Here is a 57,671-nt window from a genome sequence, read left to right as displayed (position 1 = left end):
GGATTTCGACATCAACCTTCGAGGAACGTTCAATGTCCTCGAGGCGGCGCGGCTGAGCAGTGAGTTTGTTCCGGTGGTCTTCGCCAGCACCAACAAGGTCTATGGCAGCCTGCCCGACGTCGCGGTGCGCGAGGACGGCGATCGTTACCTGCCTTGCGACGGCATCATCCAAGCGAATGGCATCGACGAGACCCACGGCCTGGATTTCTGCACGCCCTATGGCTGCTCCAAAGGCGCGGCGGACCAATATGTGCTCGACTATGCCAAATCCTACGGCATGCCGACGGCGGTGCTGCGGATGAGCTGCATTTACGGGCCGCGCCAGTTCGGAACCGAGGATCAAGGCTGGGTCGCGCACTTCCTGCTGAGTGCGCTGACGGGACGTCCAATCACCATTTACGGCGACGGCAGACAAGTGCGCGACATACTGCATGTCTCCGATGCGGTCGCCGCCTACAGGGCCACGCTCGATCGTATCGAGACGACCAAAGGACAGGCATTCAATCTTGGCGGCGGCCCCGATAATGCGATCAGCCTGCGCATGCTGTTGGGCGAGATCCGTAGCTTGACCGGCCGTGAGCTTTCGATCCGCCATGATGGCGAACGCACCGGCGATCAGCCCTTCTTCGTCGCCGACACCCGCAAGATCAAAGCGATGCTTGGCTGGAAAGCTCGTGTTTCATGGCGCGAAGGCATTCGCGATCTCGCAGACTGGCTGCAACAACACCGGCTCCAGCCTCGCCCCGAAGTCGTGAGGTACGTCGCATGAAAATTGCCCTGGTAAACCCGTTCTGGACCTATGACGACAGCATTTATTTCGGCTGCCGCCAACCACATCTCCCGCTGGAACTCGGCTATTCGAAATCCCTGCTCGAAACAGCCGGCCATGAGGTGTTGATGCTGGATGGGCAATTGCAGAAGCTCGACAACTCGGACCTCTCCGAGCGTGTGGCTGATTTCGCGCCTGCAATGACGGTCGTCAGTACCGCCCCGACTTATCTGTTCTGGCGCTGCGCACCACCCGAGTTGCGCGTGCCGGCCGATTTCCTCAACCGTCTCGCCGGGCGCGGTGGACGCACAGTCGCGGTCGGGCCGCATGGCTCGGCTACGCCCGCGCCAACCTTGCGCAAGCTTGGCGTCGACATTGTTGTGCGCGGCGAATGCGAGGAAATCGTCGCGGAACTTGCCCGGCGCGACGACTGGAGCGCTGTGCCCTCGACCGCTTACCTGCGCGATGCCAAGGTGGTTTTGACCGGCGGCGTCCACGCCAGCTCGTTTGTCGATCATCCGCCACTCCAATGGCCATCAGACTGGATCGCAGCCCATTCGCACCACCATCACAGGTTCGATGACAAGCAGGTTGGGTTCGGCGCGGAGGTCGAAGCATCGCGCGGCTGCCCCTACAATTGCAGCTTCTGCGCCAAGATCGATTTCCGCGATGCCTATCGCCGCCGAAACCACGAGGCTGTCATAGCGGAAATCGATGGGCTGATTGCCCAGGGGGTCGGCTACATTTATTTCATCGATGAAATCTTCCTGCCGCAAAAAGCGCTGTTGGAAGCGTTGATCCATCGCGCCGTGAAGTTCGGTGTGCAGACCCGCATCGACCTTTGGAAGCCCGAGCTGCTGGAATTGCTTGGTGCGGCCGGCTGCGTCTCCATCGAGGCCGGCCTCGAAAGCCTGACCGTGGAAGGTCGTGCGATGCTGGCGAAGCGCTGCCGGCTGGGCACCGAGGAACTCGCCGCGCTGCTCGTCAACGCCAGGCGTCACGTTCCGTTCGTACAGGCCAATCTGATCGGCGTCGTCGAGGATGATCCTGCCCTCGTCGATTACTGGCGAACGCACCTGATCGACAACGGCGTGTGGGCCAATGAACCCGTACCGCTTTATCCATATCCGAGTTCGCCAAGCTATCGCGAGCTTTGGGGCGAACCCGACGACCTCGCCTGGGAGCGCGCCCATGATCACTATCTCGCATCATTCCAGAAGTTCAGCGACATCCAGGAAAGGCGCCCGCGTCCGCTGGCGGAACTGGAGGCGACATGTTGCGGACACTGACGCCGCGCTCGCGGCGCATCCTGATGACGGTCGACGCCGTGGGCGGCGTGTGGCGCTATGCGCTCGACCTGGCCAGGGAACTTGTCAACGGCGGCGATAGCGTGGTGCTTGCCGGCCTCGGTCCGCCACCGTCCAGGCAGCAGGCCGACGAGGCGGAGGCTTTCGCGAAGCTGATCTGGCTGAACACGCCGCCGGATTGGATGACCCGCAACGGCGGTGATCTCGACGCGCTGCCGCGGGAGTTGCATGCGCCCATGCGCGACCACGCCATCGACCTTGTCCATTTCAACGCGCCTTCGCAGGCAGCGGGATTCGACGCGCCATGCCCGGTCGTGGTGGTCTCCCATTCCTGCGTGACGACTTGGTTCCATGCGGTCAGAGGACAGGCGGCGGATGGGGCATGGGCCTGGCAGAAGGAGCGCAACAGACGCGGCATGGATCGGGCCGACGCGGTCATCGCGCCGAGCCGCAGCCACGCCGACATGCTAGAGACCTGCTACGGCCCGATCGCGCGCTTGAGTGTGGTCAGAAATGGTGCCCGTCCTCTGCCGAATGCCGAAAAGCACCAACCGCTCGTGTTCGCTGCTGCCCGCTGGTGGGACGAGGGCAAAAATGCCGCGGTGGTCGACCAGGCGGCGTCCCTGACGCGATGGCCTCTGTTTGCCGCCGGGTCGACGAACGGCCCAAACGGCGAGCATGTCAGCTTCAGCCATGCTGTTCCTCTGGGAGCAGTGCCATCCGACGAGGCGCGTTCGTTGATGGCTCGCGCGGGTATTTTCGTATCGCCATCGCTCTACGAGCCATTCGGCCTGGCCGCGCTGGAAGCCGCCATGTCGGCTACGCCCCTGGTGCTTTCCGATATCGCCACCTATCGCGAACTATGGGACGGGGCCGCGATATTCTTTGACGCGCGCGATCCGCACGATCTCGCTGCCTGCCTCAACCGTCTCTCCAGCGATGCCGAGCTCCGGCGAGAGCTTGGCCAGGCAGCCATCCGACGCAGCCGCAGGTTTAGGCTGACAAAGCAGACAGCGGCTATGCGCGGCGTCTACGACAAAGCGGCCTTAGCGATGGCGGAGCGCTGATCATGCGCTTTGTGTTTTACACCCACTCGGTCGTTTCCGACTGGAACCATGGCAATGCCCATTTCCTGCGCGGCGTCATGCGAGAGCTGGTCCAGCGCCGGCATCAGGCGATTGCGCTGGAGCCGGCGGATGGCTGGAGCCGGTCGAATCTGGTGGCTGAGAAGGGGTCGTTCGCCATCGAACGCTTCCGCAAGGATTTTCCCGAACTGATGCCGGTGACCTACGATGCCGGATTTGATCATGAAGCCTGGATCGCTGAGGCCGACGTTGTGATCGTTCATGAGTGGACGGATCCGGAGCTTGTCGCACGTATTGGCCGTGCCCGGGCCGCCGGCGGCAACTTCATCCTTCTTTTTCACGACACTCACCACCGGGCCGTGTCGGCGACCGAGGCACTCTCGGCGCTCCGGCTGGAGCACTATGACGGCGTTCTCGCCTTTGGCGAAACCTTGCGCGAGAGCTATCTGCGCGCCGGCTGGGGCAAGCGCGTCTTCACCTGGCATGAAGCCGCCGACGATCGCCTGTTCAAGCCGCACCCGGAGATCCACCCCACCTCCGATCTGGTCTGGATCGGCAACTGGGGCGATGATGAGCGGACCGCCGAACTCAAGGAGTTTCTGATCGAGCCGGTGCACGATCTTGGCCTTGATGCCGCTGTTCACGGCGTACGCTACCCCAAGACCGCACTTGCGGATCTGGCCACCGCAGGACTGCGCTATGAGGGGTGGATTGCCAATGCCGACGTGCCGAAGGCTTTCGCCGCGCATCGTGTCACCGTTCACATCCCACGGCGCCCCTATCGCGAGAGGTTGCCCGGAATCCCGACGATCCGCATGTTCGAGGCACTCGCCTGCGGCATTCCGCTGATTTCAGCGCCATGGTCCGATGTCGAGCAGCTTTTCAGGCCCGGTGTCGACTTCCTGTTTGCCGAGAATGGCTCGCAAATGCGGCAACAGCTTCGGACGGTGTTGTCCGACGAGGACTTTGCGGCCTCCCTGGTGACCTCGGGTCTCGAGACCATCCGCTCGCGGCACACCTGCCGCCACCGCGTCGACGAGTTGCTCGGCGTGCTCACGCAATGCGCGAACCGACACACCGCCGTCCCGACAGCCGCAAAGGAAGCCGTCGCATGAAGATCGCATTCTATGGATCGAGCCTTTTGTCGTCCTACTGGAACGGTGCCGCGACGTACTATCGCGGTTTGCTCAAGGCACTTTCGCAATTGGGTTACGAGATCACGTTCTACGAACCCGATGTCTACGACCGGCAGAAGAACCGCGACATCGAAGCTCCCGACTGGTGCACTGTCGTCGTTTATGAGGCGACCCAGCATGCGCTGATGCAGGTCGCGGCACGTGCCGCCGGCGCCGACATCGTCGTCAAGGCGAGCGGCGTCGGTTTCGAAGACGAGGCGCTGCTTCGCGCCGTTCTCGACCACGCCCGCAGCGACGCGCTTGTCGTATTCTGGGACGTGGATGCGCCAGCCACGCTTGCCCAGTTGCGCGACGAGCCGGACCACCCGCTCCATCGTGCACTGCAGGAGATCGACCTCGTGCTGACCTATGGTGGCGGCGATCCCGTTGTCTGGGCCTATCGTGCCATGGGCGCCAAGGAGTGCGTGCCCATCTACAATGCGCTCGATCCCGAAACGCACCATCCGGTCGCCAGCAAAGCGCGTTTTGCCTGCGACCTGGCGTTCCTCGGAAACCGGCTGCCGGACCGTGAAGCGCGTGTCGAGTCGTTTTTCCTCGATCCCGCCAGCCAGCTGCCGAAACAGCGTTTCCTGCTCGGAGGCTCGGGTTGGGGCGACAAGCCGCTCCCCACCAATGTAGGCTGGCTCGGCCATGTCGGCACCCGCGATCACAACGCCTTCAATGTCACCCCAAAAGCCGTGTTGAACATCAGCCGCGACAGCATGGCCGCCAACGGTTTTTCACCGGCCACGCGAGTGTTCGAGGCGGCTGGCGCCGGCGCCTGTCTCATCACGGATGCATGGCTGGGCGTGGAACTGTTCCTGAAACCAGGCGAGGAGATCCTGGTCGCGCGTGACGGCGGCGATGTCGCCGAAATAATGCGCTCGCTGACCCCCGGTCGGGCCAAGGCAATCGGCCAAGCCGCACTTCACCGCGTGCTGGCGGACCATACCTACGCGCTTCGGGCGGATGTGGCGGATGCCGTCTTCAAACGTCATTTCGAGCACGGGGCCGTGGAGGCAGCGGAATGACCAAGAAACTGGACATCGTCTTTCTCGGCCTGTCGCTGTCCTCATCGTGGGGAAACGGTCACGCCACCACTTTTCGAGGTCTTTTGAAAGGCTTGCACGGACTCGGTCACCACGTGACTTTTCTGGAGCGCAACGTGCCATGGTACGCCAATCACCGCGATCTGCGCGAACCGGAGTTCTGCGCCTTGCGCTACTACGAAACCACTGCGGAGCTGCAACGCGACTACGCACAGTGCCTGGAGCAGGCCGACATCATCGTCATCGGATCCTTTGTTCCAGAAGGACGCCAGGTCATCGACATCGTCGCCTCGCTTTGCAAGGGGCAGCTCTGCTTTTACGACATCGACACCCCGGTGACCCTGGCCAAGCTTTCAGCCGACGATTGCGATTATCTGAGTTCGCGGCAAATTCCGTATTTCGATGTCTATTTCTCCTTCACCGGCGGACCAACGCTCAGCCATCTGGCGCAAGACTTCGGCGCGCGCCATGCCGAACCTCTCTATTGTTCGGTCGATCCGGAACGGCATCACCCGACAGGAGATCCGATCCGCTGGGATCTCGGCTATCTCGGCACCTACAGCATGGACCGGCAGACAACGCTGAACGCTCTGCTGCTCGAGCCCGCACGGCATATGCCGAACCTCCGTTTCGTCGTGGCCGGCTCCCAATATCCATCCGACATCATCTGGCCGGACAATGTCGAACGCATCGAACATTTGCCGCCAGCCGATCACGCCGCGTTCTATAGCCGTCAGCGCTACACGCTGAATGTCACACGCAGTTCCATGATCACCGCAGGATGGTCGCCCAGCGTGCGCCTGTTCGAAGCGGCGGCTTGCGGCACGCCCATCGTCAGCGACCGCTGGCCAGGGCTCGACAGCTTCTTTCCCGCATCGGCGATCCACACCGCCGCGGAGACGGACGAAGTCATCGATATCCTCGTTGGCGAGTCCGAGCGCGCACGCCTGGCCATGGCCGGCCGGGCTCGCAAACTCGTCCTCGCTTCCCACACCGGTGGGGCCAGGGCTCGCGAATTCGTGGCGGCGCTGACCCAACCAAGGGCGACGGCCCTCGATCTCGACATTGGAAGTGCAGCATGAACGGCAGACAGGAGAAAACAGCGATGCGACAGACAAGAAAGGCGCACAGGGCAAAGACGGTGCTTGTTGCCGGCGGCGCGGGTTTCCTCGGTTCGCATCTTTGCGAAGTATTGCTCCGCAACGGCTGGCGCGTGATCTGCGTCGACAATTTTCTGACCGGGCGCATGGAAAACATCATCTCGATCATGGACCGGCCGGGTTTCCGGTTGATCGAGCAGGACATCTGCCGGCCACTGGATCTCGGCGAGCCCGTGGATCACATCTTCAACCTGGCCTGCGCCGCCTCACCGCCGCGTTATCAGGCCGACCCGATACACACCACGCGTACCTGCGTGATCGGAACCCTCAACCTGCTCGAACTCGCTGTCCGCAATGACGCGCGACTGCTGCAGGCCTCGACGAGCGAAGTGTATGGCGATCCGGAACAACACCCGCAAAGGGAGGATTATGTCGGTCATGTGAACTGCACCGGCCCACGCGCCTGCTACGACGAGGGCAAGCGCACCGCCGAAACGCTTTGCTTCGACTATCTAAGAGCCGGCAAGGCCGACGTCCGCGTGGCGCGCATCTTCAACACCTACGGTCCGAGAATGGATCCGGCCGACGGTCGCATCGTCTCGAATTTGATCATGCAGGCGCTCGAGAAGCGTCCGCTGACGATATTCGGCGACGGCCAGCAAACGCGATCCTTCTGCTATGTCTCCGACTTGATTGATGGATTGATGCGCCTGATGAACATCGACCCCAATCCGGGCAAGCCGGTCAATCTGGGCAATCCCGGAGAATTCACCATCGTGCGACTGGCGGCATTGGTGAAGGCGATGACCGGCACCAAGTCGGATCTGAAATTTCTGCCCCTGCCGCAAGACGATCCTCGGCGCAGGCAGCCTGATATTTCGCGTGCGAAAACGCTGCTCGGCTGGTCGCCGAGAGTGCCGCTCAACGAAGGGCTCAAGCTGACGATCGATTATTTCGCGGCGCTCGAAGGCACCGGCATCGGCGATCAGATGACAGGCCTTGCCAAAAGGAGACCCGCAGGCGGGCTGCAGAACCTTCCTGCATGACGTGGGCCGCGGCCGGACCTGCCCGGAGATCGTGCGGAACATCCATCCAACCTTGTAGTTTGGCGGGAGGGACCCGATACGGAGGATCATCCTCATGCAACCCAAGCGACCCGCGAAGGATGTCGACAAGATTGCCGAACGCGAGGCGGCTGCCTATCTGCGGCGCTCCTCGATCACCTATCTCGAGTGCTGCGTCAGCCTGATGATGACGCATCTGCAGCGCGAGGAAGTGGCCGCTATTCTCGAGCAGGAAGCAGACATGCTACGAAGGCTGGATTGATCGAAACGCTACACCTGAGATTCGTCCAGGAATCGTATCAGCCCCGCCCTGTATCGGTCTGCGGTCGCGGCCAGCCTTGCTTTTTCCTGGCCATTTTCGGATTGCGCAGCCGTGCTCCAGAGCCCGATTTGGAACGCCAAATAGCAGGGTTCGAAAAAATCGATGTGGCCATTGTCAATATCGAGCCCCATCCCCTCGACCAATGTCGTCACATCGCTGTCGGATAGTCCATATTCGACACGGGCGCCGGCAATGTCCCACTCTATCGGCTGGCAGCCAATCAAATCGTGTGCCCGGCAATGGTCGACGGCATCTGTCTTGAGCACCGTGCCGTCGGCACAAACGAGAAACTCCCACGCGTGAAGCTTTCCGTCGATTTCCACCGGCTGCAGAACATACGCAGGGGTTTTTTTCGAGAGCCAACCGCGCAACGTCGCCGCTCGGTTCTCGCCCAAGGCTTCAGATGTATTGGAAGCAGCCATTTCCGCGAGTGCGAGCAATGATCCACCCGGTTCGCAGGTTCGGAGATTGAGCGCCCGCCAGGTTAGATAGCGCGTCAACTCCGCGACCAGCCTTCCTCTGGGCAGCGGCGCCTGGTCCATCGTGGTGCCGTCAATCCACCGTTCGACCAGAAAGCCGTGGCAAAGCCCGACCACTTGCGATCCCAACCCGGCTTTCCCCAACATTTCCGCGGCTCGTCTCTTACGCCGTCCGGTTTCGCCGAGGCCGGCGAATTTGACGAGCCAGCGACCACACCCCGCGGACGCCAGGAATTTACGCCGCTCGATGCCGCGCGGGCTCGGCGGCCAATGCTTTTCGTCGACGTAGTGGACGCTCCTCCATTCGCCACCAGACAGTTCGGTCAGGCGTAATTCGGGGCTGCCGACCGCCTCGGCCACCCAGTCGCGCAGCGTGGGAATGTTCGAGCTTTCGGGGAAGGTGCATTCGAGCGCCGTCGCCACATGTTTCGGACAGCGCGACCATGTCTCCCTGGCCTCCCGTGACGCTTCGATGCCCGGGTCGCCAGGATGGCTGGGAAACAGGTGAATGCGGTCCATACCAATACCCAGTTCCCGCAGCCACGCGACGACGGCGTGCATCGAACTGCCGGACAGACCGGGACCCTCGTCTACAACGGCGAAGCATGCCGATGGATTGTTCTTCCAGGAAGCGATCGAGCGCGGATCGGCATTGATGTGCCTGCGGAAAGGATGGCCGACCGGACGAACGCTGAACGGCGCCGGCGCGCCAATCGCGGCAGCCACTATGGCGGCAAGCCCCAGGCCGATGCTGCGGATGCCGATCACGCATGTGTTCGCATCGAGACCTGACTCCTGCGCCGCTCCCAAATAGCTTTCGGGATAAAGCGCGTAATGCGCGTAACCCTCGGCCGAACCGGTCAGAACCTCAGCCTCGCAATCCAACCCGTCCAGCAGTTGGAGAAGTCCCGGGTCGATGCCACCGCCCACGGCGAAACCGCTTCGCCACGACTTCGCCACCTCTGCCGCAACACCAACCAGCAATCTGGCGCCTTGCTGTTGCCGCGGCGAAAAGATGTCGATGCCCCTGTTCTCGAAATCGACATCGGCAAGCGCGCGAACCAGTTCCGATACGCTGATGAATAGCCCGACCAACGCGGCATGGCGTCGGACGCCATGAGCCATGCGGTCCAGACTTTGAGCAATTTCGCTCGCAGCATCGCGAAGCCGTTCTGCGCTCTGCCTCCGCTTCTGGTCGCCGTAAACGATCATCGATCGGTTTTCCAATGCTTTGCCTTGCGGCAACGCAGCGAGCGCTGCTTCGATCCATGCTGTCTTGCGCAATTTTTCGGCAGGCCAAGGAACATTCCGGCACGCTGGTGGTTCGGCGGCAGGAACTTACCTTTGAACAGCATAGGGCGGCAGTTTCGTGGGATCGAAAAAGGTTCGTGTCGGTATCGTCGGGGTCGGCAATTGCGCATCCTCCCTGGTGCAGGGCCTCTCCTATTATCGTCACGCAAAAAGCAACGAACCAATCCCAGGGCTGATGCATGCCGACCTCGGCGGTTACCATGTCGACGACATCGAGATTGTCTGCGCATTCGACGTCGCCAGGAGCAAGGTTGGCCTCGACGTCGCTGAAGCAATCTACGCCGCCCCGAACAACACGTTCCGCTTTGCCGATGCGGCGGCAAACGGCGTTCGCGTCGAGCGCGGACCGACACTTGACGGCATCGGAAAATACTTGCGCGACGAAATCGAGGAGGCGCCGGAGCCGGTTGCCGACGTCAGCGAAATCCTGCGCAACAGCGGCGCCGACGTGCTGGTCTCTTACCTGCCGGTGGGCTCCGAGGAGGCGACGCGCTTCTACGCCGAATGCGCGCTTGAGGCCGGCTGCGCCTTCGTCAACTGCATACCCGTTTTCATCGCCTCACGTCCGGAATGGCGCCGGCGCTTCGAGCAGCGAGGGCTGCCGCTGGTCGGCGATGATATCAAGAGCCAGGTCGGGGCGACCATCGTTCACCGCCTGCTGGCCAATCTCTTCCGCGAGCGCGGCGTGCGCATCGATCGCACTTATCAGCTGAATTTCGGCGGCAACACCGACTTCCTCAACATGCTGGAACGCGAGCGGCTGGAATCAAAGAAAATTTCCAAGACCCAGTCCGTGGCCAGCCAGTTCGATGTTCCCCTGGAGCCGGGCAATATTCATGTAGGACCCAGCGACCACGTACCGTGGCTGACTGATCGCAAATGGGCCTATATCCGAGTGGAAGGGACGACCTTCGGCGGCGTGCCGCTCAACGCCGAGCTCAAGCTGGAAGTCTGGGATTCTCCAAATTCAGCCGGCGTGGTGATCGATGCGATACGCTGCGCCAAGCTTGCGCTCGATCGCGGCATAGCGGGAGCACTGACCGGTCCCTGCAGCTATTTCATGAAGTCGCCTCCCGAACAGTTCACCGACGCCGAAGCGCGGCAGCGCACGCTCGCCTTCATCGCCGGCAAGGACGAGCCTTTGCTGGATGCCGCGGAATGACGACAACGTTCTTTTTGATCCGTCATGCAGCGCACGACAATGTCGGCTCCTATCTTGCAGGACGGATGGATGGCGTTTGCCTTGGCGAGGCTGGGAAGGCGCAGGCCGCGCATCTTGGTGGCCGCATGGCCCGGGAGCCGATTGAAGCCATCTTGTGCAGCCCGCGTGAGCGTACGCAAGAGACGGCCGTGCCGATCGCGCTTGCCTGCGGCGTCGGTGAAATCGCGATCTGCGCCGAACTCGACGAGATCGATTTCGGCGATTGGTCGGGAAAGACCTTCGACGAGTTGAATGGCGATGCCGGTTGGCGGGCGTGGAACGACCAGCGGCAGGAGGCCAGGACACCGAGCGGCGAGACCATGCTGGATGTGCAGGAGCGGATCGTCGCACTGATGAACGCAGTGCGCGAGCGGCATCCGAACCAGTGTGTCGCCCTGGTCAGCCACGCCGACGTCATCAAGGCCGCCGTCTGCAAGGTGCTTGGCTTGCCGGTCGGCGACTGCTTCCGCTTCGACATCGATCCAGCCTCGATCACGACGATCGTGTCGGGTGACTGGGGCTCCAAGCTCCTGCGAATGAACGAAGCTGCCTGACGAGGACTTTCCGGATGCAGATGGTCATTTTCGGTCTCACCGTTACATCATCATGGGGCAACGGCCATGCCACGCTCTGGCGCGGTCTGATCCGCGCCCTGGGTCGGCTGGGATGGTCCATCACCTTCTTCGAACGCGATACCCCCTACTATGCCGGGACGCGTGATCTCGATCGGCTCGATGGCGGCAACGTCGTCATTTATCCGGACTGGGAGGACATCCGTCGCGTTGCGGAGCGGGCAATGAAGCAAGCGGATGTCGTCGTCGTCACCTCCTACTGTGCCGACGCCGTGGAGGCCTCGCGGCTGGCGCAGCAGACAGGTCGCGGATTGCGTGTCTTCTACGATCTCGACACTCCGGTCACGCTTGCCCGCATCGAGCAAGGCGAGCGTCCGCCCTATTTCGGACCTGAGGGTCTCGCCGATTTCGACCTCGTTTTGAGTTACACCGGCGGCTCTGCGATCGAGGCGCTTAAGTCGGTTTTGGGCGCGCGTCACGTGGTGCCGCTCTATGGGCATGTCGATCCCGACCAACACCGGCCGGCAGAGAAGCGGGCCGAATTCGCCGGTGATCTGTCCTATCTCGGAACTTACGCGGCGGATCGCCAGGCCGGCGTCGAAAAGCTGCTGGTCCGCCCGGCCGCGCGCCTGCCTGACCACCGTTTCATCATTGGCGGCGCGCAATATCCGCAGGAATTCCCATGGAGCGACAACATCTTCTTTGTCAGGCATCTTCCGCCAGCCGACCATCCGGCTTTCTTCTCATCATCTCGCCTGACACTGAACGTCACCCGGGAGGCGATGGCTCAAAAGGGCTGGTGCCCGTCGGGACGGCTCTTCGAAGCGGCCGCGTGTGGGGCTGCCATCGTCACCGATGCATGGCCGGGCCTGACCGAATTTTTCGAACCCGGCCGCGAAATCTTGTTGGCGCATGACACCGATGATGTGGTCGCCGCATTGCGATTGCCGGAGCGCGAGCTCGACGGCATTCGAAGGCGTGCCCGCGACCGGGTCTTGGGCGAACACACTTCGGCACGGCGCGCGGCGGAACTGGATCGCATCCTGAACGAGGCCTTTCAAAGATCTCCCGGCGAACCGATGAGGGAAGCGGTCTGATGTTGGGCATCGTACCCGCTGCCGGGCGCGGCAGCCGCATTCAGCCGCTCGGCTTCTCGAAAGAGCTGCTGCCGGTCGGTAGCCGGATCGATGGACAGACCGAGCGTCCATGCGCCGTGAGCGAGTATCTGGTACGGCGCATGGTGCAGGCCGGCGTCGACAAGATTTGCTTCATCATCGGATCGGGCAAATCCGACATCCTTGAATACTACGCCGCCGGCTACGGTGACGCGGCGGCTCTCTTCGTGGTGCAGCCGAACCCCGTCGGTCTGTGCGATGCGATCTTCCGGGCGGCGCCCCTCGTCGCGCCCGACGAGGTCGTCCTGGTCGGCCTTCCCGATACGATCTGGTTTCCCGAGGACGGTTTCCGCCATTTGCCCGACGATCAGCTCTCATTTCTGCTTTTCCCGGTGGATCAGCCGGAATTCTTCGACGCCGTCGTCACCGACGTCCACGAGCGCGTGATCGAAATCCAGGTCAAACGACAGGATGCCGCCACGAACTGGGTCTGGGGTGCGTTCAAGATGCCGGGCCATATCCTGCATCAGCTTGCGGCACTCTGGCGTGAGCGCGAGCGCAGTGACGAATATATCGGCACTTTGGTCAACGCCTATATTGCGGCCGGCGGTACAGCTTTTGGTGTCAGGGCTGGGTCGGACTATGTCGATGTCGGCACTTTCAACGGCTATCGAACAGCTCTGCGGTTGCTTGAAAACGACGCCTCATCCGCGCAGCGCCGGCCCACCATGATCATGCCCGGCGCGCAGTCGCATGTACCCGTCGTTCCTGGCGAAGGAGCCTGAGCCATGCTGCATTCCCATGCCGAAATCCGCCGCCGCATCGATGCGCTCGGCCCATGGTTCCACAACATGGAACTTGCCGGCGTCCAAACCGCTCCCAACCATTTTCTGGGCAACTACCCGCTGATCAAATGGCGCAAATTTGCCAATGCCATTCCCGCTGATCTGAGGGGCAAGGCCGTACTCGATATCGGCTGCAATGCAGGATTTTACTCCATCGAGATGAAACGGCGAGGTGCTGACCGTGTCCTCGGCATCGATTTCGATGACGCCTACCTGGCGCAGGCTCGCTTTGCCGCCGAGGTTGCCGATTGCGAGATCGAATTCCAGAAGCTTTCGGTCTACGACGTCGGCTCGCTGCGCGAGACGTTCGATGTCGTGCTGTTCATGGGGGTGCTTTACCATTTGCGCCACCCCTTGCTCGCGCTCGACCTGATCCGCGAACATGTCGCCCGTGACCTGATGATCTTCCAGTCCATGCAGCGCGGCAGCGCGGATCTGCCCGAGTTGGAAGAAAACTATCATTTCTGGACACATGACCTGTTCGACCAGCCGCAGTTTCCCAAGCTGCATTTTATCGAGCACCGCTATGCCGACGATCCCACCAACTGGTGGATTCCAAACCGCGCCTGCACCGAAGCGATGCTGCGCAGCGCCGGTTTCGAGATCGTTCTGCACCCCGAGCAGGAGGTCTATTTCTGCCGCGCAGCCGGGGACCCGGCCGGCGGCGGCGCCATCTACCCCTCGAAAGGACAGCTCCATGATTGAAGCCGCCATGATCTGGAACGAGCCCAACAACAAATCGCATTGGGACCCAGAGCTCGATCCCGATTGGAGCCGCTTTGCCAGGATGGCGATCTTGTCGGCTGACGCAATCGCGTCGGAGAACCCGTCTTTGACGAAAGTACTCGGTGGCATCTCGCCGATAGATCCGGGCTTTATCACCCGCATGAAGGAATTCGGCGTGCTGGACCATGTCGATGCCGTCGCCCTGCACGGCTTTCCGCTCGACTGGAACCTGTGGCAGATCCACGAATGGCCACAGAAGATCGGCGAGATCGCGACCGTCACCAACCTTCCCATCTGGGTCAGCGAAGTCGGCGTATCGACCTTCGGCGCGGAAGAAATCCAGGTCTGGGGGCTCAAGCGCACCGCCGAGTTGCTGATCGGCAACGCACCACGCATCCAGTGGTACAGCCTCTACGATCTTCCGCGCGAATGGGAAGCAACGACGCGGCATCGCGAGGCAGAGGGCTCTTCTTACTATCGACATTTCCACATGGGGCTGCTACGCCAGGACGGTACGCCAAAACCTGCGCTGGAGGAGTTCCTGCGCTACACGCCCGCAATGGGGCTGGTGCAGTGGTTTCATTTCGAGGACGCCCGGCTGGACGATGCCGTCGCCTGGATGAAGCGGCTGGGCGTCACCAATATGCGCACGGGGCTTTCCTGGGCAGACAGCTTCCGGCCGAACGCGCTGGACTGGTTTGACCGGCAGATGGAGGCACTCGCCGATTTCGACGTGACGGTCACCTTTTGCTTTACACCGCAGCATCGCGGAATGATGCCCCACCACACCAGCCCACCTCTGGTGCCGGAGGAGTTCGCGGAATTCTGCGCAACCATGATCCGCCGCTATGCGCCCGGCATGACGTCCGCTTCGCTCCCGACGCGGCGGGCCTCGGCAGCGTGAAAGTGTCATGCTGCCAATGCATCAGACGCCTGACACATTGGACGAATTAGCGGCATCATCGACAGGTGGTGCGGCATACGGGACCGAGGCGCAACCAGCCGCGGCGCTCACTGTCCTCAATGTCGCCTACCCTCTCGCACCCGTCGGACCCGATGCTGTCGGCGGTGCCGAACAGGTTCTGTCGATGCTCGATCGGGAGCTGGTTCGCGCCGGCCACCGCTCTATCGTCATTGGCTGCCGCGGCTCCAGCGCGAGCGGTACCCTTGTGGAAATACCGGCTGAAAACGGCGTGCTCGACGAGGCGGCGAAGAGCCGCGCGCAGCAGGCTCATCGCAAAGCGATCGCCGCTGCCCGCGCCCGATGGCCGATCGATGTGGCTCATCTGCACGGTATCGATTTTCATGCCTATTTGCCCGACGATGGTCCGACCCTGGTGAGCCTCCACCTGCCCTTGGACTGGTATCCGGCCGAGGCTCTGCGACCGACGCGCGACGACCTGTGGCTCCATGCGGTCTCGCCCACCCAGCAGCAAACGGCGCCACCAGGGGCCAGACTGGTGGCGCCGATTCCCAACGGCGTTGACATCGAAGCACTGAGCCTGGTGCAGCCGAAGCGAGACTTTGCCCTGGTTCTCAGCCGAGTCTGCCCGGAAAAGGGCATTCACCTGGCCCTGGACGCGGCCAAACAGGCGGGCGTGCCCCTGGTCATCGGCGGCAAGGTCTACCCCTACGAAACACATACGCGCTACTTTCGCGACGAGGTCCAATCCCGTCTTGATGCTCGCCGCCGCTTCCTGGGCCCGCTCGGTTTTAACGCCAAGAGGCGCTTTCTCAACGCAGCCCGCTGTCTGGTCATTCCAAGCCTCGCCGCCGAGACAAGCTCGCTTGTCGCCATGGAGGCCCTCGCCTGCGGTACCCCGGTGGTCGCATTCCCGAATGGTGCGCTTGCGGATGTCATCGAGCACGGCAGGACGGGCTTTCTCGTCAACACAGTCGACGAGATGGCCCAAGCCATTCTTGCGGCGCCCAGCCTGGACGCCGAGGCGTGCCGGGTGGAGGCGCGACGGCGGTTTTCGCTGGAACGGATGATCTCGTCGTATATGGCTGCCTATCAGGCGCTGGCACAACTTGGCACAGATTGCCGGCGCTTCGCTGCGGCACCGTGAGAAAAGCAGTGTTGCGCAGCGAAATCATCGATGACCCCGTAAAATTCGATGCCTTGACGCCGCACTGGTGGAAACTGTGGGAGCAGAGTTCCTCTGCGACGCCGTTCCAATCCCCCGCCTGGCTGGTGCCATGGTGGCGCGCATTCGCACCCGGTGAACTGGCGACAGTTGCGGTCTGGCGTGGCGGCGATCTGGTCGGGCTGGCGCCACTCTATCTCGAGCATGGAACGGCCGGTTCGAAGCTGCTTCCGGTCGGTATTTCGCTCAGTGATTATCTGGACATCCTGGCTGTCCGGGATATCGAGGCGGCGGTTGTCGCCACCATTGCCGAAACGATCTGCTCGGTCGGGTGGTCACAATGGATCTTGTCTGATCTGCCGCAAAACAGTGCCGGTCTTACGATCGCGCATCCCGGTTTAACGGTCGAGAGGCCGGTAATTCATGCAGCCTGTCCCGTGCTTGCTGTTGCCGGCGACGACACGTTGGCCGGCTGCGTTCCCGCTCGGCGCAGGCGCCAGTTGCGCCGGGCGCGCCAAGCGGCGTCCAGACGCGGCCGGCTCGCGTTGGCGTCAGCGCGGGGCGATCAGAACTTCCTGAACCAATTGATCCGCCTGCACCAGGCACGCTGGGTTGGACATGGAGGTGGTGTATTGGCCGACCCCGCCGTGCAGCACTTCCATGGGCTTTCACTTCCCTTGCTCGATGCTCACGGCCTGGTCCGATGCTGGTTGCTCGCGATCGATGGCACGACTGTCGCCGCCTATTACGGATTTCACCACCGCGGCCGCGCCTATGCCTATCTCGGCGGCCTAGATCCTGCATATGCCGAGGAGAGCCCAGGGGCGATCCTGATCGGCCACGCGATCGCGGAGTCGATCCGCGAGGATGCGCGCGAGTTCGACTTCCTGCGCGGCCAGGAGGCCTACAAATATGGCTGGGGCGCCGTCGACAGGTGGACGATGCGGAGGATCTGGACGCGGAGTTGATGTCATGAGTGTGCACGCGCAGCGCCGGACATCGGTCAGACGGGCGGTCGAAGATTGCATGGCCGATGGTGCCTGCGCCGAAGCTGTTCTCGTCAGGCTGGCGCTTCACCTGCCGCCCACAATTGAAGCGGCGGAATTGGCGGAGTTCGTGCTGAAAGTCCGTCCGGCGGATACCGGCGATGCTGAAAGACTGCGAAAGGTCGCTGGACTGCTGCGCCACAGACCGGGCGTCCTTGCCACTTTGCGAGCGACAGGCGGCGCCGTTCGGCATGAACGCGGTAACGGCGAGACGGATATTGCCGTCGTCACGCGGCTGGCCTCGAGTTTTGATGCCGCGGCAGCAATTTCGACAGCCGCAAGTGTCCAGTTAGGATCCCTTGGCGATGACGAGCGGCTGACAGCCATGACCGACGAAATCGTTGAATGGCTCGAGGCGCGAGAATTCACCGGAATTGAACGAGACATTCTCGACATCGGTTGCGGCATCGGACGTTTCGAGCGCGCGCTGTCCAATTCCTTCAAGCGGATGGTCGGCATCGACATATCATCGCGGATGATCTCTATCGCCTCCGAGCAATGCGCAGCGCTCGGCAATGTCGAACTGCGCCAAACCTCCGGTCTCGATCTGGCCGACTTCGACGACGACAGTTTCGATTGCGTGTTGGCGGTCGACAGCTTTCCCTACCTGGTCCTGGCCGGCATGGCTGAGCGGCTTTTCGATGAAATTGCGCGCGTTCTCAAACGGCCGGGCCGGCTCGCATTGCTCAACTATTCTTATCGCGGATCGCTTTCTTTGGACCGGGCCGACATCGGCCGTCTTGCGCAAGCTCACCAATTGCGGGTCGTCATCGACGGCGAGAAGCCGTTTGGGTCATGGGATGGCGACGCCTTCCTGCTTGCTGGGTGAGACGGAACATTACAGCGCGATGCCGGTTCGGGCGTCGGCACCGATCGGTGTCCTGGATTCGAAGGAGGAGATCATGGCATCCGGCGGCAAAAAGCATTTCGGCCAAGGCAGCCAAGGCAAAGGTGCCGGCGCCGGCGCAATGACCACCTTGGACAAGGACAAGATCGAAGAAAACGCGGTTTTGTCCAACCGCGACAGGAAGCAACATAGCCGAGAGCGCGGGCTGGACGGCAATCGAATCAAGTCCGATCAATTTCAGGATCACGCCGCAAACCGGTTGCTGAAGGACTGACGCCACCGCGCCGCGTCTTGCCGCGGCACGGAGGAAAACTGTGCAAGGGCCGCCGGTGAGCCTCTCGGCGGTCGACAACGCCTTGTAGTGCCGAGCGCTCATCATCAGACTTGGATCTAGGGATGCTATCAAGAGAACGTGATGTCTCATTCGAGCGACGATACCACGGATCTGCTTGTCGAGATGGCAGTGGATCAGGAGATTGCTTCCCTGCTGGCCGCCATAGAGCAGGAAAAGATACCAGACCGCCTATCCAAGCTGGCGATCCAATTGCAAAATGCTCTCGTCGAGAAGCGTCGGCGAGACGTGAAGAGCTGATTATCTGCGGCTGTCGACCTCTATATCGAGCTGACCATCCGACAGCTGATTTCGCCTTTCTATCAATGTCTGCAACGAGCTCTCCCCGAGTAGCTCAAGGATGTTGGCGCGGGCACGGTTCAGCCGGCTCTTGACCGTCCCTACCGCGCAGCCGCAGATTTCGGCGGTTTCCTCGTAGCCCACTCCTAAAACGCCGATCAGCATCAGCACCTCGCGCTGATGTTCGGGCAGCTTTTGGATGGCGCCGTGAACTTCCTTGCTCTGAACGGTCCATTCCTGGGTAGCTTCCGAAATCGGTCTCGAAGACGCGCAGTCGAGAAGGCCTGGCGCTTCCCGTGCAGCGATCTTGATCCGGGTGTAGTAGGTGTTGCGCATGATGGTGAAGAGCCACGACTTCATGCGTGTACCAGGTTCGAACTTGTCGATGTTGGCGAGCCCTTTGGTCAACGTTTCCTGCACCAGATCGTCGGCATCGTCTGGAACGCGGCAGAAGGTGCGCGCGAAAGCCCGCAGGGCAGGTATCAGATCAACGATGGAAACGTCATTGGTTTGTTGGTCGGCCAAGAGATAGCCTCCGGATGACAATGGTCCAGCTCCCAGAAGAAAGAGTGAATGAACGAAGCCAGAGCTAAATGCATGGAAGTTTGGTTCGTTCCCGCCGTTGGAAACAACTCTTCGAAAATTCCACCGGGCGCGAACACGCCGACTACGGTCTTCCCCCAACCACGCCCACTTCAAAGGAACGAAACACCATGCCGAGCTTCATTCCCGGGAAGTCTCGCCGGTGCGTTTGGCTGTGCAGGGCATGGACCGAGTCGTGCGGCTGGTAACGCGCAAACCACTGCTGACAAACCTATTGGCGAACCACGTGGCGAACTCGGCTACCATCGATACATAGCGATAATGGTTGGCCGGAGACATGTTAGAGTCATTAATTTTGTTAACTTATTGGCGCGGGTGAAATCCAGCAATCGGTCGTAGTTGCCGGGCGGTCGGCCAACGAACATGCTCGTCCAGCACTTGCTCTATTCTGCCCTCCGATCGGGCTAAGCCGATGAAATACCGGGTTGATTCACCCCTCACGACGTCGCCGAACGGCATGCTGTCGCGTACAATCTGCAGCTGCTCTCCGAAGCTGGCTGTTGCGGTGCTGTGCAACTCGCTTTGGCGAAGATCACGGATGACGATCAGCGCTTGAGTGAGCGCCCGAACCGGTCCTCGATCCGCGACTGAAGGAACTCGAGCCCCATCGAGAGCAGCCAATAGATCATCGAGGCGGTGATGAGCATCTCGATGTGGCGGAACTCGGTCTGGCCCTGCGTGCGTGCGAGATACATGATCTCCCAGACCCCGACCACCGAGACCAGCGAAGAATCCTTCAGCATCGCAATGAACTGGTTGCCGGTCGGCGGCACGATGACGCGCATCGCCTGCGGCAGGATGACCAGGAACATCGTCTGGTTAGCGCTAAGGCCGAGTGCCGTAGCACCCTCGGTCTGGCCGCGCGAGATGCTTTCGATGCCGGCCCGGAAGATCTCGGTCATGTACGCGCCGTAGCAGAGCGACAGCGCCATGATGCCAGCCGGCACGGCGCCGATCACGTAGCCAATCTGCGGCAGGCCGAGATAGATGATGTAGATCTGCATCAGCAACGGCAAGCCACGAAACAGAGAGGTATAGAAGGTCGCCAAGCCATAGACCACGCCGTTGCGGGAAAGTTTGGCGATGGCGCCAACGAAGGCGATGAGGGTGGCGATGGCGATCGAAATGGCCGAAATGTAGAGGGTCGTCACCACACCCTTCGAGACGAGGAAGCCGATCTTCTTGGCGATGAACGCGAAGGACAGGTCGAAGGAATAGAAAAACAACATTAGCAACACGAACAGCTCTATCCAAACTGCCACAATCTGCTGTTTGCGGCTGAGATACCGCAGCGCGTTCCAGTTCGCCACCAAGATCAATGCGATCAGCACCGCCGAGACCGCCCGCCCGACGTCCGGGTTGGCGGCGAGCCACTCGACCGACCCCGGAACGAGCTTGCCGAGCCAACTGGCTTTGATGCCGAGCCCATACAGGCCGGCGGCGATGGCGGCGAGCACGAAGAACACGCCAACGCGGCGCGCCGCGTCCGGGTGGTTGAGCAATAGTCGGCCGATCACGTCTTCGATCTCCCTGCGGTCAGCGGGCCCGCTCGCGCCACCAATCCTGCGCCTGCAGCTTCCAGTAGGTGAGTTGCGCAACCGCAAGTCCAGCCGGGCCGCCCGCCCAGGCAAGGCCGAAGGGTGTGAACAGCCGGTAGCGGTCCGATTGTCCCAGTATGGCTTCGGCGATCAACTTGCCGGCGATCGCCGTGGTGTTGATGCCATGGCCACCAAAAGCCGTGAGGTACCAGACGCCCGGCTGCAACGGGCCTATCTGGGGCATCATGTGCCGGGCATAAGACATGAGCCCGGACCAGGCGAGTTCGGTCTTGAGGTGTTCGAGCTGCGGATAAGTGGTGACCATCTCACGGCGCAATTGCCTCGCCAACACGCCCGATGAGGCTGCCCGGGTGGTGATGCGCCCTCCCCAGAGCAGCCGCCTGCCGTCTTCGACAACACGGTAATAATCGCCTGCGCGACGGTTATCGCCGACGGCGTCGGTCGTCGTAATCGACTTGGCGATGAGGTCAGGCGCCTCCTCGCTCACCATAACGTAAGTGGCGATCGGCAGGAATGCCCGCTGCAGCCGACCGACCAGTGGCCCCGTATATCCGCCGGTGGCAACTACGGCCTGGCGGGCGCGCACTTCGCCGCTGTCGGTACGCAAGATCTTTTCGGCGCCGTCAAGGTTGGCTTCAACGGCAGCCGTTCTCTCGTATATCCTGCCGCCCAGCCGCTCGATCTCGCCAGCAACGGCGCGCAGATAGTTAAGCGGATGCATGTGGAAGGCGCTGGGATCGCGCAGGCCTTGGTGGTAGCGATCCGAATGCAGCACCGCTCGCACCTGGTCGCGATCGAGATAGTCGAGCCGATAGTCGAAATCCCGCGCCAGTTGCTCGGCATATGCCTTGAGCGCGGCGCCACCATCGTGGCGAAGCACGCTCAATATACCGGAGCGCGGCTCTGCCGCCTTGATGTCGAGATCGCGGATCGTCTGCCGCACGAAGTCGACGCCTTCGATGGACAGGCGGTGCAGTTTTTGTGCCGCGTCGACGCCGGCCATCGCGGCGATGTTGTCGGTGCCGGTGGCGAAACCCGGATTGACGAAGCCGCCATTGCGACCGGAAGCGCCGAATCCTATCCGCTGCGCCTCAAGCACGACGACCTGCTGGCCGGCGCGAGCCAGCTGCAACGCCGTCGTCAGGCCGGCCAGTCCGCCGCCGACAACGACTGTCTCGCACTCGGAAACGCCGCTCAGCGGCGGTCTGATGGTGTTGTCGGCAAGCGTGCGTCGGTAATAGGTGTCAGGACATGTCATGATCAATATGATGAGGTGGCGGCACTAGAGCATTTTGCAGGCAGGCGGAGCCGCCCGGTGTCGTGGAAATGCGGCTGAAACAAAACAGATGGAGCGGGATGTTCAATTGAATGCATCCCGCTCAAGCTTTATCCACGACGCTCCTCAGTCGGCGCTGTAATCCTTGCCGTACCACTTGGTGGTCAGTTTCGCGAGGGTACCGTCCTTCTTCATCTCGTCGAGAATGCCGCCGATCTTGGCATTCCACTCGGCATCACCTTTTTCCGCGATCACCACCAGCGGCTCACGGAAGGCATAGCCGCCTTCCAGGACACGCAACGGGTAGCCGTTCTTTATCGCGTTCTGAGCCGTCTGTTCTGGTGCGATGACCGCGTTGAGGCGCACGCCGTCGCCAAGCCTCAAATCGTCGAACGGCAGCATTGAGTCGGCGAAAGTCCTGATCTCACCTGGCTCCAGCTTGTATTCGATGGGCGGCAGGCCGGGAGCATCGATCTCGAGTTGTCTGCGGATGAAATCCTCCGACGTGGTGGCGGTCTCGACGCCGATGATCTTACCGTTCAGGTCGGCGACCGATTTGGCCGGGCTGTCCTTGTGAACCACGTAAACGTAGGGGCTATAATAATAGATGCCTTCGAAATCGATCACCTTGGCCCGCGCTTTGGTCGGCGTCACCGAGCCGACACCCAGATCGTAGCGTCCCTGCCAATGGCCGCCCGTCATCGTCGCCCAGTCCGGCGTGTCGAAACTGACCTCCACACCGAGGCGCCTTGCGATCTCCTTCGAGACGTCGATATCGAAGCCGACCAACTGATTACTGTCGTCGAGGAAACTCTGCGGCGGCCAACCGCTGTTTGTGGCGACCACCATTGCCTTCTTCGAGGTAACCCGGTCGATGGTTTCACCCGCCGACGCCGCAGACGCGAACGCGAGCGTGGTAGTGGCCAAGGCCAGCCACGCGATCAATTTCCTCACTTGAACCTCCCTCTTCATCGTCATTCAGACATATGCTTCCCAGAGCGCGCTCCCGTAGAGAAACAGTAATTGAGAGCGCGGCATGAGATCGATCTCATATCAGCACACATATCGACGAGGGGATCAAGTCCTTTTTCAAGTAGCCAGTTGTCCTCCGGGGGCGCAAAGCATCGGCACCCGCACGGTGCGGCGGAACCCGCGTTTGATGTGACGCGCGTGACTTTCAAGACAGAGGAAACGAAGATCTACTTCAACCTATCACATCATTGGCAGATGGGCGGCACAGGATGGCTTGCTGTCTACGAGTTTCCGATGTTCCGGTTAAGCATGGGTGCGCGGCACACCGGCAGCAGCACCAGCAGGATGATGGCGGAATCGACCCAGAGGACCCTGTTCACGCCCATCGTGTCGACGATCTGACTGGTCGCTAGGGTACCCACGGAGATGGCGAGATTGAAAGTGAAGCAGTAGATGGCCGTCGCGGTCTCCGCGCTTTCTGATGCTGCACTCAGCACCCACGTCTGCAGCGTGATGGGCGCCGCGCCATACGCGAAGCCCCACACCAGCAGCAGGATGGTTCCAGTGAGCGGCGTGACCCCGAGCAACGGGAAGAGAGCCAGCGTGGCGCCGACCCCAATGACGACACAGGTCAATGTGCGACCGACGGATTTGGCGGCCCAGACGCCTGCGACGGCGTTGCCAATCATTCCGAGAATGCCATACCCCAACAGTAGCCAACCTATGCTCCCTGAAGTGACGCCCGAGACCTCCAGCAACACTGGGCTCACGAAAGTGTAGGCACCGTAGTGGGCAGCCACCAGCAGTGCGGTCGCAACCACGCCCGCCAGAAGGGCGGGATTGCGCAATTGTGCACGCAGGGCTTTTACCTCCACAGGCTCCGCGGCCTCCAGCTTCGGAAGCACAAGCAGGGCGGCGAGCAGTATGGCAAGGCTCAGGCCGGCGAGAGACCAGAACGCGCCGCGCCAGCCGACTAGATCACCGATGATCGTGCCGGCCGGCACGCCCAGCACCGCAGCGGCACTTACACCGCCGAAGACAATAGTCATGGCGCGCGGCACGGACGGTCCAGGAACAAGGCGTACTGCGATGCTCCCGGCTATCGCCCAAAAGCCACCGATGGTGATCCCGACGAGCAGCCTGGACGCGAGCAGAACGGGAAAGTTCGTTGCGAGCGCTGAAATCACGCTCGCCGCAGCCATTACCGCGAGCAGGCCCGCCATCAGAATACGCCGGTCGAGCCTCCCCACTGCCAACGGCAAACCGATAGAAGCGAACGCCGCAATTACGCCGGGTATCGTCACCGTGAGACCGCCACTCCCAATAGAGACATTCAACTCGGAAGAAATTGCCGGAATCAGCCCCACAGGGAGTTGCTCCGCAGTGATCATCGAAAAAATACCCAGCGATACAGTGAGCACGGAGAGCCACATGCGAAAAGTGGCTCCCTGTTTCTCCCGAAGGGCTGCTTTGGTCAGAGACATGATCACCTCCAGCCCGCGAGAAGGCACTCGACGCCAACGTTTCGGGCAAACGTTAGAGAGACGGATCGGGCAATTGATCCCGGCCTGGTTTCAGATAATCTGTCCACTGCGGATTGATAATCGAGGGAGATATGGATGGTGAATTCACGAAACGTGAATGAAAGAGGTGATTGCAGTTGGACCGGCTGACCAGCATGACCGTGTTTGCCAACGTCGTCGGTGAAGGCAGCTTCGCTGGAGCGGCCAAGCGGATGCGACTATCGCCAGCGGCTGTGAGCAAGCATGTCCAAATGCTGGAAGAGTGGCTTGGCGCACGCCTTCTCAACCGGACGACCCGGCGCATCAGCCTGACAGAGCTCGGCGCCTCCGTCTACGAGCGCAGTCTGCGCATAATCGAGGATGTCGAGGAAGTTCGTACGAGCGCGGCCGAGAGCAAGACACGTCCGACCGGCTCACTGCGTGTCAGCGCGCCGATCTCCTTCGGCGCGATGCACCTTGGGAGAGTCGTTGCAGAATATCTCGCGGTCTACCCGGAGGTGTCGGTTGAGTTGGTGTTGGACGACCGTGTGGTTGACATCGTGGAAGAGGGCCTGGATGTCGCGGTACGCATCGCTCCACTCACGGTTTCCAATCTGGTTGCTCGCCGAATCGCGCCGTCACGCGAGGTGGTCTGCGCTTCGCGCGATTATCTGGACAGACGCGGGCGTCCCACAAAGCCGTCGGATCTCCACGACCATGATTGTCTGGACTACGCGTTGCGCGCCAGCCGCGGAAAATGGCGGTTCGACGGACCAAAGGGGCAAGTGGCGGTAAAAATCACTGCACGGATGACGGCAACGAACGGGCAGCTCCTGCGCGATGCGGCGCTGGGTGGAGCAGGCATAGTACTTTGCCCCACTTTCCTTGTTGGAGAAGCCATTCGTTCGGGCCAGCTGGAGACAGTGATGCCCCAGTTCAAGCCGGTAAGCCGGTCGATCTACGCGATGTACCCGTCAAGAAGGCATCTTTCCGCCAAAGTTCAAAGCTTCGTGACGCTTCTCGCCGCCCACTTTGGTGAGAACCCACCTTGGGACAACTTTGGAACATGACGACTGGAATGTTGAGCCCAGAGGCCGCGCGCACTTGCACGGCCTTACTGTGCATGGGACCAGCACCCAGGGCCAAGGGCCGGTGCATATCGAGCCGTCCAGCACCTTTTCGAGACTGAAGCATCCGCTATTTGCCGACGGTCAGTCGCTGAGGCTCAATCCACCGCCCATCCTAAGCGCCGCCACAGCGCGAGTTGTAGCATCTGCGGTGTCTCTGGTTCTCTGCGGCCACCGGCGGAACGGGTTGTAAGCAGGCGCGTTCCTCCAGCGTCAAGCTTGGAGAACATACATGGATGACGAACTGCGCCTGAAGTTACAAGAGCTGAGCCAAAGCATGCAAACGCGAGCGGCCGAACTTTCGACGCTCGGCGGCAGCGCAGACATAAGTACGGTGATGTCGGGGATCGCCGTCGCTCTGGAGGCGCTGCTGGTGATTGCCGAAGAGATGAAAACGCCACGTTCCGGCCCTTCGGTCCTGCCCGACGCTACATGAACATCTCCGATCGTTTGGGAGAGGCTCCAGAGCGAGAGCGCCTACCGCCCACCAGCAAATCGCTCGCCGAGGAACTGGCTTTAATCCACATTCCGGGTTGGAGAGTGGAGAGCGCAATCTACTCGGTGGAGTACTCCAGGTGGGGTGAGCGTCGGCAGAAATGGATTTTGCACTCGACGATGCCTTTTGGGTAATCGAGGACGGCCTTAGGACGGAGGACCACGATGGCTTGGATGGCCGCAATTTGCCCGATTACAGATGAGCAGGCGCTCGTTAATTCGGAGACAGTTGGTGACATCCGGGAGTTTCGCTGTCCGAGTTGCGGCGACTTCAAATCACGAACTCGGCCACCGCGATGTTCAAAGGCCTATCGGCAGAAGTTGGAGCGCTTCGAATACGCTAGGGCAATCGCGGGCGACAACGCGATCACAGTGACGACGGAACATGGATCTATCGATCCCGAAGATCAATAGAATACCCGCCCGACAAGCCGGTTCCCAGCGCATCTCCTCACTTGCTGCCCTGAGACCATTTGACTGCCGGTCCAGGTAGTGGGCAGTTTGAAGGTAGAAGCTCACGTCAACATGGCCAGGCCATTTTTACACTGCCGATCTGCGCGGCCAGCAACGCCTCTCGTGAGGGGCAAGGCATGGGCATCGAACGTCTCGGACCGGTCGGCGGCATAAGGCTGGTTGCCTATGATCCTCCTACCGGCGAATGGAACCAGATCTGCCACAGCGCGTCATAGAAGCAGATCAGGTGCGATTTAACGTAAGGAGTGAAATCGATGATCAGGCTCCTTCTCCTCCTCGCCATTGCACTCGCCTTCGCATGCGGCGGGACGGAGGCGGCCAAGCTGGACCTAGCCGCGGTAAATCAGGCGCAATTCTCCGCCGGCGATCCGAAAGGGCTCGATCCTGCCGTGCTGAAGGCGCAAATTTTTTTGGATCGTGCGCGCTTCTCACCGGGGCTCATCGACGGCCGCCTTGGAGAGAACTTCGCCAAGGCGGTCAAGGCCTTCCAGGCGTCGAACGGACTGGCGCCAGATGGCAAGCTCACCCAGGCGACTTGGGACAAGCTGATGGCAACCTCCACCAGCCCAGCTCTGGTCACCTTTGAACTGACCCGCAAAGATGTACGCGGCCCCTTCACCAAACGCATTCCGCGGCGCATGGAGAGGATGGCTCGCCTGAGAAGGCTTGGCTATCACGACTCGATCGAGAAGCTGGCGGAGCGCTTCCATGTGAGCGAACCATTGCTCAGGAGGCTAAACCCAGGCACCGGATTCAGGAAAGCTGGAACCACGCTGCTGGTACCAGATGTTGGCCGGGGTGAACCTCCCGCCACCATTGCCGGCGTCGAAGTCGACAAAGGCGCTCATCAGGTGCGCGTGCTCGACCCCTCCAATAAAGCGCTTGCCGTCTACCCTGCCTCGATCGGGAGCGACGAGAAGCCGGCACCAAGTGGGCAGGCAGAGATCCAAAGGGTGGTGCACAACCCGACCTATCACTACGATCCCGATTTTGCATTCAAGGGAGTCAAAACCAAGCGGCCCTTCACCATTGCTGCCGGCCCTAACAATCCCGTGGGATCAATCTGGATCGACCTCTCCATCGAAAGCTACGGCATTCACGGCACGCCCGAACCCGGCAAGATCGGGAAGACCTTCTCTCACGGCTGCATCAGGCTCACGAACTGGGATGCCGAGGACCTCGCCTCAATGGTGCACAAACATATGAAGGTGACTTTCAAGGACGAGTGAACGCAAGCCGTCGCATCCCTCGATGGTCGCCGAAACAAGATGTCCGTCTGTGCCCGTGACAATTGCATCTTGCGATCCGCTGGATCCGATCAGCGGATGCTCCGGGTTCGGGGTGTCAGGTCAAGCGGCGCCATTTGCACGGATGGCGGCGAACCAACCACCATGGCGGGGGCGCCAGATTGCTCACCACGTTGGCTCTCTACTTCGCGGCTCATACCTTGTTGAGCAGCTTGCATCTCCGGAACGGTGAAAACCGGGACCTCGCCCTTGAAACCCTGGAGCTCAAAGGCGCCCGCCTGAACGACCGGCATCGATGCTCCTGCCGCAAAGCCGGGTCCAAGCACCAGGGGGATGCCCAGCTTCTTGGTCGTCGATTCGAGCCGTGCCGCGCGGTTCACGGGGGAGCCGATCGCGGTGTAATCGAAGCGCCGTTCGGAGCCGAAATTGCCTACCGAGCAGATGCCGGTCTCGATGGCGACGCCGATTTCGATGGATCGATGGCCATCCGCGGTGAAGGCGGCGTCTTCGCGCCTCACCCGCTCGATAAGGGCAAGGCCCGCGTCCAGCGCACGCTCACGATGATCGGGTTGATCTAGCGGTGCGTTCCAGAAGGCCAGTACCGCATCGCCCATGAACTTGTCGATGGTGCCGTCGCGCTTGAGGATCTCATCGGTCGCAATGCCGAGGAAATGGTTGACCACCTTGGCGATCTCTTGGGTGTCGAGCTGTTCGCTCATGGTCGTGAAGCCACGTATGTCGCTGATCAAAATGGTGATCTCGCGCTTCTCGCCGGACAGGATTGCCTCGGTGTCCGAGCTTGCGAGGCGCTGCACCACGGAGGGCGACAGATATTGGGAGAACTGTCGCGTGAGGGTGGACCGGCGCTGCTCGCTGCGCCTGTAGAGGACATAGCCTTCGAAGCCCGCAACCATGATGGTTGCAAGCGCCGGCTGCAGCGGGTCATAGAGTGCACCCTGCAGGCTGTACTCGAGAGCGCCGAACACGAACGGCGTGACGGCCAGCAGCGCCAGGGAGAGGGCGCCAAGCACGACACGCCCGGCGAGCACTCCGGAAACCCCGATGAAAACGACGGCACTGAGGAGAAACCAGAGCCGCTCGAGCATACGCGCGTGCGCTGGCTCTGCCAGGAAGCGCCCGGCAAGCATCTGGCCGATCGCATCGGCGTGGATCTCCGCTCCTGGTCGCGCTGGACTCGTCGGCGTGGGCAGGTACTGCGTCAGGCCCACAGCCGACAGGTCGACAATGGCGATGGCGTCCCGCAGCCGCGGATCGCCATGGCCCGAAAGGATAGTGCTGGCAGACAGGCGAGGCGTGTCGGTGGCGGTTTCCCAGAGGCGGATGCTCCCCTCCGGCTCGAGCGGCACAATGGCGCCTGCCATCCTGAGTGCGTCGAACCCGGCTGCATTCATCCGGGCTGTGTAACCGTCCTGTCCAGCGTAAAGGCGCAGGAGCTCGAGTGCGAAAGACGGCCACAGCTGCGCGCGTTGAGGGGTGTTGCGAAGCCAGAGCAGCGGCACATGGCGCAGTACGCCGTCGGGATCGGGCAAGGTGCGAATCACGCCGAGGCCTGCGGCGGCGTTCGAGAATTCGGCAAGCGACCCGGTAAGACCGGTGAAGCCGGGAAGTGTATCGGGTACTTGCCCGACGATCGACCAGCCGGCTTTGGGTTCTGCTTCTGAAACCGTCGCTTCATTGCCCAGGCTGACGGCAAGCGCCGTTCGATTTTTGGACAGCGCCGCTGCCAGGCGCTTGTCTCCGGCCATGCCCTCAGGCGAGGTGTCAGCCTCGGGGAGTACCAGCGCAAGCCCGACCACCGCCGCACCGGACTGCGTGATGCCATTGACCAGATCGGCCAAGAGGCCACGGTTCCAGGGCCATCGCCCATGTGCCTTGAGGCTGGCGTCGTCTATCGAGACGATCACGACAGGATTGCTCGTCGCCTGACGTGGGGCGAGAAACTGATAGAAGTCGTACGTCCGCTCACGCAGGCGCGACAACGGCCCGTCAAAAGCCAAATGGCAAGCGAGCAGCAGGAGCACGACCACAAGGCCGGATATTTTGCGTCTGCCGGCTTGCCGCCAATCAGCCCAGCGCCTACCGACCGAGTGGCTCATCTCGTGCAGCCAGGCCTAATCGCAGTTGTAGTAGTAGCAGCAACCCTCACCCTCACACTCGCCCCGCCGCCCCCCGCTGCCCGCAGGTGGCGTTGGGCTGTCAGGGAATTCCATGACCACTCCTGGCAGTGCGCCGTCCCTGGACCCGCAGACTTTGAGCGAGGAGCCTAGAGCCGACGCACAAATTGCGCTTACGTCCAACCCAGGACCCGGTGCGCCCGGCAGGCCGGTTCCCGCTATCCGGTCGATACTGTCCAAGATCGGGAAGGCGTCGATGCCGCCGTAGCCGGCCAGAAGCTTGCCATCGTCCGACGTGCAGGCGTAGCCCGGGTTCGTGATGACCAGCCGTTTGCCATTGATCGTGCAGGTCATGCGGCCGGCGCGCAATATGCCGACGGTCTGGCCGGCTGCCACCAGCACTTCGATGATGCCGCCTCTCGCTCCGAGCACCATGTGCGGCGTCGCAACCTGCATGACGCCCCCTTTCGAAACCTGGCCGCCATAAAAACGGGCCAGGCCGCTGTTCATCCCGATGTCGATCTTTCCCGACCCGGAGCCCGGATTGTAGACGAACTCATCGATCGTCAGGCTGGTGTTTGGACCAATTTTGGCGCTCGATTCATCCCGGAACACCAGCATTCCGAGACCGGTGGGATTGCTGCGCAACTGGTCGCCGAGTTCGACGCCGGCGCCAACGTTCATCGTCCCGCCGTTATTGCGGACGATGATGGTCTGGTAGGCCGTCATCGACCCGACCGTCTCAGCAGCGGATGGTGCCGCGAAGGCGAGGCAGGCGATAAAAATGACGATCTGATGATACCTCATCGCGGCCTCTTTCAATTGAGCGTCAACGTATAGCTCATGAGCATTTCGAACGATTTTCGGTCGCGGTTGGCGAGGGCGAAGTTGGTTTTGCGGTAGGCGAGATCGACGCTGATCTTCTGCGCTTCCGTCAGCTGAAAATCGCTTTCCGAGGCAATGCGCCAGAAGTCGCTCTTGATATTTGTGCCGATGCCGACGGACAGATCGGGAGTGTCGCTGTGGCCGGCCGATAAGGCGATCTGGTGCGACCATGCGAAAAAATCCGGTACGTTCATCAACAGGCCGCCATAGCGGACCTCGCCCGTATAGCTGCGGCTGATTTCGCCCGATCCGGAAGCGAAGTCATTCGAGCCGACAAAGCGCAAGCCGAGCGCCTGGCCATTGCGGAAGCGGTAGCTGCCGCCTGCCTCATAGAAGACCCTGCTATCCGCGAAAATGCCTTGCGAGGCGCTTAGATCGATGTAGCCGCCACCGGCGAAGAGCGTCGTCTCGACCGTCGGGCGAACGACGAAACGTCCACTGAGGCCGATACCGGTTTCGTAAATGTCGCTGTCGAAACGATCCGTAACGGTGAACGCGGAAAGCAGCAGGCGCAGCGAATCGATCCCGCTGTTGGGCAGTCCCTTGTCCCAGGTTATCGCTGCGTTGCCGTGGATAAAAGTCTTCTCGCCACCCGGAACCGACAGGTCTTCCGTGAAAAGACGCTCAGTCGCGGTCAACGACCCCGAAAGAACGAGCGCGTCGGCACTTGGCGTGCCGAGGTCCCACCGCACAAAACCTTCCGCCTGCCCGTAAGGCGAGACGAAGCTGTCGTCGTCCTGCGCCCCGCCTGGCTCAAAATCGGTGAATGCGCTGAATACGCCGCCGGTCAGGGCGAGTTCCCAGGTGACGCCACGCAACGCGCGCTCGATGCGGGCGAGCAGGCGAACAGCTTCCTGTTGCTCACTTGCGGTCAGACCCCCGACTTCGATGCCGTACTGCACCTGCCGCCGGGCCAATTCATAGGACCCGACATGGTAATACAACCGGCTGGCCGCAAGCCGGGCGCGCGCATCGCGGGGGTACTGGATCAGATACTGCTCGATCGAGGAGATCGCCTGATCGTATTGCCCAGCGTTGACCGCAACCGTGACGAATTGGGCGAGCGTTCCATTGTCGGCCGGACTGGCGATGCGGGCCGCAAACGCATCGTCATAGGCCCCAAAAAGACCTTGTGCGCCGGCCGGCAACACGCCGGCACAAAGCAGCGCTGCGGCGAAGCCGAAGATCGTTCGAAACGAAGATTGCATGCCGAGAACCCACCCCAAACCCGACTAGTGCGAGGGATTTAGCACGACTGCAAGAAAAAGGCGACTGAACGGTCGCCGGACTTATGCGAGTCCTCAGCAGCTGTTGCAGCTGCGCAACAAGATATCGGGTTTATTCCTATTTCGGCTGCGCTGATTGTCAAAAACTCTTCTCAACATTGCTGCACGTGATTGAAGTATTTGGCCCAAGTCTTAACAAAATCAAATCTCATCAGTAGTGGATCGCACAGCCGACAAGATTAATATTGGGTGGGCGATCCTGCGTATCTGGTCACCAGGCTTCAAGGTCACCCACGGCTTCTCCAAAGGCCTTCCGTCGCGTTTCGCAAGGGACGGAGAGCTGCCGGAGGTGCTTCTCACGAGGCGTGTGCGATTCGGCCCGGGTCTTGCAATTTCTTTGAACGCGAGGTCAGCTCATTGCCTCAACGCCCAGGGACGCGTCACCGCACGCAGCTTGCTACAGCACGAGCATGGTGGCCAGCCCCAGCATCAGGCCCATGCCTACAATATCGGTCACGGTGGTGAGGAAGATCGCCGAGGCGACCGCCGGATCGGCGCCTACCCGGCGCAGGCCCAACGGGATCAGCACGCCGGAGATGCCGGACATGAGGCACGATCCGGACATGGCAAGCAGGATCACAAGTGCCAGCATCGGCGCTTGCGCCGCCGACGCCGGTTGCCTCGAGGCATAGAACCACATCGCCGCAGCCGCAACAACGCCGACGAGCACGCCGTTGGCGGCCGCGAGCGCGCCCTCTCTCATCACCAAGTGCAGCTTCGGTCGTTTGTCCACATCCCCCAGGGCAAGGCCACGCAGCGTCATAGCCAGTGCCTGGCAGCCGGTGTTTCCGCTCTGCCCGGCCAAGACCGGGAGAAACGCCGCCAGAGCAACGATCTTCTCGATCGTGCCTGTGAACGAACTGACCACGAATGCGGCCATGAAGGCCGTCAGGAGATTCAACTGCAGCCACGGATGACGCTTCAGGAAGGCTGAAAACAGCGGCGTAAAAGAGCGCTCCTCCTTCTGGAGGCCTACCATCTGGCCAGACTGGGCGGAAATCTCGATGATTTGCTGCTCGAACAATCGCCAGCCGCGAACCTGCCCGAGCAGCCGGTTCTCCGCATCCACCACCGGATAGACAGGATAGTGACGCCGTACCGCCGCCTTGCATGCGTTACTCAAAGAGAGACCGACATCAAGAGCGAACGGCCTGGGCAGCATGATGTGATCGACAATCGCGTCGGGTTCGCTCAGGATCAGATCGCGCAGGACCGCTAGGCCAACCAGTCTATTGCCCTCGTCCGTGACGTAGAGATAAGTGAGCTCGGTCGGCACCTGGGCGCCTCTGACAGCTTCCACCGCGGCAGCAACCGTCGTCCCGACAGGAACGCTGGCGGGGATCGGGTCCATCACGTCGACGAGCGACTCGGGGATCGCGAAACCCATCTCACCGTCATGAGAGCTGATGGGCCGCATATGCAGTGGCAAATGCTCGGCCACCTTACGGGCGTGCCCGTCCGGCAACAGCTTTAGTGTGTCGCGGATGAACTCGGGAGACTCTCTAGCGAGCAATTCAGCTGCGTCATCAGGTGCTCGAGCACGCAGCGTGCGCACCAACTTCTGAACGCCGGTCTCTTCGTTCATTTGCTATGGCCCCCCAATTGGAAAGTGAAAAAGTTGTGAAGTATCGGATCGCACCGGGGCGGAAATACGACAGCTTCTTCCGGCCCCAGCAGTCCGCTTTGTGGTTGTCGCAAGCGCCGCCTGCACACTCCTAGCTTGAGAAGGCAAAGCAGACGTCTACATTTTGGGCGTGCCTTCGGTCAGGTCAGCATGGGAGTGTCCGCGCTACTTCCCTCGCTTTTCAATCTTTAGATTTGGGAGGTCGGGTCGCTTGGATACCACACCGGCCTCCTTCAAGGCTGTGTATCCAACCTTTTTGAGGAGCTTCTCTGTTTTGGCGCGCTCCTTGTCCAGAGCGGTATCACCTTTGACCTTGGGCATCCGTCCTCCATTTGGTCGTTGTCGTTCGCCGGTAAATGAGATTGCCGGAAATGTCCCGCAGTGTCGTGCTTTGACCCGCGGTCGAGGACTGAATTGAGGCGCTTTGCCGCCCGGCAGCCTTTGGGCGGGAAGCGGACGGGCGGGCTATTCCTGCTGGAATTGACAGGGCCAATCTTCTGGCCTCGTCATGCCAGAAGGCAACTCGGTCCGGGCGTCTCCACAAGCCATGTTGAGCTGCCACTGGGACAGACCCGCCGAATTGGATAGATCGAGGCCCTCGATACGGGTCAGAAAGAAAAAAGCGCCGTCAAAGTCTATCGGTGCGGTGAACTTCGCTCCTCGGAAATCCGCCCGCGCGAGATTGGCAAACGAAAAGTGGCTGCCGCTGATATCGGCGTCATGGAACTGTGCACGCCCCAATTCCGCCTTTGTGAAATCAACATTGACCAGATTGGCGTTCTGGAAATTCGAGCGCTGCACTTCCGCGCCCGTAAACACAGCGCCCTGCGCGTCCATCTGGCTGAAGTCGGTCCTGTACGCCTCGATTTTGTCGAACCGGGCGCCTTTGGCGGTCGAGCCGGCCAGGGAAGCGCGCACAAGCGTTGCCTTCTCAAAATTTGCCGCAAGGAGATTGCTGTTCCTGAGGTCGGTCGAAGTGAAATCAACACCGAACAGGTTTGCCCCGCTCAGGTCCTGTCCTTCCAGGATGAGAAGCTTTTTGTCACACTCCTGCCAATTGACGCCAGGCGTCGCGGCTGCGTAGCAATCTTGAGCGGCGGTGGCGTTTTGCCAAGCCAATACAGTGCAAACCGCCAGAACCAAGCCGGATCCGCCGTAAGCTCTGGTTCGTCTCAAAGTCATTGTTGCTGGACCCCTCTGCTACTCGTCGACAATCAGCCTTACCACATCTGCTGACACTCGAGCCACGGTAACGACCGCCGTCACAGTTGCGCATCAACGATCCGCCGATAGCCAGCGGCAGCTTGCGAAATTATCGAGAGGTGGGGAAAAGCTTTGACGGTAGAGTGCTTTTTCGCGGATGCGATCACAAAACAAAGAGTTCGGCGTAAGCCGTGAGTTATTGGTGGGCCCGGAGGGCAAACGGAAATTGTTGATTTTGCTGGATTTTGGTGGGCCAAAATCTGAAAGGTCCCGTATCATCCCGTATGCTCCCGCGACCCCAAACTGCCGACCATAGCTGACCTCGTTTTGCAAACGTTGGGAGACAGGGTCCAGAACGGCGGAAATGGGGACGGTTGCAGATCGGCAGCTGTGGCAACAGCGCGCGACCAGCTGACGGTCTAGCGCCTCGATATGGCCGATGAGACTTGGGAAGTAACAAACAAGCGGCAGCTTGCAGCAGTTGTGATCGGTGGAATGGATTTACGAGTCGAGGCGCCGGACCAGGACCGGCTCACTTGCCTCGAAGTTCAGCCTGTTGGAATGGCGCGGAGGAACGAGTAGTGGTATCTAACGAGCCGGCGGCCCTCGATGTTTGACCGCGCTCGTCCTGCAAGTCTCGTATGTCGTCCCGCAAAGTGGTGGCGCAACCGACCACTTCGTTCCGCATTGTTTAAACAGCGTATGACTCAATTCCAGTCAGATTTTTTTCTGAGCTGCGAAAAGGCGGACACTAACCGTCAAAAAAATTGCGCTTTTGATTTTAACGGAAAATCGCCGCAAGAACTATTTTGAGGTTTCACCAGCTATCGGGTTCAATGGAGCGATTTTTGGACCTTGCGGCATTCGATGGCCTACAGAACCGCCTCAAAAAGTACCGTCACCTCTTCGGTTGACCGAGTCGTTGATCGGCCGTCATATGAGCCCTATGCTGGCACGCTGGCCAGTGAAGCAGTTGTCGGCCTTTATTCGCCGGCTCAGGGATTTATGCCCACGCTTCAGGTCCAAGAAAGACCGGGGTGTCGGTTCCAGGCTCTGGCAAGCGGGCTAAGATTATCCTGCCGATTGTAGCCGCCAACCAAGATGTTGTCGGTCACCTCGCTGAAAAAATACACCCAGAAATAGTCAAGCCATCAGGAGAAAATAGGTCATAAGGGGGCCTTGCGGTCCTCCTTCCCGGAGCGGTTTCGCTTGCCTGTTCAAACTCGGAAGGCTGTTACCCAAAAACCGCAGTGGGTATTTTATGTGCCATTTTTGCGACATTCTATAGAATTTTGCTTGAATTTAGCGTTTTAGCGGTCACTAAATCAATAAGTGCTCCCATATTTTGCAAATTTGTGAACAATCACGGTTGAGTTGTAACGCCTGGCAATAATGGCGCAGGGGAACGTTGGGGTGGGGTGAAATGAATACGACATCTATGTCGGCGATAGGCAAGCGCCTCGGCCTGCTGACGACGGTCGCCATATTGAGTTGTGGGAATGCTCACGCGCTCACTCTCCAGGAGGCGATGGCGGTTGCGGTGGAGTCCAACCCCGAAATTGGCCAGGCGATCGAAAACCGCGAAGCAATCGAATTCGAGCTACGCCAAGCGAAGGGACTTTATCTTCCCAGCGTCGATGTCGAGGCGTCGGCGGGGGTTCGTCGTCTCGACAATTCCTCCCGGCGTTCGCTGTCCATAGAGGATGACGCGCTCTATCCGGCGGAAGCCGACGTCGTTGTCACGCAGACGCTTTATGACAGCGGCGCAAGGCGGGCGGAACTGAACCGCCAGGCGTCGCGGGTCGACGGCGCATCGTTCCGGGTGCTGGAACGGTCTGAATTCATTGGACTGTCTGTCGTCCAGGACTATCTCGAATACATGCTGCAGGCTTCGATCGTTTCGGAAGCGAAGAAGAATCTGGGCTTTCACCAGGCAATCCTCGGCGACATCCGGCAAGGTATTGCAGGCGGCGCGTTGAACGAGGCTGATCGCCAGCAGGCCGAGGAGCGGCTGTTCGCTGCCAAGGCACGTATGCAGGAGGCGACCGAAGAACTGGAGGCTTCCAAGATACGGTTCTTCAAGACGGTCGGTAAGCCGCTGACCAACGCGTCAAGGCCAGGCGATGTCTCGAGCGCGCTGCCAACGTCGCTCGACGACGCGCTAGGGCTGGCGCGACAGAACAATCCGCGCGTCCACATGGCCAACAGCGATATCGACGCCGCCGCCTCCCTGGTGGATGCGGCGCGGGCGAAATTCGGGCCCTCCGTCATCGCCGAAGGCCGCGCCCGCGGCGGCTATGACATCGACGGCGACGATGGCGACGCTAGCGACCTGCAGGCGCGGCTGGTGCTGCGCTGGAACCTCTATCGCGGCGGCATCGACAAAGCCAACGAGCAAGAGCAGGTCCGCCGCACCAGCGAGCAGCGCCTTGTGCTGCACCAGGTTCTGCGCGAGATCGAGGAAGCCGTCCGTACGTCATGGGATCGCCGCTTCCGGCAGGCCGATCTGGCAAAGACATTGAAGCTTCAGGCTGCCGCCAACGAAAGGCTGGTGGCGTCCTATCGCGAGCAGTTCAAGGTCGGACAGCGCTCGCTGCTCGACGTGCTCGACGCGCAGAACACGCGGTTCAACACAGCTACGCTTGCCGACACCGCATCCTACGCGTCGCTTTTCGCGCAGTACCGGCTGCTGGCGGCAACCGGGCAGTTGCTGAAGACCATGAATCTTCAGCCGGCAAAACAGGCCACCGCCTATGCCAAGGCCGAGTTCAATGCGCCTGAAACGGCCGACACCGAAACGTATGCGCGCACGCCGTCGGAGCAGACGAACGATCTGCCTTTCGACATCCTCGCACCGGTAAGAAAGAAGTAGGAAGGTCAAGGACGAACGATAGTCCTGCGGGCTGATCGTGAACCCACAACCCAAAATCCTCTCCCCAAAAGAGGCGTTCAAGGCCTGCTTCTCCGCTGTTGCCGGGTACCTCGGCAGGCCGAGTTCCGAGACCGTGCTGTTTGCCGGCGTGCCGCTGTCAGACACCCGCATCGATATCGACGCCATCCGGCATCTTGCCGAACGCATCGGTCTTGAAATCACGGAATTCAGCCATCGCGACTTTCTTCGCGGACGCATCGACCTTCCCGCCATTCTGTTTCGCGTCAGCCAGTTGCCGGTTGCGCTGCTTGCCCAGACCGAGGACGGTGGATTTACGACCGCTCCCCAGGAAGACGGGCGCACCACAATTAGCAAATCCGAGTTTTCCGGAAGTTATATTAGTGGCGGCGTTTCCTTCTCGATAACCTATGCCAACGCAGTAGAGGCGATGAGCGTCGGTTCGGCGGCCAAGATCGAGCGGCGACATTGGCTGACCGGCACGATGGGGCCGTTCTGGCGCACCTATTCGAAGGTCATCCTGTCGGCGGTATTCATCAATCTGCTGGCTCTTGCCTCACCGATCTTCACCATGAACGTCTACGACAGGATCTTGCCGAACAAGGCGATATCGACGCTCTGGGTGCTGTCGATCGGGATCGGCGCGGTCATTCTGTTCGACCTGCTCTTGAAGACCGCCAGAGCGTCACTGATCGACTATGCCGGGCGCAAGGCCGATCTTCGCATCTCCTATATGCTTTTCGAGAAGGTGCTGAATTCGTCCTTGTCCGCAAGGCCCGGCTCAACCGGCGAATATGCAAATCGGGTGACCCAGTACGAGTTCGTGCGCGAGTTTTTCACGTCGAACACCATCAGCGTCTTCATCGACACAGCCTTCGTCTTCGTCTTTCTTCTTGTCATCTATGCGATAGGCGGTTGGCTGGTCGTCATACCGGCCATTGCCTTTGTCGCCTCGGTGATCGTCGGGCTGATCACGCAACGGCGCATCGGCAAACGCGTTGCCGCTTCCATGAACGAGGCTTCGCAGCGCCAGGCCCTGCTGGTGGAATCCATCTCCACGCTGGAAACGATCAAATCGCTGCGCGCAGAGGCTTACCTTCTGCGAAAATGGGCGGAGCATTCCAAGAACGCATCCAACACGTCCGAGAAGATCAAACAGCTTTCGGCTGCCGCCGGCAACATAACCCAAGCCATCCAGCAGATGGTCACCGTCGCTTTGATCGTGGCCGGCGCCTATGCCTTTTCGGAAGGGCATGTCTCGACCGGCGCCATCATCGGCACCGTCATGCTGGCGGGCCGGGCGGTGGCCCCGCTTGGGCAGATTGCGATCACCTTGTCCAGACTTCGCCAGGCGATGCTGTCCCTGCGAATGGTGAATTCGATCATGGCGCAGCCTGAGGATCGGCCGGACACGGTTGGTTTCGTCAACCGCCCCATTCGCAACGGTGCAATGGCATTCAGGAATGTCGGCTTTGTCTACCCGGGTTCCGAAAACGAAGTGCTGACCGGCCTGAATTTCTCGGTGAAGCCCGGTGAGCGGATCGGCATCATCGGCCGCATAGGCTCGGGAAAGACGACCATGGGGCGGCTGATCGGCAGGCTTTTCCTGCCGACCTCCGGCGAGCTGCTGCTGGACGGGATCGACATCCGCCAATACCACCCATCTGAGGTTCGCGCCGCGGTCGGGATCGTCGCGCAAGCCAACGATCTATTTTCCGGCACCATCAAGGAAAATCTCCTGATGGCGTGCCCGGAGGCGACCGATGAGCAGATCGTCGAGGCGGCCAAGGCTGCAGGCGTCGACGACTTCGTCTCCCGCCATCCGCGAGGCTACGACATGAATGTCGGCGAGCGCGGCACCAATCTCTCGGGCGGTCAGAGGCAGACAATGGCAATTGCCCGCCTGTTGCTGACCAAACCGAAAATCGTGTTCCTGGACGAGCCGTCCGGCTCGATGGATCTGGCTTCCGAGCGCCAGCTGATCAAGCAGCTCAAAGTGGCTTTCGATCGCAACACGACCCTGATCGTATCGACGCACCGCTTCAGCATGCTCGAGCTGGCCGACCGCCTGATCGTCATCGAGCAGGGCAAGATCGTTGCCGATGGACCGAAAGACCAAGTGATACAAGCGCTGCAGAAAACAAGCGCCTGACGAACAGAATTATGCGTGAACACAGCACGTTGGGACGTGGTAAATGCTAGCCAGGGAAGACCGTCCGCCGCTTTTTGCGTCGGCTTCGATATTCATTATCGGGGCGCTTTTTGCGAGTTCGGTAGCCTGGGCATCCTTCGCCGAGGTCGATGAAATCGCACGCGGCGACGGCAAGATCATACCGGCGTCGAAGACCCAGATCATCCAGGCCAGCGAGCCGGGCGTGGTTCAGGAAATCGCCGTGACGATCGGTCAGGTCGTCAAGAAGAATGACCTCATCATTCGTCTCGACAACACCTTCAACACTTCCAGCCTTGGCGAGCAGCAGGCCAAGGCGCGGGCGCTGCAGACGCGCATTGCACGGCTCCAATTCGAACAGACCGGCAGCCTCGAGGGCGCGTTTCCCTGTCCGTCAGAGATCCAGAAGGTGGCGCCGGAAATCTGTGACAACGAGCAGAAGCTGCTAATCGCGCGGCGCGACAACTTCGAAGTCAAACTGTCGGTTCTAAAGTCGCGGCTCGATCAGCGTGAGAAGGAACTCGACGAAGCCAACGCCAATGCCGATCGCCTCACCAAGAACCTGGCCGTCAGCGACCAGGAGGCGAAGCTGGTCGAAGCGATGGTCAAGAAAGGCCTGATGGCGCGAACCGAGCAGCTCCGCGTCGAGCGCGAGCAGACCGAGCTCAATGGTCAGCTGACGCTTGCCGGAGAGACCATCAAGAAAGCCAGGTCTGCCATCACGGAAGCCAAGCTTCAGGTCGACGAACTTGGCCTGCAGCTGCAACAGGAAGCGCTCAGCGATCTGACGCAGGCGCTGGCCGATCTCTCGGTGGTGGACGAGACGATACGCGGTGCCACCGACAAGGTGGCGCGTACCGATATCCGTTCGCCTGTCGATGGTATCGTCAACACGCTTGACATCAACACGGTCGGCGCCTTCGTCCAGCCCGGCGCGGTCGTCGCGGGTATCGTGCCGACGTCCGAGACCCTGCTGGTCGAAGCCCGGGTCTCACCGCGGGACGTCGCCTTCATCCGGCCGGGCCAGGATGCCCTGATCAAGGTGACCGCCTATGACTTCTCGATCTTCGGCGGCATCGAAGGCAAGGTGTCGAACATCACTGCCGACAGCCTTGTCGACCAGAAGACCGGCGAACCGTACTATCAGGTGCGTGTCGCCACCGACAAATCGACCCTGACACGCGACGGCAAGACCTATTCCATCATCCCCGGCATGATCTGTTCGGTCGACATCAAGACCGGACGCAAAACGATTCTCACCTACCTTCTGAAACCAATCAACAAGGCGCGGGAGGAGGCAATGAGTGAGCGATAGTGCGATCTCCCGCCCGGTCGATCGCGACCGGCTGCTGCCACCGCTGGCGAGTGAGGATTTCGGTCTCGAGTTCCGGGTTGTGGCGCGTGGCGGCACGCGCCGCGGCATTCGTCTGGAACGGGCGTTCTGGACATCGCTGAAGCAGATGGCGGAAAGCCGCAAATGCACGATCGGCACACTGATCGAGGAAATTGCAGAGAGCCACGCCAACGCCGGAAACCTGACATCGGCAATTCGCGTAGCCTGCATGCGTGGATTGGCCGACCAAAACCTCACCTTGCAGAGGCTCGCGTCGATCAAGACCATCAGCGCCATTCTCGTCGCCTGTCCCTCGCCGGCCTTTGCCCTGGCATCGTCGAAGAAGATCCTGACCTTCAATGCGCCGTTCCAGCAACTGGTGCGGCGGCAATTGCCGGTCGCGCCGAACGAGGACGCGCGCCAGGATCTCAAGCTGGCGCTGGACCTCAATGTCGCCGACATATTCGCCAGGCTCGACGCCAATGGCGAGACGCCGGTCGCGACCGGTTTCGTCATAGGCGCCGGCGACCGCCGCTACCGCGGTCAACTGAGCGCGGTGCGGGCGCCGGTGGTCGAGCCGGAACTGCTGATGGCGTTCGTCTTCGGCGGCTAGAGCAATTCCGGGAAAAGTGTGAGCGGTTTCCGTGGAAAATTGCGTCAAACAAGAGATAGAGCGCTCAAGACTCTCTGATGGGAGCTTACGGCTGCACACCTTCACCAGGCGCGACCGTCGAAAGGCCGCCCTTGATATCGGCTGTTTGAGCAGAACCGGTCTTCGCGCCATGGATCCACGCGCGATCGGTGCTGAACGAATACAGCGGCACGTAGGTCGGCAGGTCTGTGTCGCGGGAAACTACATTGCTCAAACTGTCGAGAATGAAGACGCCGCTGCCGGTGCTGACCGACAGCACGGCATGAAAGAAACCGCGCTTGCGATCCTGCAAGACGACCAGCGACATGCTCTGCGCCGGGATGCCTGCATGCAGCAGCGCGGCCATCTTGAGGATGGCGAAATCCTCGCAGTCCCCTGCCCGCCGCTCAAGGATTTCCGCGGGCTTGGCCCAGTAGTCGAGCCTGCCGTAAACCGCGCTGTCCTTCTTGTAGGCGATGGCGCGATTTATACTTGAGTTGACGAAGGACAACTTGTCGAAGAAGCGCTTGTTCCCGGCTGCCTTGACGATCTCGGCAAAGGCGCTGTTCTTGCGTTCGCACGCGCTGCTCGCGGTACAGTCGACAATTGCCTTGTAGACCGGCGCCCAGCGCGCCGAAACCGGGAAATTGCGCATCGACAGGGCAACAGAACCGAACACGCCGGGAATGATCGCCGCCGTCTGGATCGGGTCGATCCCGGCGGCGGGCGGCGCGATCGAAGAACCACGCTTTTCATCAACGGCAACAGGACCATAGCTGCTGAAAATCATGCCGATCCGGTAGGCTGGAACCGGCTGCCATGGCTGCGGCCGAGCCAGCGAAACGCCGCCGAGACTGGAAGGGGTTTCGACCGCCGCCAGAACTCCAGCGGCAGCGCCGGCATTCACGGCAATTGCTTTCGCGGATGATGGCTGCGGCAGGCTTGTGATCGCCATTGCCAGCAGGATGAGCCTGAGCCCGGTTATTCCCAGGGCAGTTTTTTCTTTTTTCATAACGCCCACCTCTTGACTGTGGACGGTACCAATCTTGTCTCAAATTACTGGAAAGGAAGGTGGATAAGTTTCCTTCAATCGGGAATACCCATTTTGTGTAAAATTTTATTCAAATTTATACTTCTGTTTACCAATCCAGCTCAGCCGGCGGATATCAAACGAGGCGCGGCGCGGCCAATGCATATCAGATTATATCTTCCGGGTTTACCACGCGTAAAAAATGCCGAGACTTGCATACCAGGATATATGAAATTGATTGCGGGACAGTTGCAAAGCAGAAGTCGTCACTGTCTCTATCCGGGAAATGCCGGAGGGGTTTGGCGATGACGACGAGTAACGATTTGGATACCGTCTCGAATTCTTGGGACGAGCACTCTTCACATGAACATGGCGGCTCGCCATCGCAGGCAGGCATCCAGGTAGCGCAGGCCGCTCAGGCGGCGCCTGCCGAGCCGGTGCCGGTCGATGTCGGCAGTGGCGCACCCGTTCAGCCGGCAGCACCCGCGGAGGCGAAAGCGCCGGCGGCAGCCGCGCCGCATGAATACGTGGCCGACGCCAGCAACATCGTGAAACTTCCGGCGGACGTCTCCATCGACAACATCAAGGTCGACGGCCACAATCTGTTGCTGGAACAGGCGGACGGTTCAGTCATCCTCATCAAGGATGGCGCGCTCAACGTGCCGACCTTCATCATCGGTGATGTCGAAGTTCCGCGCGTGGCCTTGCTGGCCGCTCTTGAAGCGAGCCACGTCGATGTCGCCTTCGGTGCCGATGGTTCGATCTCGGCCGGCCCGGGCGGCGCCCCAGGCAGTGCCGGCGGCGACTTCACCATTCCCCCAGGTGGTATCGGCGACGGCTTCGATCTTTCCGCATTGTTGCCGCCGACGGACCTGCAATTTGGACGGCTGGAGCCGCGTGAGCTGACGATCGGGGTCAGGGAAGAAGATACGACGCCGACAATCGACATTGGCTCCGGATTTGTCGTCAACGAGGCCGCGCTTTCCGACGGGACGGACCCGGCCAGCACCGCCGAGCAGGTTTCAGGGACCTTCAACATCGTCTCGGGTGATGGCATCGGGACGCTTGTCATTGACGGTGTGGACGTGACCAACGGCGGCAGCGTTGCCGGGCAATACGGCACGCTCGTGGTCACCGGCAATCCTACGAACGGCTATAGCTGGATTTATACCCTTGCCGACAACACTCTTGATCATCACGACAACTCATCGACCGGAACGACCGAGGGGGTTTCCGACAGCTTTGCCGTCGTGGTTACAGACACAGACAATGATCCGGCCACCGCGACCCTCAATATTGGTGTGCTGGACGACGGCCCTACGCTTTCGGTCCAGGCAACCGCGCAAGCGGCACAGTTGCTTTCGGTCGAGCTCGACGAGACGGTCGGCGGCGACCGCTATAATGCCGGCGAGACCGAAGATGCCGGCGGCAACGCCAACACCGATGACGGCGTTGGCCTGGCCCAGGTGACGACCGGCCTGGCGGGTGGCCTTTCTTCGCTGTTCGCCGTTGGCGGCGTCTACGGTGCCGACGGGCCAGGCAGCACGACCGCGCAGTTGGCATTCACCGGCATTCCGGCCGGTGGCCTTGCCACGAATCTCATTGCCACGGACGGCGGGGCCATTACGCTCTTCCTCGAAGGAGGAGTGATTGTCGGCCGCGACACGCAGGGTGATCAGGTCCTGACCATTGCGATCACCGGCGCGCCCGGCGCAGAGCAGTTGCAGACCACGCTCTACGAAGCGCTCAACCATGGCGCCGACGGCAACAAGTTCGATTCCGAACTCAATCTGTCGCTGACCAATGGCGGCCAGGTTCAGCTGCAATATGAGGTGACGCGCCAGGACGGCGACGGCGACACCGTCATNCGCTGACCAATGGCGGCCAGGTTCAGCTGCAATATGAGGTGACGCGCCAGGACGGCGACGGCGACACCGTCATCGAGAAGGCTACCGTCGATCTGATCGACGGCAACGGCTCGGCATTCTCCTTCGACGATGACGGGCCAAGCCTTACGGTCGGCGCCCACGATGGAGCCGCTGGCCTGCTTTCGGTCGAGCTCGACGAGACGGTTGGCGCGGACCGCTACAATGGCGCTATCGGCGAGACCGAAGACGCCGGCGGCAACGCCAACACGGATGATGCCGGTCCGGGCCTGGCACAGGTCAACACGGCAGTATCGGGCGGACTGACCAATCTGTTCACGATCGGCGGCAGCTATGGTTCGGACGGTCCTGGAACCGTCACCGGAACTTTGAGCTTCACCGGCATTCCGGCCGGTGGCCTTGCCACGAATCTCACTGCCACCGATGGCGGCGCCATCACACTGTTCCTCGAGGGCGGCGTTATCGTCGGCCGCGACACGCAGCTCAATCAGGTTCTGACCATCGCGATCACTGGCGCGCCGGGCGCCGAGCAGCTGCAGACCACGCTCTACGAAGCGCTCAACCATGGCGCAGACGGCAACAAGTTCGATTCCGAACTCAATCTGTCGCTGACCAATGGCGGCCAGGTTCAGCTGCAATATGAGGTNAGACGGCAACAAGTTCGATTCCGAACTCAATCTGTCGCTGACCAATGGCGGCCAGGTTCAGCTGCAATATGAGGTGACGCGCCAGGACGGCGACGGCGACACCGTCACCGAGAAGGCGACCGTCGACCTGATCGACGGCAAGGGCTCGGCATTCTCCTTCGACGATGACGGGCCGAAGGCCATTGGCACCGCCCAGATCACCGCGAATGTCGACGAGGATGGCCTGCACAACAGCCAGTCCACCGGAAATGCCGACAATCTTCAGCCTGGCGAAGTGACCGGAACAAACTCCGCGGTTGCCATCGGTGCTGCCGGCGCATTGAATGCAATCGTCGACTTCGGCTCTGACGGCCCGAATGCGACCTCGGCCTTCGGCCTTGTCACCCAAACCACCCCATCGGATTCGGGATTTGATTCGAAAGGCGGCAACGTCCTCATCGTCTCCGACGGCACGACCCTGACCGGCTATGTCGATGTAGGCGCCGGCGCCGGCTATCAGGCGGGCACGGATCGTCCTGTTTTCACCCTGACCGTCGGTGCGGACGGCTCCTATGTCTTCACCCTGATCGATCAGATCGATCATCCGACTCTGGATACGCTCCCGGGCGACAACACCGAAAATACGCTTGCCAATGGCGGTATCGATCTTTCGGCCTTTGTCGTTGCCATGGACGGTGACGGCGATACCATCGGACTGGCGGCTGGTACATTCAAGGTCCAGGTGCTCGACGACGTTCCGCAGATCGTCGCGCGGGATGCCGGCACGACGACCACAACCACGACCGAAACGATCGTCTACACGCTGCAGGCCGGCAACACCGATGTTCGCGGCATGGATGGCGCAGGCAACCACGACATCAAGCTCAGCGCCGTCGACATCAACGAAGGCGACAATTCCGTCAACACCACCGGCACCAAGATCGGCGTTGGCGACGGCCAGATCATCGACGGATACGAAACCCATCCGCATTTGACCGGCCCCGAAATCGTGACGATGGACTTCGTCAACAATCTTGTCATCGCCCCCAACAATCCGAATCCGCCCAGCATCACCGACGGTGGTTCATACGACGTCGACTCGGTCAAGTTCACGATCGATGTTGCGGAAGCCCAGGGTGTCGAAGCCGCCGTGATGTTCATCGGCGCCAAGGACGGTGGCACATTCGAGCCGTTCACCGTGAGCATCAATGGTGTGCTGACGGCCGGCACGGCTGTCTTCGAGGGCGGCGTGCAGGTGGGCTATGCCTTCGCCGGCGTGCCCGATGGTGCGACTGTCGAGGTCATCGGCAGCACCCCGTTCGACCAGCTCAAGGTGGGCAACTACAACGATTTTACCTTCGATTCCAACGCTGGCGGAACCGATGCGACCCTGACTGGCGGCAACCCGTTCAAGATCTTCGGCATCGAAGCCAAGGTCACGACAGTCACAACGCAGACCGAGGTCTTCCGGGTCAGCCACGACGAGTCCGCCGGCGTCAACAACGCCGCAGATCCCAATCCGGCGGATGACACCGCTCTCTCCCCGCCAGCTCTGGTGGACGAGCCGGGGGCGTTGGGCTACGCAAAATCGTCAGCCAGCGCGCTCGGCCTTTTCAACGCCTCGGTCGGCGCTGATGACGACGCGACATTCTCGTTTGCCGTCACCGACGCGATTGGCAATCCGCTGTCAAACGTCGATTCCGGTCTGAAGACACTCGACGGCTCGGCGATCATGCTCTCGACAAATGCGGACGGCGTTCTCGTTGGTTCTGCCAACGGCGTCGACGTCTTCAAGGTTTATGTCGATCCGACCGGAGCGGTCTGGATCGGGCAATATCAGCCGATCGCTCACAATGTCGACGGTTCAAGCACCGCAGCCTTTGACGACATAGCGACCGTCGCCGCCGACCTGCACGTCAAGGCCACCATCACCGATTTCGACGGCGACACGAGCACCGCCGTATCCCATGTCGCGTTGAGCATCGAATTCCAGGATGATGGCCCGGTTGCGGTCAACGATCAGGACTCGGTCACCGAAGATGGGCCGCTCACGGCGGACGGCAATGTGATCACGGGCGTGGGTGGCGGCGACGCCAACGCAACCGACGGCCACGCGGATCACCTCGGCACCGACGGCTTGGGCTCGATCACCTGGGACGGCGCCGTTGCCAACCACGTTGCTGGAACCTACGGCCAGCTTACGGTGGGTGCCGACGGCAGCTACACATATGTGCTCTACACCCAGGCCCAGAACCCGGCCGGGTATGCCGCGGTACAGGCGCTGGATGTCGGCCAGACCGTGGCCGAGAGCTTCGACTATGCTGTGGCGGATGGCGACGGCGATACCGCTCTGGCGTCCCTGACCATCACCATCAACGGCACCAACGACGTGCCGCAGATCTTCGTCAACCAGGGCAACCCGGCCGGCGCCCACGACCTGGTCTATGAAGCGGGCCTTCCGGCGGGCTCGGCGGCCGGCAACGGCAGCACGGTGGCGACAGGCACCTTCACGGTATCGGACCCCGACGGCCTCGACGACGTCCAGAGCGTCACCATCGGCAGCACCACGGTTGCCATCGGCAGCCTCAACGGTTCGACCTTCCCGGGCGACCACGGCACGCTGCTGATCACCGGCTACAACGCGGTAACCGGCGTAGCGACCTACCAGTACACGCTGACCAGTCCGACCACGGACGTTCCCGCCGTCACCGAGACCGAGACCTTCTCGCTCACCGTGTCGGACGGCACCTCCTCGTCAGCCCCGGCGGCAATCGTCATCGACATCGTCGACGACGTGCCGACCGCACACGCCGATACCGACAGTGTTGCGTCCAACCAGTTCACCGCCGAGACCGGNGCCCCAGCCGGCAATCTCGTCATCACCATCGTCGACGACGTGCCGACCGCACACGCCGATACCGACAGTGTTGCGTCCAACCAGTTCACCGCCGAGACCGGCAATGTGCTGAGCGCGGTTGGCACCACCTCGCCGGTCACCGGCATCGACGTCAAGGGCGCCGATGGCGCTGCCGTGGTCGGCGTTGCCGCCGGCAACACCAATCTCGATGTCGACAATGCCGCAACGCTCGGCACCCAGGTCCAGGGCAGCTACGGCAAGCTGACGCTCAACGCCGACGGCTCCTACTCCTATGTTCGCGATGCCGGCACGCAGGGCGGCGTCAGCGATGTCTTCACCTACACCATCAAGGACGGCGACGGCGACACCTCGCACACCACGCTGACCATCGCCATCGGCGATTCAACCCCGACCGACGCCATTCCGGCTGCCGGCGGCGCCACCACCACCGTCTATGAAGCCAGCCTGCCGGCACGCGCCGGCGAACCGGCCGGCTCCAACGAGCCTGCAACCACCGAGACCACTTCGGGCACCATCGGCTTNGACGGCGACCCCTCGCACACCACGCTGACCATCGCCATCGGCGATTCAACCCCGACCGACGCCATTCCGGCTGCCGGCGGCGCCACCACCACCGTCTATGAGGCCAGCCTGCCGGCACGCGCCGGCGAACCGGCCGGCTCCAACGAGCCTGCAACCACCGAGACCACTTCGGGCACCATCGGCTTCACCTCGCCCGACGGCCTGACCACCGTCTCGCTGGGTGGCCATGTGCTGACCGGCTCGGCCCAGACTTTTGCCGACGGCACCACAGGATCGCTGACGGCCAGCTATGTCTACAATGCAACCACCGGCATCGGCACCATCAGCTACGCCTATACGCTGATCGACAACACGCTGACCGATCCGTCGAGCACCAGCTTCGCGGTCGTCGTCACCGACGCCGACGGCGACAGCGCTCCAGCCGGCAATCTCGTCATCACCATCGTCGACGACGTGCCGACCGCACACGCCGATACCGACAGTGTTGCGTCCAACCAGTTCACCGCCGAGACCGNCCGACGCCGACGGCGACAGCGCTCCAGCCGGCAATCTCGTCATCACCATCGTCGACGACGTGCCGACGGCCACGAACGACACCTGGGCTCCGACCATTACAGGTGCGACGGTCCTCACCGGCCTCCTGACCAACGACAAATTCGGAGCCGACGGCGTCGACACCGACAACAATCCGGTCAGCGGCCAGGTGACCGCCACCAACGGTGCTCACGGCACCGTCACCTACAACAACGATGGAACGTTCACCTATACGCCGACGGGCATCTATATCGGGTCGGACTCTTTCACCTACACGATCAAGGACGGCGACGGCGACACTTCGACGGCCACGGTGACCCTGAATGTGCAGACCAACACCGTTCCATCTGGTGGCGGGACTGCATCGTTGACATTGAACGAAGCCGCGCTCGACACCACGCTCGATGCTTCGGCGCCTGCGGATCTCCAAGTCGGGGCCGTGACCGGCACCAACCCAGGCAGCCGCGGCGAGACGGCGCAAGCAATCAGCGGCATCACCTTCACCACGACCGGCGAAGCCATTAATGTTGCATTCGCCAACCCGACCGGCGATCCAAACTGGGTGGCGCCGACTGTTTCTGGCCTAGCCTCTGGATACACAATCAGCTGGGCGCTCGTCGGCAACCAACTCGTCGGCAGTCTGATACAAACGGCCGGCAGCGTGAACCTCGGCGCATTCGTCTATCTGGCGCTGTCAAACACAAGCGCCGGCGCCAACAGTTCGTTGACACCCGTCGTTACCGCGACACTGACCGACCAGCTCCAGCATCTTGCCGGCTCGGGCAACGTCACCATCAACGGGCTTCAGGTGGTGGCAACCGACACCAGCGGTGATCATGTTTCCGGATCGGTCAATCTGACGGTCCTGGACGACGTTCCGCTGCCATTCAAGCCGGATGGCATCTTCGTGGAAAACACCACGCATACAGTGCTGACGGAGAGCATCAATTTTGCCGCGAGCGCCGGTGCTGACGGCGTTGGCAATGTCGTGTTCAACGTGACCGAAGGCGCGGCCGTCACATCAGGCAGCACAAACATATTCCTGAATGGCGAGCAGGTCTTCTTCCACGTCGTCGATACGCATACTGTGGAGGGACGGACCTCGGCCGCGAACGGCAGCGACCTCGCTTTCACGGCGACCCTGAACCCGGCGACAGATACTTGGACATACACCCAGGCCGCGACGATGTTTGCCGGCAACCAGTTCAATACGGCGAACTTCTCGCCAAGCGGTGGCAACAACCAAGCAATTGTCCTGGACTCCATCGGCTCAACCAGCGACCTGCTTGCAACCGCCAACAGCCCCAATTCCGTGAACACCAGCACGGGCAGTTGGGGCGTCGATGGCGGAAACAGCATCAGCCCTGGTGAGAAGATCCGCTTCGATTTCGTCAGCAATGCAACCACCGACGGCACCATCGCCGGAACCCCGGCGGGCATCGGGGCGGGAACCCACTATACGGATCACTACGAGGTGGCTAGCTATACACAGGGGATTGGCAATGTCTCGGGACCGGGCCTGGTTTCGATAACGATCCGCCCTGTCAACGCCGACTATGATAACACCTACATAGGTGATGTTACCGGCGAAAGCACGGCCCTCGGCGCCTTGGTCACTGTCGTCAACGGCTCCGGCGGAGCTACTCCGACCGCAACGAACAATGGGGACGGAACGTGGACGATCACCGGTCTTGCGCAAGGCGACACCTTTACCGTGGTTGCAAATTCAGACCCGTTCAGCGCAATCGAAATTTCGGCCAATGTTGGCTCGAATGACTTCAAACTGGGCCCGGTCACCTACACGACCGCCAACGCCGTCACACCGTTCGACATCTCGATCCCGGTCACGGCAACCGACGGTGACGGCGACCCAATTGCCGGGTCAGTGACGGCACACCTTTCGCCCGATCTCAGCACCTGGCAAGGAACTTCGGGCGTGGACACTCACACCACGACCGCGACAGAAACCACGCTGCTCGGCGAGGACGGCAACGACACCCTCAATGGACTCAATCTCCAGGCTGATATCCTCTCCGGCGGACGCGGCGATGATACCTTGTCGGGCAACTCCGGTAACGACACGCTCTACGGCGGCTCGGGAGCGGACATACTGTTCGGCGGCGACGGCAACGACCTGCTGATCGGCGGTTCCGGTCAGGACACGCTCACCGGTGGTATAGGCGTCGATACGTTCAAGCTCGAGCACCTCGACATCAAAGATCTTATCGCTGACTACAGCGGTGTCGGCGGCCATGGCGACATCATCGACCTTACCTCACTGTTCGATACAGCCGCCGGAGGGGCCAATGTCGGCGACTTCGTGAACTACAATGCGGGAACGAACACTCTCAGCGTCGACGCCGACGGTTTGGCCAACGGCGCCAATTTCGTGGACGTGGCCACCTTGACGAACGCACCCGTCGCCAACACGATCACCCTGCTCTACGATGACGGAGTGACGCAGCATACGACAACGGCAAACGTGGTCTAGGAGCATGGTGCGGGGCCACGCGACTATGCTATGTATTAGAGATTAGGAATACAGAGGGGGATCTCATCATGAAACGTTCCGTAAGACTGTTGGTTTCCGCTGCGACGCTGTTTCTGGCAGTCGGATCGACGGGCTATGCCGCCGACATCATCGACGGGCCGGTGGCCGACTATTGCCGGACCGTCGGCACATCGAACCTGGTGTTGAACGACAACATCGTCGATCTCAAGGTCCAGGTGGTCAAGCTGATGGACGAGTCGGTGGCCGTCGCCAACAGCTCGGAATGGATCAATTCGTCCCGCCCCGCCTTCGTCTGGGCGTCGGAAGCCAAGGTCGCCTGCGGCATGGCTTATGGCTACCTCAAGACGAACTACAAGGACGAGGACACGCTCAACAAGTGCGAGTGCTTCCACGACCGCATGGTCGAGTACATGAACTGACCGAAAGGGATCAAGTCGCGCCGACAGGCTGACGATGATCGCCCGTGGAAGATTGTCGAGAGCGATTGCCGGAGCGATCGCACTGGCCGTTTTTGCCCCTGAAGCCCGTGCCAACTGGCTGGAACGACCTGCCCTCGAGCAGCAAGCTCCGTCCGGGTCGACGCGGCCGGTTCGCTGCGATGTCGCTCCGGAATGGACGCGCGAGACATTCAAGGCGTTCGCGACGTGCCAGGCATCGCTCTACGGCCTGGAGCCGGTGCTGGCGCACGCGGTGATGGAGATCGAAAGCGGATTCGATCCCGATGTGCACGGCGCCGATGGTGAGGTCGGGTTGATGCAGGTAATGCCCGCGACGGCCCGAATGCTGGGCTTTCGTGGCTCGCTCGACGAGCTTGGCGCGCCGGCGACCAACATCGCGCTCGGCGTCAGATATCTGGCGCAGGCAAACAGCCTTGCCGCAGGCGATCTCTGCACCACCGTCATGAAGTATCGCGCCGGGCACGGTGAAACCCGGTTCTCCGAACTTTCGGTCCGCTACTGCCGGCGTGCGCGTGCAATCCTGGCGAGAGAAGGTTTTGCGGTGGCCGGGCCATTGCCGGTGGCGACGTTCGGACTCTCCGCATTCCCGACAGCAGGAGACGATGGTGCCCCTGCCCCGGCGAGGCGGATTTGTGTGCGCCGACTGTTCGTGCCGGGCCCGCGATACATGAAATGCACGGACTATCGAAGCGCCGGGCAAGCCAGAATGATCAAGGCGCTCCGGGCAAGACTTTTCGACGGCTGAGCCATAATCCAGCAATTGCAAAGACGGCGAGGCAAGTCTGCCGTAAGATGAACGGATGAGACCGGGACAAATACCCGGCGGGATATGAGGGAGGCATCATGGATTCTGGCCGGCAGCGACACGGTTCGTGGACGTGGGCGATCGTCTTTGCGTTCGCGGGCATAGTGTCGGGCTGCCAGTCGAAGGGCAGCGTCTCGGACGCGCTCGACCCGGCGGCGATCGCCGCACCCGGAGCGCCGGCCGCCGGCGCTGTTGCCGGTCCCGCCCAGGCGACGCAATCGCTCGGCACGGGATCGACGAAGGTCACGATGCTGCTGCCTTTGTCGGCCCCGGGCAACGCCGGCGAAAACGGCAGGAAGATGCTCGATGCGACCAAGCTGGCGATGGCCGACCTTGGAAATGTCCTGCTCACGGTCACGGTCGAGGACACCAGGGGCGACAGCGCGCACGCCAGCGAATTGGCTGTGAAGGCGATCACCACTGGAACTAAGATCGTCATCGGCCCGGTCGAACTCGCGGCCGCGCAGCACATAGCCAAGCTCTCGGGATCGAAGCGACCGCCGGTGCTGGCGCTGGCCGACAATTTCGCCGGCGGCCCGGGCGTCTATGCGGTGCGCCTCAACGAGGCCGACAGCGCGGCCGCGGGCGCAGCCGGCCTGGCGGCCAAAGGCAGCAAGAAGTTCGTGTTGCTCGTCGCGGCAGGAGCGAATGCCGGCGCGGTTGAAACGCGGGTCGCCAACAGCCTCAGCATCTATGGCGCGACGCTCGCCGTCACCATTCCGTATCCGGCCGGCGATGGCGGCACCAAAGTGGTCAATGATATGGGCTCGCTGGTCGAGGCTCCCGATGCCATCATCATCGCCAGCGGCGACGACAATCCGGCGCAGATCCTTGCGGCGCTCAAAACGAAAGGCATTCCTGGAAAAGCAGTCGCCGTCATTGGAACCAACCGCTGGCTGGAACATCCGATGGAGCCGCTGTTTGAAGGCTCCTACATCGCCACGCTCGACCCAACCGAAACCGGCCCGATCGCCGACCGCTTCAAGACGACCTACAATTATCCAGCCGACGCCAATGTCGCCTACGCCTATGATATGGTCGCCCTGACAGCAGGAATTGCAAGTTCGGCCGGGCCTGACGGCTTCAGCAAGCAGGTGCTCGAAAATCGGAGCGGATTTCGCGGATCGACCGGCCTGTTCCGGTTTCGGGCGGATGGCTCCAGTGAGCGATCCATGCCCTTCTACCAGGTTCGAAAAGGTGCACTCAAGCTGGTCGCCAAATCGACATCGGGGTATTGAGGGGCAAGGAACCTTGCTTGAGTTGATGGGCTGGCTGAGGCACAATCGCTTGATATTGCTCGGAAGCCTGCTGCTCCTGTCCGGGGTCTTGTTGATCATCCGGGCCGCCGATCTGCTTCCCATCGATCGGCCGATACCAGCGCCGCGTCAATCCATCGACGATAGCCAGCCAATGCGACCAGTTGCGACCGTCACCAATACGCCATGGCGAGGACGGGCACGCAAGATTGCTCAGGACCTTATCGCGCCGCCACAGCTTGATTCGGCGCAAATCGAACGGGTCGAGCCGCGCCCGCCGCTCAGCGACCTTGGTCTGGCCGCGCCTGCAGGGATGCGAATGCCAAAGGATTGGCCAGGGGTCTTGCTTTACCAACCGGTTGCCACCTCGTCGGCAATCTTCGAATCCATGGGGCGCAAGGTAGTCATCAGCGGGATCCAAGGCATTGACCTGGATGAGACCTGTTCCTTTCGTGGCATCGCCTGGCCTTGCGGCCAGCGTGCGCGCGCGACGTTCAATTCCTGGCTGCGCGGCCGGGCGCTGAAATGTGTCGTGCCGCCGGAAATCGATCGTTTTGCCATTGCGGCACCGTGCAGCTTGGGCAAGCAGGATGTCGGCGCGTGGCTTGTTTCCAATGGCTGGGCGACGGCCTTGGCGAGTGGCATCTATGGCAAGGCGGAGGCAGTGGCCAGAGACGCGCAGATGGGGATATTCGGCCCGCCGCAATAGCCGATAATTCGGTGTCGTTGCTTTTGCCGCCGTAGCCTTGCTTTTGAAGGGCTGATTTCGGGCCGATGGTAGGTGATTGCGCCATTACTAAAATTGTATGTTTCCTCGAAACTGAAAGTGCAGCACCTTGGCCTTATGACAGCCGATCAGGCGGGAGATTGGCTAATGATGACACCAATGGCGAATAGCTCGCCCCGGCAATGGAAAGATATCGCATGGCTGACTGCCCTGGGATCGGCGGGAATTCTGCTCCTCTCGGTTGGCCTAAATTATCTGCTTCTGTTCTCGGAAGCCTTGACGCCGTTCGGCCGCAGCATGGTCACAGCGATCCTGTTGCCGGTCATCGTCGGTGGCCCACTTTTCCTGTTCATTGGACTGCAGCGGACCGAGCTCGTCCGTTATCGAAGAGAACTCAACAAGTCGGCGACCTTTGACAGCCTGACAGGCTGCCTCAACCGGACAGTCTTCACGTCGATGGTCGAAAGGAGAGCAACCAGGCCGGAATCGTCTGGTCCAAGATCTGGCGCCTTCCTGGTCATTCATCCCGAACACATCAGGTCCATCAATCTGCGCTTCGGCCTTGGCTGGGGTGACGAAGCCTTGCGGCTCATAGCCTCGACCATCCAGTCATCGGTACGCAAGGAAGATCTGGTGGGCCGGATCGGAACCTCCATGTTCGGGGTCTTTCTGCCCGGTGCGACAGAAGACGACGCCAGGGAGATCGGCGACCGTATCCGGGCGCGCGTGGCCCAAGCCTATTTCGCGCCAAAAGGAACCGCGGACACGCTGACCATCAGCGTCGGCGGCGTGGTGTTTGAAAACGAGTTGGAATTCGAGGACATGTTCCGATCGGCGGAATCGCTGTTATCCGGCGTCGAACGCCAGCCCGGATTTCAATTGTCGCACCTCCACAACTAGCTGAAACAAGTCGTTGCCGGAGGAACACCGCCGCAAATGTCTTGCCGCACGGCTGCGGCAGCGATCATCTTGGCCCTTGTTGCCAAACCGGACGATTGACCCATGGGGCGGTTTCAACCCGTGGGAGGTCTGGCTCCTGACGGTGCTGATGGCATCGGCCGCGCATCGCTGGCAGTATTGCCGGACCGATCAAGTTCTGGTTGCCGCTGGTTGCAGCAACCTTGATCGCCTTGATGGCCGGCTATGGGACCATGCTCCTGCCGCCGAACTCCTGACAGGCCGAGACACCCGCCGCGCGAGTAGCATCAGGTCGGCGCTCAGGGTACGAGCGACAAAGCTTGAGGCACACAGATAGCAGTTGGATCCCCACGGCTCTCTCTTCATCGGTGGGGATCACAAGCGCGTCGACGTCGGAACCAGCAAGGCTGATGACCTCGTCGCCTCGTCCATTCAGCTTGTGGTCGATATTAACCGCAAGCCAGCCGGCCACAGCCCCGGCCCTCTCTCGAATATATGGCGCGTTTTGGCCTATGCCTGCCTTGAACACCAGCGTGTCCAGTCCGCCTATCGCAGCGGCCAGCGACCCGATCTCGCGTGCGATACGATAGACGAAGAGATCGACTGCTTCGGCGGCAAGAGGATCATCGGAGTCGATTAGCGTCCGCGTATCACCGGATATCCCTGACACTCCGAGCAGGCCGGATTGCTCGTAGAGAAGGGTGACCAATCGTCCGTCTCCAGCTTCCGGTCATTCAGCAAATGGAGGGTGACGCCAGGATTGAGCGCGCCGCAACGCGTGCTCATGACGAGGCCGTCCAATGTCGAAAACCCAACACTTATTCCAGCATTCATGGCGCACAGACTGGCACCGCTGCCGAGATGGGCGACGATCACCTTGCCGCCAGCTGCGGGTCCGTAGCGGGTCCGAAGCTGCGAAGCGATATGGCTATAGGAAAGCCCGTCAAACCCATAGGAAATGCCGGCATCGGTCATCGCATGCGGAAGGCCATAGATCTTGGCGATCCGAGGCCGAGCGTATTCTTATGGATGACGATCTGGATGCGCCCAGGTAGTCGTCTTCATACGTGTCCTCGCCATACGGAGTTCAGAGCCCGCCTAATTGCACGTGGTTGCCGCCGATTACCGCACGCATCGTTGCAGGTTCTTTCGATACCGGGAGGCTTGAGCTACTGTGACAGGCGCCAACGAAAGACCGACAAATTGACGAACAGGCCCAAAGCCATTTCGCTCGAGCGGAAAGACTTAGCCGATAATGCTCAATTCAAACTTTAAGAATTAAGCGTAATCCATTGATGTAGTAAGTGTGCGTCAAGTTCTGCAAAAAGGGGCGGCCATGATGCTGGTCATGCGGCTTGGCGCAGAGCGAGCTTCTT

The 57,671-nt window shown here is 61.1% G+C and carries 46 protein-coding genes and 1 pseudogene (1 of these 47 running past the window's edge); 34 read left to right on the top strand and 13 right to left on the bottom strand.

What is annotated here, in order from left to right; all coding sequences use genetic code 11:
• The 8 genes from X726_RS163885 to X726_RS163920 form a co-directional block, all read left to right on the top strand.
• Positions 1–769, top strand: the 3' portion of a protein-coding gene (locus X726_RS163885) for a GDP-mannose 4,6-dehydratase (RefSeq protein WP_023667989.1). Its footprint begins 305 nt before the window's first position; only the last 769 of its 1,074 coding nucleotides appear in the window; the start codon falls outside the window, past its left edge; its stop codon occupies positions 767–769.
• Positions 766–2,058 (top strand): TIGR04295 family B12-binding domain-containing radical SAM protein, encoded by a 1,293-nt coding sequence (locus tag X726_RS163890; protein WP_023667988.1) that lies wholly within the window; start codon positions 766–768, stop codon positions 2,056–2,058. Before X726_RS163885 ends, X726_RS163890 begins: the two co-directional genes overlap by 4 nt.
• Positions 2,043–3,143, top strand: a complete 1,101-nt coding sequence (locus X726_RS163895; protein ID WP_023667987.1) for a glycosyltransferase family 4 protein — start codon at positions 2,043–2,045, stop codon at positions 3,141–3,143. Before X726_RS163890 ends, X726_RS163895 begins: the two co-directional genes overlap by 16 nt.
• A 2-nt stretch (positions 3,144–3,145) precedes the next feature.
• Positions 3,146–4,276, top strand: a complete 1,131-nt coding sequence (locus tag X726_RS163900) for a glycosyltransferase (protein WP_023667986.1) — start codon at positions 3,146–3,148, stop codon at positions 4,274–4,276.
• Positions 4,273–5,367 carry a glycosyltransferase gene (locus X726_RS163905; protein WP_023667985.1) on the top strand — a complete coding sequence of 365 codons (1,095 nt, stop codon included), beginning with the start codon at positions 4,273–4,275 and terminating at the stop codon, positions 5,365–5,367. The genes X726_RS163900 and X726_RS163905 overlap by 4 nt, the downstream gene beginning before the upstream one ends.
• Positions 5,364–6,467, top strand: coding sequence for a glycosyltransferase (locus X726_RS163910; RefSeq protein WP_023667984.1), 1,104 nt, complete (start codon positions 5,364–5,366; stop codon positions 6,465–6,467). The genes X726_RS163905 and X726_RS163910 overlap by 4 nt, the downstream gene beginning before the upstream one ends.
• Positions 6,468–6,490: 23 nt before the next feature.
• Entirely contained in the window at positions 6,491–7,531 is a 1,041-nt protein-coding gene (locus tag X726_RS163915) for a UDP-glucuronic acid decarboxylase family protein (protein WP_023681096.1), read from the top strand.
• 94 nt (positions 7,532–7,625) lie between these two features.
• Positions 7,626–7,811, top strand: coding sequence for a hypothetical protein (locus X726_RS163920; protein ID WP_023667982.1), 186 nt, complete (start codon positions 7,626–7,628; stop codon positions 7,809–7,811).
• A gap of 8 nt (positions 7,812–7,819) precedes the next feature.
• Here the strand turns inward: X726_RS163920 and X726_RS163925 are convergent, their stop codons facing one another.
• Complete coding sequence (locus X726_RS163925; protein ID WP_245272047.1) at positions 7,820–9,634, bottom strand: hypothetical protein; 1,815 nt, start codon at positions 9,632–9,634, stop codon at positions 7,820–7,822.
• Between the two features lie 85 nt (positions 9,635–9,719).
• Between X726_RS163925 and X726_RS163930 the strand changes: the two genes are divergently transcribed.
• The 11 genes from X726_RS163930 to X726_RS1000000168470 all read left to right on the top strand — a co-directional run bounded on the left by X726_RS163930 (position 9,720) and on the right by X726_RS1000000168470 (position 18,692).
• On the top strand, positions 9,720–10,823 hold the full coding sequence (locus X726_RS163930; protein ID WP_023681094.1) for a myo-inositol-1-phosphate synthase: 1,104 nt from the start codon (positions 9,720–9,722) through the stop codon (positions 10,821–10,823).
• Complete coding sequence (locus X726_RS163935) at positions 10,820–11,416, top strand: histidine phosphatase family protein (protein WP_023667978.1); 597 nt, start codon at positions 10,820–10,822, stop codon at positions 11,414–11,416. The genes X726_RS163930 and X726_RS163935 overlap by 4 nt, the downstream gene beginning before the upstream one ends.
• Before the next feature lie 14 nt (positions 11,417–11,430).
• Positions 11,431–12,531 (top strand): glycosyltransferase, encoded by a 1,101-nt coding sequence (locus tag X726_RS163940; RefSeq protein WP_023667977.1) that lies wholly within the window; start codon positions 11,431–11,433, stop codon positions 12,529–12,531.
• Positions 12,531–13,334, top strand: coding sequence for a sugar phosphate nucleotidyltransferase (locus tag X726_RS163945; protein WP_023667976.1), 804 nt, complete (start codon positions 12,531–12,533; stop codon positions 13,332–13,334). The genes X726_RS163940 and X726_RS163945 overlap by 1 nt, the downstream gene beginning before the upstream one ends.
• 3 nt (positions 13,335–13,337) lie before the next feature.
• Positions 13,338–14,099 (top strand): TIGR04290 family methyltransferase, encoded by a 762-nt coding sequence (locus X726_RS163950; protein WP_023667975.1) that lies wholly within the window; start codon positions 13,338–13,340, stop codon positions 14,097–14,099.
• Entirely contained in the window at positions 14,092–15,024 is a 933-nt protein-coding gene (locus X726_RS163955) for a beta-xylosidase (protein ID WP_023667974.1), read from the top strand. Before X726_RS163950 ends, X726_RS163955 begins: the two co-directional genes overlap by 8 nt.
• Positions 15,025–15,031: 7 nt before the next feature.
• On the top strand, positions 15,032–16,189 hold the full coding sequence (locus X726_RS163960) for a glycosyltransferase (protein ID WP_023667973.1): 1,158 nt from the start codon (positions 15,032–15,034) through the stop codon (positions 16,187–16,189).
• An 8-nt stretch (positions 16,190–16,197) separates the two neighbouring features.
• The gene (locus X726_RS163965; RefSeq protein ID WP_023667972.1) at positions 16,198–17,175 is read left to right on the top strand and encodes a GNAT family N-acetyltransferase; all 978 of its coding nucleotides are present in this window, start codon (positions 16,198–16,200) and stop codon (positions 17,173–17,175) included.
• A gap of 4 nt (positions 17,176–17,179) precedes the next feature.
• Positions 17,180–18,082, top strand: coding sequence for a class I SAM-dependent methyltransferase (locus X726_RS163970; RefSeq protein WP_023691450.1), 903 nt, complete (start codon positions 17,180–17,182; stop codon positions 18,080–18,082).
• Positions 18,083–18,155: 73 nt separating this feature from the next.
• A complete protein-coding gene (locus X726_RS0134450) occupies positions 18,156–18,374 on the top strand; it encodes a hypothetical protein (RefSeq protein ID WP_023691451.1) in 219 nt (72 codons plus the stop codon).
• Positions 18,375–18,515: 141 nt separating this feature from the next.
• On the top strand, positions 18,516–18,692 hold the full coding sequence (locus X726_RS1000000168470) for a hypothetical protein (protein WP_023667969.1): 177 nt from the start codon (positions 18,516–18,518) through the stop codon (positions 18,690–18,692).
• On the opposite strand, the gene X726_RS163975 is transcribed toward X726_RS1000000168470, so the two are convergent.
• From X726_RS163975 to X726_RS163995, 5 genes are all read right to left on the bottom strand, one after another.
• Positions 18,693–19,256 carry a sigma-70 family RNA polymerase sigma factor gene (locus tag X726_RS163975; protein ID WP_023667968.1) on the bottom strand — a complete coding sequence of 188 codons (564 nt, stop codon included), beginning with the start codon at positions 19,254–19,256 and terminating at the stop codon, positions 18,693–18,695.
• 623 nt (positions 19,257–19,879) lie between these two features.
• Positions 19,880–20,851, bottom strand: a complete 972-nt coding sequence (locus tag X726_RS163980; protein WP_023687785.1) for an amino acid ABC transporter permease — start codon at positions 20,849–20,851, stop codon at positions 19,880–19,882.
• Positions 20,852–20,870: 19 nt separating this feature from the next.
• Entirely contained in the window at positions 20,871–22,151 is a 1,281-nt protein-coding gene (locus X726_RS163985) for an FAD-binding oxidoreductase (RefSeq protein WP_023667966.1), read from the bottom strand.
• Between the two features lie 144 nt (positions 22,152–22,295).
• A complete protein-coding gene (locus X726_RS163990) occupies positions 22,296–23,123 on the bottom strand; it encodes a transporter substrate-binding domain-containing protein (protein WP_023736090.1) in 828 nt (275 codons plus the stop codon).
• 299 nt (positions 23,124–23,422) lie between these two features.
• Positions 23,423–24,625 carry an MFS transporter gene (locus X726_RS163995; protein ID WP_031214587.1) on the bottom strand — a complete coding sequence of 401 codons (1,203 nt, stop codon included), beginning with the start codon at positions 24,623–24,625 and terminating at the stop codon, positions 23,423–23,425.
• 176 nt (positions 24,626–24,801) lie between these two features.
• Between X726_RS163995 and X726_RS164000 the strand changes: the two genes are divergently transcribed.
• From X726_RS164000 to X726_RS164010, 3 genes are all read left to right on the top strand, one after another.
• Entirely contained in the window at positions 24,802–25,713 is a 912-nt protein-coding gene (locus X726_RS164000; protein ID WP_033001710.1) for a LysR family transcriptional regulator, read from the top strand.
• Positions 25,714–26,002: 289 nt separating this feature from the next.
• Positions 26,003–26,206: a hypothetical protein gene (locus tag X726_RS164005; protein ID WP_023667962.1), complete on the top strand. Its 204-nt coding sequence runs from the start codon at positions 26,003–26,005 to the stop codon at positions 26,204–26,206.
• Positions 26,207–26,993: 787 nt separating this feature from the next.
• Positions 26,994–27,968, top strand: coding sequence for a L,D-transpeptidase (locus X726_RS164010; RefSeq protein ID WP_023667960.1), 975 nt, complete (start codon positions 26,994–26,996; stop codon positions 27,966–27,968).
• Positions 27,969–28,057: 89 nt separating this feature from the next.
• Here the strand turns inward: X726_RS164010 and X726_RS164015 are convergent, their stop codons facing one another.
• The 5 genes from X726_RS164015 to X726_RS164035 all read right to left on the bottom strand — a co-directional run bounded on the left by X726_RS164015 (position 28,058) and on the right by X726_RS164035 (position 35,098).
• Positions 28,058–30,028: an adenylate/guanylate cyclase domain-containing protein gene (locus X726_RS164015; RefSeq protein WP_196813856.1), complete on the bottom strand. Its 1,971-nt coding sequence runs from the start codon at positions 30,026–30,028 to the stop codon at positions 28,058–28,060.
• 90 nt (positions 30,029–30,118) lie between these two features.
• Positions 30,119–30,943, bottom strand: coding sequence for a FecR domain-containing protein (locus tag X726_RS164020; RefSeq protein WP_023687780.1), 825 nt, complete (start codon positions 30,941–30,943; stop codon positions 30,119–30,121).
• The gene (locus tag X726_RS164025; RefSeq protein ID WP_197031261.1) at positions 30,940–32,157 is read right to left on the bottom strand and encodes a tetratricopeptide repeat protein; all 1,218 of its coding nucleotides are present in this window, start codon (positions 32,155–32,157) and stop codon (positions 30,940–30,942) included. The genes X726_RS164020 and X726_RS164025 overlap by 4 nt, the downstream gene beginning before the upstream one ends.
• 532 nt (positions 32,158–32,689) lie before the next feature.
• Positions 32,690–33,877, bottom strand: coding sequence for a magnesium transporter (locus X726_RS164030; protein WP_023667956.1), 1,188 nt, complete (start codon positions 33,875–33,877; stop codon positions 32,690–32,692).
• 504 nt (positions 33,878–34,381) lie between these two features.
• Entirely contained in the window at positions 34,382–35,098 is a 717-nt protein-coding gene (locus X726_RS164035; protein ID WP_023687777.1) for a pentapeptide repeat-containing protein, read from the bottom strand.
• Between the two features lie 1,444 nt (positions 35,099–36,542).
• Between X726_RS164035 and X726_RS164040 the strand changes: the two genes are divergently transcribed.
• From X726_RS164040 to X726_RS164055, 4 genes are read left to right on the top strand one after another with little or no spacing between them, the layout of a single operon-like run.
• The gene (locus X726_RS164040) at positions 36,543–37,991 is read left to right on the top strand and encodes a TolC family protein (protein WP_031214583.1); all 1,449 of its coding nucleotides are present in this window, start codon (positions 36,543–36,545) and stop codon (positions 37,989–37,991) included.
• Positions 37,992–38,028: 37 nt separating this feature from the next.
• On the top strand, positions 38,029–40,161 hold the full coding sequence (locus X726_RS164045) for a type I secretion system permease/ATPase (protein WP_023691465.1): 2,133 nt from the start codon (positions 38,029–38,031) through the stop codon (positions 40,159–40,161).
• 43 nt (positions 40,162–40,204) lie between these two features.
• Positions 40,205–41,494 carry an HlyD family type I secretion periplasmic adaptor subunit gene (locus X726_RS164050; RefSeq protein WP_023667951.1) on the top strand — a complete coding sequence of 430 codons (1,290 nt, stop codon included), beginning with the start codon at positions 40,205–40,207 and terminating at the stop codon, positions 41,492–41,494.
• Positions 41,484–42,125 (top strand): ribbon-helix-helix domain-containing protein, encoded by a 642-nt coding sequence (locus X726_RS164055; protein WP_023667950.1) that lies wholly within the window; start codon positions 41,484–41,486, stop codon positions 42,123–42,125. Before X726_RS164050 ends, X726_RS164055 begins: the two co-directional genes overlap by 11 nt.
• An 85-nt stretch (positions 42,126–42,210) precedes the next feature.
• Here X726_RS164055 and X726_RS164060 read toward each other — a convergent pair whose 3' ends face one another.
• Positions 42,211–43,155: a transglutaminase-like cysteine peptidase gene (locus X726_RS164060; RefSeq protein WP_023667949.1), complete on the bottom strand. Its 945-nt coding sequence runs from the start codon at positions 43,153–43,155 to the stop codon at positions 42,211–42,213.
• A gap of 1,924 nt (positions 43,156–45,079) precedes the next feature.
• On the opposite strand from X726_RS164060, the gene X726_RS1000000171470 reads away from it, so the two are divergent.
• The 8 genes from X726_RS1000000171470 (at position 45,080) to X726_RS164100 (ending at position 56,277) form a co-directional block, all read left to right on the top strand.
• The gene (locus X726_RS1000000171470; RefSeq protein WP_023667947.1) at positions 45,080–45,778 is read left to right on the top strand and encodes a DUF5801 repeats-in-toxin domain-containing protein; all 699 of its coding nucleotides are present in this window, start codon (positions 45,080–45,082) and stop codon (positions 45,776–45,778) included.
• Positions 45,699–50,144: a VCBS domain-containing protein gene (locus tag X726_RS1000000171400; protein WP_023667946.1), complete on the top strand. Its 4,446-nt coding sequence runs from the start codon at positions 45,699–45,701 to the stop codon at positions 50,142–50,144. The genes X726_RS1000000171470 and X726_RS1000000171400 overlap by 80 nt, the downstream gene beginning before the upstream one ends.
• Positions 50,145–50,805: 661 nt before the next feature.
• Positions 50,806–52,110 (top strand): calcium-binding protein, encoded by a 1,305-nt coding sequence (locus X726_RS1000000172210; RefSeq protein ID WP_210164214.1) that lies wholly within the window; start codon positions 50,806–50,808, stop codon positions 52,108–52,110.
• A gap of 68 nt (positions 52,111–52,178) precedes the next feature.
• Positions 52,179–52,550 carry a hypothetical protein gene (locus X726_RS164080; RefSeq protein WP_023704351.1) on the top strand — a complete coding sequence of 124 codons (372 nt, stop codon included), beginning with the start codon at positions 52,179–52,181 and terminating at the stop codon, positions 52,548–52,550.
• Between the two features lie 34 nt (positions 52,551–52,584).
• A complete protein-coding gene (locus X726_RS164085; RefSeq protein WP_031214581.1) occupies positions 52,585–53,334 on the top strand; it encodes a transglycosylase SLT domain-containing protein in 750 nt (249 codons plus the stop codon).
• A 98-nt stretch (positions 53,335–53,432) separates the two neighbouring features.
• Positions 53,433–54,632, top strand: a complete 1,200-nt coding sequence (locus X726_RS164090) for an ABC transporter substrate-binding protein (RefSeq protein WP_031214579.1) — start codon at positions 53,433–53,435, stop codon at positions 54,630–54,632.
• Between the two features lie 13 nt (positions 54,633–54,645).
• The gene (locus X726_RS164095) at positions 54,646–55,359 is read left to right on the top strand and encodes a thermonuclease family protein (RefSeq protein ID WP_245272044.1); all 714 of its coding nucleotides are present in this window, start codon (positions 54,646–54,648) and stop codon (positions 55,357–55,359) included.
• A gap of 165 nt (positions 55,360–55,524) precedes the next feature.
• Entirely contained in the window at positions 55,525–56,277 is a 753-nt protein-coding gene (locus X726_RS164100; RefSeq protein WP_023687765.1) for a GGDEF domain-containing protein, read from the top strand.
• Positions 56,278–56,518: 241 nt separating this feature from the next.
• On the opposite strand, the pseudogene X726_RS1000000168455 reads toward X726_RS164100, so the two are convergent.
• Positions 56,519–57,270, bottom strand: a pseudogene (locus X726_RS1000000168455) (hypothetical protein).
• Between the last annotated feature and the right edge of the window lie 401 nt (positions 57,271–57,671).

Source organism: Mesorhizobium sp. LSJC285A00, assembly GCF_000503155.1.
Taxonomy (GTDB): domain Bacteria; phylum Pseudomonadota; class Alphaproteobacteria; order Rhizobiales; family Rhizobiaceae; genus Mesorhizobium.
This window is presented reverse-complemented; position numbering and strand designations above follow the sequence as displayed.

What these genes read in the sequence shown, in the direction of transcription:
- X726_RS163890 (WP_023667988.1), top strand. Translation starts at nt 766, where the DNA reads ATGAAAATTGCCCTGGTAAACCCGTTCTGGACCTATGACGACAGCATT.
- X726_RS163895 (WP_023667987.1), top strand. Translation starts at nt 2,043, where the DNA reads ATGTTGCGGACACTGACGCCGCGCTCGCGGCGCATCCTGATGACGGTC.
- X726_RS163900 (WP_023667986.1), top strand. Translation starts at nt 3,146, where the DNA reads ATGCGCTTTGTGTTTTACACCCACTCGGTCGTTTCCGACTGGAACCAT.
- X726_RS163905 (WP_023667985.1), top strand. Translation starts at nt 4,273, where the DNA reads ATGAAGATCGCATTCTATGGATCGAGCCTTTTGTCGTCCTACTGGAAC.
- X726_RS163910 (WP_023667984.1), top strand. Translation starts at nt 5,364, where the DNA reads ATGACCAAGAAACTGGACATCGTCTTTCTCGGCCTGTCGCTGTCCTCA.
- X726_RS163915 (WP_023681096.1), top strand. Translation starts at nt 6,491, where the DNA reads ATGCGACAGACAAGAAAGGCGCACAGGGCAAAGACGGTGCTTGTTGCC.
- X726_RS163920 (WP_023667982.1), top strand. Translation starts at nt 7,626, where the DNA reads ATGCAACCCAAGCGACCCGCGAAGGATGTCGACAAGATTGCCGAACGC.
- X726_RS163935 (WP_023667978.1), top strand. Translation starts at nt 10,820, where the DNA reads ATGACGACAACGTTCTTTTTGATCCGTCATGCAGCGCACGACAATGTC.
- X726_RS163940 (WP_023667977.1), top strand. Translation starts at nt 11,431, where the DNA reads ATGCAGATGGTCATTTTCGGTCTCACCGTTACATCATCATGGGGCAAC.
- X726_RS163945 (WP_023667976.1), top strand. Translation starts at nt 12,531, where the DNA reads ATGTTGGGCATCGTACCCGCTGCCGGGCGCGGCAGCCGCATTCAGCCG.
- X726_RS163950 (WP_023667975.1), top strand. Translation starts at nt 13,338, where the DNA reads ATGCTGCATTCCCATGCCGAAATCCGCCGCCGCATCGATGCGCTCGGC.
- X726_RS163955 (WP_023667974.1), top strand. Translation starts at nt 14,092, where the DNA reads ATGATTGAAGCCGCCATGATCTGGAACGAGCCCAACAACAAATCGCAT.
- X726_RS163960 (WP_023667973.1), top strand. Translation starts at nt 15,032, where the DNA reads ATGCTGCCAATGCATCAGACGCCTGACACATTGGACGAATTAGCGGCA.
- X726_RS163970 (WP_023691450.1), top strand. Translation starts at nt 17,180, where the DNA reads ATGAGTGTGCACGCGCAGCGCCGGACATCGGTCAGACGGGCGGTCGAA.
- X726_RS0134450 (WP_023691451.1), top strand. Translation starts at nt 18,156, where the DNA reads ATGGCATCCGGCGGCAAAAAGCATTTCGGCCAAGGCAGCCAAGGCAAA.
- X726_RS1000000168470 (WP_023667969.1), top strand. Translation starts at nt 18,516, where the DNA reads ATGTCTCATTCGAGCGACGATACCACGGATCTGCTTGTCGAGATGGCA.
- X726_RS163985 (WP_023667966.1), bottom strand. Translation starts at nt 22,151, where the DNA reads ATGACATGTCCTGACACCTATTACCGACGCACGCTTGCCGACAACACC.
- X726_RS163995 (WP_031214587.1), bottom strand. Translation starts at nt 24,625, where the DNA reads ATGTCTCTGACCAAAGCAGCCCTTCGGGAGAAACAGGGAGCCACTTTT.
- X726_RS164005 (WP_023667962.1), top strand. Translation starts at nt 26,003, where the DNA reads ATGGATGACGAACTGCGCCTGAAGTTACAAGAGCTGAGCCAAAGCATG.
- X726_RS164010 (WP_023667960.1), top strand. Translation starts at nt 26,994, where the DNA reads ATGATCAGGCTCCTTCTCCTCCTCGCCATTGCACTCGCCTTCGCATGC.
- X726_RS164030 (WP_023667956.1), bottom strand. Translation starts at nt 33,877, where the DNA reads ATGAACGAAGAGACCGGCGTTCAGAAGTTGGTGCGCACGCTGCGTGCT.
- X726_RS164035 (WP_023687777.1), bottom strand. Translation starts at nt 35,098, where the DNA reads ATGACTTTGAGACGAACCAGAGCTTACGGCGGATCCGGCTTGGTTCTG.
- X726_RS164040 (WP_031214583.1), top strand. Translation starts at nt 36,543, where the DNA reads ATGAATACGACATCTATGTCGGCGATAGGCAAGCGCCTCGGCCTGCTG.
- X726_RS164050 (WP_023667951.1), top strand. Translation starts at nt 40,205, where the DNA reads ATGCTAGCCAGGGAAGACCGTCCGCCGCTTTTTGCGTCGGCTTCGATA.
- X726_RS164060 (WP_023667949.1), bottom strand. Translation starts at nt 43,155, where the DNA reads ATGAAAAAAGAAAAAACTGCCCTGGGAATAACCGGGCTCAGGCTCATC.
- X726_RS1000000172210 (WP_210164214.1), top strand. Translation starts at nt 50,806, where the DNA reads ATGTTTGCCGGCAACCAGTTCAATACGGCGAACTTCTCGCCAAGCGGT.
- X726_RS164080 (WP_023704351.1), top strand. Translation starts at nt 52,179, where the DNA reads ATGAAACGTTCCGTAAGACTGTTGGTTTCCGCTGCGACGCTGTTTCTG.
- X726_RS164085 (WP_031214581.1), top strand. Translation starts at nt 52,585, where the DNA reads ATGATCGCCCGTGGAAGATTGTCGAGAGCGATTGCCGGAGCGATCGCA.
- X726_RS164090 (WP_031214579.1), top strand. Translation starts at nt 53,433, where the DNA reads ATGGATTCTGGCCGGCAGCGACACGGTTCGTGGACGTGGGCGATCGTC.
- X726_RS164100 (WP_023687765.1), top strand. Translation starts at nt 55,525, where the DNA reads ATGATGACACCAATGGCGAATAGCTCGCCCCGGCAATGGAAAGATATC.